General features: G+C 68.0%; 40 protein-coding genes. 22 read left to right on the top strand and 18 right to left on the bottom strand.

The window, feature by feature from the left end:
* The first annotated feature begins 228 nt into the window (after positions 1–228).
* Complete coding sequence (locus tag H7347_RS09965) at positions 229–933, top strand: hypothetical protein (protein ID WP_152823361.1); 705 nt, start codon at positions 229–231, stop codon at positions 931–933.
* Positions 934–1,108: 175 nt separating this feature from the next.
* Here H7347_RS09965 and H7347_RS09960 read toward each other — a convergent pair whose 3' ends face one another.
* Complete coding sequence (locus H7347_RS09960; protein WP_152823360.1) at positions 1,109–1,459, bottom strand: hypothetical protein; 351 nt, start codon at positions 1,457–1,459, stop codon at positions 1,109–1,111.
* Between the two features lie 551 nt (positions 1,460–2,010).
* Entirely contained in the window at positions 2,011–2,607 is a 597-nt protein-coding gene (locus H7347_RS09955) for a DNA-3-methyladenine glycosylase I (RefSeq protein WP_152823359.1), read from the bottom strand.
* 108 nt (positions 2,608–2,715) lie between these two features.
* Between H7347_RS09955 and H7347_RS09950 the strand changes: the two genes are divergently transcribed.
* The 3 genes from H7347_RS09950 to H7347_RS09940 are packed head-to-tail and all read left to right on the top strand — an operon-like array spanning position 2,716 to position 4,991.
* Complete coding sequence (locus H7347_RS09950; RefSeq protein WP_152823358.1) at positions 2,716–3,927, top strand: MFS transporter; 1,212 nt, start codon at positions 2,716–2,718, stop codon at positions 3,925–3,927.
* Between the two features lie 3 nt (positions 3,928–3,930).
* The gene (locus H7347_RS09945; protein ID WP_152823357.1) at positions 3,931–4,323 is read left to right on the top strand and encodes a DoxX family protein; all 393 of its coding nucleotides are present in this window, start codon (positions 3,931–3,933) and stop codon (positions 4,321–4,323) included.
* Positions 4,320–4,991: a zf-HC2 domain-containing protein gene (locus tag H7347_RS09940; protein WP_152823356.1), complete on the top strand. Its 672-nt coding sequence runs from the start codon at positions 4,320–4,322 to the stop codon at positions 4,989–4,991. Before H7347_RS09945 ends, H7347_RS09940 begins: the two co-directional genes overlap by 4 nt.
* Here H7347_RS09940 and H7347_RS09935 read toward each other — a convergent pair.
* On the bottom strand, positions 4,988–6,559 hold the full coding sequence (locus H7347_RS09935) for a glycosyltransferase family 39 protein (protein WP_186337479.1): 1,572 nt from the start codon (positions 6,557–6,559) through the stop codon (positions 4,988–4,990). The two genes, H7347_RS09940 and H7347_RS09935, sit on opposite strands and share 4 nt — an antisense overlap.
* A 56-nt stretch (positions 6,560–6,615) precedes the next feature.
* Here H7347_RS09935 and rsmI point away from each other — a divergent pair, with 56 nt between their 5' ends.
* From rsmI to H7347_RS09900, 7 genes are all read left to right on the top strand, one after another.
* Entirely contained in the window at positions 6,616–7,482 is an 867-nt protein-coding gene (rsmI, locus tag H7347_RS09930) for a 16S rRNA (cytidine(1402)-2'-O)-methyltransferase (protein ID WP_152823355.1), read from the top strand.
* 190 nt (positions 7,483–7,672) lie between these two features.
* Positions 7,673–9,469, top strand: coding sequence for a BCCT family transporter (locus H7347_RS09925; protein ID WP_227659124.1), 1,797 nt, complete (start codon positions 7,673–7,675; stop codon positions 9,467–9,469).
* A gap of 5 nt (positions 9,470–9,474) precedes the next feature.
* Positions 9,475–11,313, top strand: coding sequence for a methionine--tRNA ligase (gene metG / locus H7347_RS09920; RefSeq protein ID WP_152823354.1), 1,839 nt, complete (start codon positions 9,475–9,477; stop codon positions 11,311–11,313).
* Positions 11,314–11,340: 27 nt separating this feature from the next.
* Positions 11,341–12,189, top strand: a complete 849-nt coding sequence (locus H7347_RS09915; protein WP_152823353.1) for a TatD family hydrolase — start codon at positions 11,341–11,343, stop codon at positions 12,187–12,189.
* A gap of 226 nt (positions 12,190–12,415) precedes the next feature.
* Positions 12,416–13,531: a resuscitation-promoting factor gene (locus tag H7347_RS09910; protein WP_152823366.1), complete on the top strand. Its 1,116-nt coding sequence runs from the start codon at positions 12,416–12,418 to the stop codon at positions 13,529–13,531.
* 2 nt (positions 13,532–13,533) lie between these two features.
* Positions 13,534–14,400, top strand: coding sequence for a 16S rRNA (adenine(1518)-N(6)/adenine(1519)-N(6))-dimethyltransferase RsmA (rsmA, locus tag H7347_RS09905; protein ID WP_152823352.1), 867 nt, complete (start codon positions 13,534–13,536; stop codon positions 14,398–14,400).
* Complete coding sequence (locus H7347_RS09900; RefSeq protein ID WP_152823351.1) at positions 14,397–15,362, top strand: 4-(cytidine 5'-diphospho)-2-C-methyl-D-erythritol kinase; 966 nt, start codon at positions 14,397–14,399, stop codon at positions 15,360–15,362. Before rsmA ends, H7347_RS09900 begins: the two co-directional genes overlap by 4 nt.
* On the opposite strand, the gene H7347_RS09895 is transcribed toward H7347_RS09900, so the two are convergent.
* Positions 15,359–16,549 carry a hypothetical protein gene (locus H7347_RS09895; protein ID WP_152823350.1) on the bottom strand — a complete coding sequence of 397 codons (1,191 nt, stop codon included), beginning with the start codon at positions 16,547–16,549 and terminating at the stop codon, positions 15,359–15,361. The two genes, H7347_RS09900 and H7347_RS09895, sit on opposite strands and share 4 nt — an antisense overlap.
* A 79-nt stretch (positions 16,550–16,628) precedes the next feature.
* Here H7347_RS09895 and H7347_RS09890 point away from each other — a divergent pair, with 79 nt between their 5' ends.
* Genes H7347_RS09890 through ppk2 form a run of 4 tightly spaced genes read left to right on the top strand, consistent with a single transcriptional unit; the run spans position 16,629 to position 21,349 of the window.
* Positions 16,629–18,437 carry an ABC-F family ATP-binding cassette domain-containing protein gene (locus H7347_RS09890; RefSeq protein WP_152823349.1) on the top strand — a complete coding sequence of 603 codons (1,809 nt, stop codon included), beginning with the start codon at positions 16,629–16,631 and terminating at the stop codon, positions 18,435–18,437.
* Positions 18,437–20,125: an alpha/beta hydrolase gene (locus H7347_RS09885; RefSeq protein WP_152823348.1), complete on the top strand. Its 1,689-nt coding sequence runs from the start codon at positions 18,437–18,439 to the stop codon at positions 20,123–20,125. The genes H7347_RS09890 and H7347_RS09885 overlap by 1 nt, the downstream gene beginning before the upstream one ends.
* A gap of 18 nt (positions 20,126–20,143) precedes the next feature.
* The gene (locus H7347_RS09880; protein WP_152823347.1) at positions 20,144–20,467 is read left to right on the top strand and encodes a putative quinol monooxygenase; all 324 of its coding nucleotides are present in this window, start codon (positions 20,144–20,146) and stop codon (positions 20,465–20,467) included.
* A gap of 21 nt (positions 20,468–20,488) precedes the next feature.
* The gene (gene ppk2 / locus H7347_RS09875; protein ID WP_152823346.1) at positions 20,489–21,349 is read left to right on the top strand and encodes a polyphosphate kinase 2; all 861 of its coding nucleotides are present in this window, start codon (positions 20,489–20,491) and stop codon (positions 21,347–21,349) included.
* On the opposite strand, the gene H7347_RS09870 is transcribed toward ppk2, so the two are convergent.
* Positions 21,336–22,541, bottom strand: coding sequence for a PTS transporter subunit EIIC (locus H7347_RS09870; RefSeq protein WP_152823365.1), 1,206 nt, complete (start codon positions 22,539–22,541; stop codon positions 21,336–21,338). The genes ppk2 and H7347_RS09870 overlap by 14 nt on opposite strands.
* A 72-nt stretch (positions 22,542–22,613) precedes the next feature.
* Here H7347_RS09870 and H7347_RS09865 point away from each other — a divergent pair, with 72 nt between their 5' ends.
* On the top strand, positions 22,614–22,895 hold the full coding sequence (locus tag H7347_RS09865) for a glucose PTS transporter subunit EIIB (protein ID WP_152823345.1): 282 nt from the start codon (positions 22,614–22,616) through the stop codon (positions 22,893–22,895).
* A complete protein-coding gene (locus tag H7347_RS09860) occupies positions 22,892–23,335 on the top strand; it encodes a PTS glucose transporter subunit IIA (protein ID WP_186337477.1) in 444 nt (147 codons plus the stop codon). Before H7347_RS09865 ends, H7347_RS09860 begins: the two co-directional genes overlap by 4 nt.
* Here H7347_RS09860 and H7347_RS09855 read toward each other — a convergent pair.
* On the bottom strand, positions 23,332–24,117 hold the full coding sequence (locus H7347_RS09855) for a Cof-type HAD-IIB family hydrolase (protein WP_152823344.1): 786 nt from the start codon (positions 24,115–24,117) through the stop codon (positions 23,332–23,334). The two genes, H7347_RS09860 and H7347_RS09855, sit on opposite strands and share 4 nt — an antisense overlap.
* 49 nt (positions 24,118–24,166) lie before the next feature.
* On the opposite strand from H7347_RS09855, the gene H7347_RS09850 reads away from it, so the two are divergent.
* Positions 24,167–25,204, top strand: coding sequence for a 3-hydroxyisobutyryl-CoA hydrolase (locus H7347_RS09850; protein WP_186337476.1), 1,038 nt, complete (start codon positions 24,167–24,169; stop codon positions 25,202–25,204).
* Here H7347_RS09850 and H7347_RS09845 read toward each other — a convergent pair.
* From H7347_RS09845 to H7347_RS09835, 3 genes are read right to left on the bottom strand one after another with little or no spacing between them, the layout of a single operon-like run.
* On the bottom strand, positions 25,201–26,238 hold the full coding sequence (locus H7347_RS09845) for a DUF6882 domain-containing protein (RefSeq protein ID WP_152823343.1): 1,038 nt from the start codon (positions 26,236–26,238) through the stop codon (positions 25,201–25,203). The genes H7347_RS09850 and H7347_RS09845 overlap by 4 nt on opposite strands.
* Positions 26,239–26,265: 27 nt before the next feature.
* Complete coding sequence (locus tag H7347_RS09840; protein ID WP_152823342.1) at positions 26,266–26,850, bottom strand: TetR/AcrR family transcriptional regulator; 585 nt, start codon at positions 26,848–26,850, stop codon at positions 26,266–26,268.
* 12 nt (positions 26,851–26,862) lie between these two features.
* Positions 26,863–29,235, bottom strand: coding sequence for an MMPL family transporter (locus tag H7347_RS09835; RefSeq protein ID WP_152823341.1), 2,373 nt, complete (start codon positions 29,233–29,235; stop codon positions 26,863–26,865).
* A gap of 175 nt (positions 29,236–29,410) precedes the next feature.
* Between H7347_RS09835 and H7347_RS09830 the strand changes: the two genes are divergently transcribed.
* Positions 29,411–30,097: a hypothetical protein gene (locus H7347_RS09830; protein ID WP_152823340.1), complete on the top strand. Its 687-nt coding sequence runs from the start codon at positions 29,411–29,413 to the stop codon at positions 30,095–30,097.
* Here the strand turns inward: H7347_RS09830 and H7347_RS09825 are convergent.
* Positions 30,070–30,642: a TetR/AcrR family transcriptional regulator gene (locus H7347_RS09825; RefSeq protein ID WP_152823339.1), complete on the bottom strand. Its 573-nt coding sequence runs from the start codon at positions 30,640–30,642 to the stop codon at positions 30,070–30,072. The two genes, H7347_RS09830 and H7347_RS09825, sit on opposite strands and share 28 nt — an antisense overlap.
* A 19-nt stretch (positions 30,643–30,661) precedes the next feature.
* A complete protein-coding gene (locus H7347_RS09820) occupies positions 30,662–32,149 on the bottom strand; it encodes an MFS transporter (RefSeq protein WP_152823338.1) in 1,488 nt (495 codons plus the stop codon).
* Positions 32,150–32,370: 221 nt separating this feature from the next.
* Between H7347_RS09820 and H7347_RS09815 the strand changes: the two genes are divergently transcribed.
* The gene (locus tag H7347_RS09815; protein WP_152823362.1) at positions 32,371–33,522 is read left to right on the top strand and encodes an NRAMP family divalent metal transporter; all 1,152 of its coding nucleotides are present in this window, start codon (positions 32,371–32,373) and stop codon (positions 33,520–33,522) included.
* Here H7347_RS09815 and H7347_RS09810 read toward each other — a convergent pair.
* The 4 genes from H7347_RS09810 to H7347_RS09795 form a co-directional block, all read right to left on the bottom strand.
* On the bottom strand, positions 33,493–34,026 hold the full coding sequence (locus H7347_RS09810) for a GntR family transcriptional regulator (protein ID WP_370513968.1): 534 nt from the start codon (positions 34,024–34,026) through the stop codon (positions 33,493–33,495). The genes H7347_RS09815 and H7347_RS09810 overlap by 30 nt on opposite strands.
* A 113-nt stretch (positions 34,027–34,139) precedes the next feature.
* Positions 34,140–35,876: a biotin carboxylase N-terminal domain-containing protein gene (locus H7347_RS09805; protein ID WP_152823337.1), complete on the bottom strand. Its 1,737-nt coding sequence runs from the start codon at positions 35,874–35,876 to the stop codon at positions 34,140–34,142.
* A complete protein-coding gene (locus H7347_RS09800) occupies positions 35,869–37,422 on the bottom strand; it encodes a carboxyltransferase domain-containing protein (protein ID WP_370513967.1) in 1,554 nt (517 codons plus the stop codon). The genes H7347_RS09805 and H7347_RS09800 overlap by 8 nt, the downstream gene beginning before the upstream one ends.
* Positions 37,419–38,189: a 5-oxoprolinase subunit PxpA gene (locus tag H7347_RS09795; RefSeq protein ID WP_186337475.1), complete on the bottom strand. Its 771-nt coding sequence runs from the start codon at positions 38,187–38,189 to the stop codon at positions 37,419–37,421. Before H7347_RS09795 ends, H7347_RS09800 begins: the two co-directional genes overlap by 4 nt.
* Before the next feature lie 208 nt (positions 38,190–38,397).
* Here H7347_RS09795 and H7347_RS09790 point away from each other — a divergent pair, with 208 nt between their 5' ends.
* On the top strand, positions 38,398–38,865 hold the full coding sequence (locus H7347_RS09790) for a CAP domain-containing protein (protein WP_186337474.1): 468 nt from the start codon (positions 38,398–38,400) through the stop codon (positions 38,863–38,865).
* Between the two features lie 69 nt (positions 38,866–38,934).
* On the opposite strand, the gene H7347_RS09785 is transcribed toward H7347_RS09790, so the two are convergent.
* Both H7347_RS09785 and H7347_RS09780 read right to left on the bottom strand, forming a co-directional pair.
* The gene (locus tag H7347_RS09785; protein ID WP_152823334.1) at positions 38,935–39,237 is read right to left on the bottom strand and encodes a hypothetical protein; all 303 of its coding nucleotides are present in this window, start codon (positions 39,235–39,237) and stop codon (positions 38,935–38,937) included.
* Positions 39,238–39,311: 74 nt separating this feature from the next.
* Positions 39,312–40,946, bottom strand: coding sequence for a peptide chain release factor 3 (locus H7347_RS09780; RefSeq protein ID WP_152823333.1), 1,635 nt, complete (start codon positions 40,944–40,946; stop codon positions 39,312–39,314).
* A gap of 544 nt (positions 40,947–41,490) precedes the next feature.
* On the opposite strand from H7347_RS09780, the gene H7347_RS09775 reads away from it, so the two are divergent.
* Complete coding sequence (locus tag H7347_RS09775; RefSeq protein ID WP_186337473.1) at positions 41,491–41,988, top strand: ATP-binding cassette domain-containing protein; 498 nt, start codon at positions 41,491–41,493, stop codon at positions 41,986–41,988.
* A 16-nt stretch (positions 41,989–42,004) separates the two neighbouring features.
* On the opposite strand, the gene H7347_RS09770 is transcribed toward H7347_RS09775, so the two are convergent.
* On the bottom strand, positions 42,005–42,561 hold a 557-nt coding region (locus H7347_RS09770), incomplete at its 5' end, for an IS3 family transposase (RefSeq protein WP_152823331.1).

The following is a 42,561-nucleotide window of genomic DNA, read 5'->3' as shown; positions in this document are numbered from 1 at the left end:
AAGACGAGCTGCCTCCCTCCGGAACTCCGGAGTGTAGCTCTTTCTTTGTTGCCCACTCACAATGAACATCTTCTCCTACGGGCACAGGATCCGTACTAATCGGGTGTCCACTAAACGAGGGCAACCTTAAACCCGCCTACGCAGAAGATCGCGCAGGCGGGTTTTGCTCTATGCATGTGTGGATGAGGGTGACATGAGAACGCGGCGAGAGGGGATAAGGTGGTGGCTATGTTCGGTGGTTTTTCTCATCCCTCCCCTCTCCCGGATCTGCCCCGCGTGGGCTTTGACATCGCCTATCATGCGCTGCTGAAGAACCACCCCTTTGCCACCTGGTCCACCGCGCGCCTGGAGGGCCTGAACTTCACCTTCCCCGAGGTGCAGACCATCATGTCCGGGATGACGGTGGGCGGCCACCCGCTGCACGATCTGGACGAGGTGCGGGCCATCGCGGAGGCGTGGGGCCTGGTGATCCGGGAGGCGAAAAAGCACACCCCTGTGACCCGGGAGATCGCGGAGCGGATCAACGGGATCGTGTCCCGCTCGGTGTCGCTCGATCCGGGGGTATTCCGTTCTCGGTCCTCCCTGGGCGGGCGCGGCGGGATCGTCCGTACCCCGGAGGGGGACTACCAGGCGCCCGCACGGGAGGAGCTGGATGAGGCGTGGGCCTGGTGGGAGCGCAACGCTCCCACCGAGGCCGCGCGGCGCGCCCTCCTGCGGGTGCCATTCATGGCCCGGGCGCAGTTCTTCTGGGACGGAAACAAGCGCACGGCGGTGATGTCCGCCAGCCTCGAACTGGTGACCCACGGGTACATGCCCTTCACGGTGTCCGGAAACAAGCAACTGGAATGGCACCAGGCGCTCACCGAGCTGTTCATGCGGGATGATGCCGCGCCGCTTATCGGGGTATTGGAGGAATCCGCGCAGCCGCTGTGACGCGGGAGGCGTGTGCGCGGTTCCTACGCCATAATCGCGGCCATGAGGTCGCGCGTATGGAGAAGGCTATTCTTTATTCTTTCCTGTCTCATGCTCGTGTTGAGCGCTGTGGTGTTCGCCGCCGGGTTCGCGTGGGGCAATCTCGTTGGCTTTGCCGTGGTGCCCGCCATCACCATTATTTCCTGCGTGATCGTGCGTGCGGCAAGAAAAAGATTCTCTTTAGCTCGGCAGGGCTGGGCTTTCCCGAACTCGTGGCCGTTACGTGCGGGGCGGTGGCGCTCTTGTGCTTTTCCTGCTCCATGGCCCTGGTGGAGACGGAACCGTCCCGCATAAGCCAGTACGCCATCGTCTTTTTCTGCGCGGCCTTGTTATTCACGTTGCTGGGGGATCGCCAGGAGCGATGACCACGGAGGGGCGGATGGGTATCGTGGGGAGGCAAGCGCGCGGCTCGGTCTACGCCGAGGCAGCGCCCGGTAATGGCGCTGCGGTGATCGTTCTTCTCTTCCTTGTTGGAGGAGTCGGTCACGATCATCACCTCTCTTTCCAGGTCCGGTTTCCCCTGCGGGTCAGGCTACCGTTCTTTTTCTTTCCGGGGTGTAAAGAGATGCACCATGGTTACCCCGGCGGAGGCGGGGATGAGTGCCTCCGCCCCGGCGTAGTCGCGGAGGGAAAGCGAGTCATGAAAGTGAGCAGGAAGATAACACGGTAATAGTTTGCCTCCGGATGCCGATAAAGAAGGCATGAAGAAAACGCGAAGGTATCTTGTTTCAAGCCTGGCGGCGGTGTGCCTGCTGGTCCACTCTGGGGTCGCGGGTGCGGACCCTCTTGATAATCTACCCCCGGTGGAGAATCCCCTTATCAGCGCACGCTGGGAGGCTAGCACTAGGATTGTCTCTCCCTATGACGGCCCGGTGGTCTGCGAGGGATACCGTTCCACCAGTGCCTGCTGGCAGCAGCGCCCGGATGGGAAATGGGAAGAGATGCGCTTGATACCGCAGTGGGGGGTTCCCGGTGGCGGCGATCCCTGGAAGATCTACCCCACGTGGGAGGATCGGCTCTTGCTGAGCAGTTAAAAACCTATCCCCACACCCCGGAGCTGCCGCGTCGCCACGATCCTACCAGGTGCGTGTCCACCACCCCCACGGCCTCCATGAGGGCGTACATGGTGGTGGGGCCCACGAAGCGGAAGCCGGCCTTCTTCAGCGCGGCGGCCAGCGCCGTGGATTCGGGGGAGCGGGTGGGCACCTCGGCCATGGTGCGCGGGGTGGGGGTGCTCTCCGGTTGGAATGACCACACCAGTTCGGCCAGCCCGCCCACGGGAACCAGGTTCAGGGTGGCGCGGGCGTTGGCGATGGTGGCCTCGATCTTGCGTCGGTTGCGCACGATGGAGGCGTCGGCAAGCAGCCCCTCCACCTCCGCGGGGCCGTACCGGGCCACCGCCTCGGGGTCGAAGTTGCGGAAGGCGCGGCGGAAGGCCGGGCGCTTGGCCAGGATGGTGGCCCAGGACAGGCCGGACTGGAAGGACTCGAGGGTGAGGCGCTCGTACATGCCGCGGTCGTCGCGGACGGGCATGCCCCATTCGGTGTCGTAGTACTCGCGCAGGAGGGCGGAGGCGGTGGCCCAGGGTGGGCGGCGCAGGCCGTCCTCGCAGAGGATGGTGCCGTCGGTGCTCATGGTGATATTTAGACTCCTCGCGGTGGGGTCGGGTTCCCCCTCAACGGGGCGTGGGGGAGGGGGTCTAGAGTGCGGGGAAGAAGATCCCCACAAGTATATGGAGGTACCTTGACCGCAAGCCCACAGCAGCACAACCCACGACGTCGCTCCCTCATCCTCGCCCTGGCGGTTGGCCTGGCTGCCCTGAACCTTCGCCCGGCCATCGTGGCGGTGGGATCCGTCCTGGACCGGATCTCCGCCGCGTACGACGCCCCCGGCACTCTGTCTGGGCTGCTCACCGCGCTGCCCGGCATCTGCTTCGCGCTCTTTGGGGTGGCGGCGGTGCCGCTCTCGCGCCGCTTGGGGCTCACGGGAACCCTGCTGCTGGCGATGGCGCTGGAGGTCCTGGGCCAGGCGCTGCGGCCGGTGATGGGCAGCATATGGGGGTTCATCGCCCTCACTGGGCTGGTGGTCATGGGCATCGCGCTGGTCAACGTGCTGCTGCCCGCGTGGATCAAGGGCGCGGGCGGGCGTGCGGCGGTGCGGCTGATGACGATCTACACCACCGTGCTCAGCGTGGGCATGTTCCTCGGCCCGCTGTCTCCCGTGCTCACGGACTCCTGGCGCGGGGTGCTGTGGATCTGGGCGGGCGCGGCGGCGCTGCAGCTCCCGGTGTGGGCGTGGCTGGCCTTTTCCGCACGCACGCAGGCCGCGCCCTCTCGCACCCCGGACCCCATCCGGGGTAGCCTGTGGCGCTCGCCGCTGGCGGTGGCCATCACGGCGTTCTTCGGGCTGCAGTCCATGAACGCCTACATCCAGATGGGGTGGCTGCCCACCGTCCTGGCGGAGGCGGGGGCCAGCCCCCGGGTGGCCTCGGTGGGCCTGGCGCTGGTGGGTGGCCTCGGGATCGTCGGCGGGCTGATCGTCCCGCGCATCGCGGCCCGCAGCGCGCACGCGCACTGGGTGATCGTGAGCTTCGCCGCCTCGACGGCGGCCGGATACCTGGGGCTGATCTACGCTCCGATGAGCGCGCCCTATCTGTGGTCCGCGCTGCTGGGAATCGGCGGCTTCTGCTTCCTCATGGCGCTCGCGCTCATGCCGGCGCGCACCAGCGCCCCGGAGGTCACAGCGAGGCTCTCGGCCTTCGTCCAGTCCGTCGGCTACCTCCTGGCAGCCGGGGGACCGTTGCTGGTGGGTGCGGCCCACCAGGCGCTGGGGAGCTGGGGGCCGATCCTGTGGGCGCTGCTGCTCAGCAGCGTGCTGATGGGAATAGTGGGCTGGTTGGCGGGGCGCGAGGGCAACGTCGATGCTCAGCTGGCGCGCCAGGCGGGTAGCCTATAGGCCATGGATAGGCCGGTGATGCGCGATGGCGCGCTGCTGATTTTTCGGGCGGTGCTGGGGCTGATCTTTGTGGCACACGGGTGGCGGATCCTCATGGTCACGGGGATCACGGAAACCACCGGGCAGTTTAGCGCCTGGGGCGTGCCGCAGCCGGCGCTGTCCGCCTGGATCGCCGGGGTGGCGCAGCTGGCCGGGGGAGCCCTGTTGGTGGTGGGGCTGCTCACCACGGTGGTGGCGGGCGCGCTGGCCTTGCTCATGGTGGCCGCCATTTACTTCGTGCACCTCACCCCCAGCCTCTCGGAGCTGGAGTACCCGGTGGTGATGCTGGCCTCGCTGCTGATGATCGTGGTCTTTGGCTCCGGGCGCGCGAGCGTGGACGGGGTGCTCACCCGATGATCGCGCACGAGGTCATTCAGTCCGAGCTTTCTGCGCGGCTCGACGGCGAGGAGGGGCGCCTGGATAACGACGTCGTGGAGGCGCACCTGGATCAGTGCGGGCAGTGCCAGGCCTTTTATCGCCGCGCCGCCCGCCTTCAGCCCGTGCCCCCGCCCACCGGACGGGAGCCGGGGGAGGAGCTTACCCGGGCGATCCTCGCAGAGGTCGAACCGGAGTGGCGTCGCCACGCGGGGGCGCGCCTGGCCTCGTTGACGGTGGCGCGCCTGGTCCTGGTGGTGGCGGCGATGCTGCACGTGGTGGCGGCGGTGCGGCTTTTGGCCGATACCGGAGGACTGTTGGAGACCACCGAGGGCGGGCGGGTACTCAGCCCGGATGCCGACCCCACCCTGGCGCACCTGTTGGCTCAGGCTGCGGCGGTGCGCCTGGCCCTGGCCGCGGCGCTGCTGCTGGGGGCCTGGCTGCCGCGCCTGCTGCTGGGCGTCCTGCCGCTGCTGGGGGCGTGGACGATGTTTAGCCTGGGCTTCGGCATGAGGGACGTGCTGTTGGGCACCACCACCAGGCAGCAGGTGCTGGAACTGGTGGCGCTGGGGATCACCACGGCCACCGTGGCGTGGACGTGGTTGAGCAGCGGTGGTTGGTCGCGCTGGCGCGCGGGGCTTCCCACCTAGTGCCAGCTGGGCAGCCACATCATCGAGTGGTAGTAGGCGTCGGGGATAACGTAGCCGTAGAACAGCGGCGAGAAGTATAAGAACATGGAGATCACCGCCGCGAGGTAGGCGATCACCGCCAGGGTGCCGCGGGGCAGGCTGCCCCCGGCGAGGTCGCGCAGGCCGCCCCATGTCACCTGGCCGCCGCGCCCGCAAAGCTGGCCGAGCACCAGGGCGATCATCGTCAGGCTGAAGGGGGTGAGCGCGGCGGCGTAGAAAAAATACATCTGTCGGTCGAAGGAGGCCAGCCAGGGTAGAAAGCCCGCGGCGAAGCCCACCAGGGGAATCAGGAAGCGGCGATCGCGGAGCACAAAGAGGCTCCACAAGGCCCAGAGCAGCACGGGAATGGTGACCCACCAGATCGCCGGGGTGCCAAAGAGGTACACCATGCGGCGGCAGGTGCCCGCCGCGCACTCGATGTCGGTGGAGGAGAAGTACAGGATGGGTCGCCCGGAGACGAGCCAGGCCCAGGGCTTGGAATCCCAAGGGTGGTGGTGCCCGCCGGAGGAGGTGAGCTGGGCGTGGAAGTCCAGCACGGAGAGGTGATAATACAGCCAACTGGCGGCGGTGTCCGGCAGCGCGGAGAGCCACGAGTGCTCGGAGGAGGCGATGGTGCCGTCGACGGCGGCGTGGCGGTACACGGCGGTTTCCGCGGAAAACCAGGCCCGCCAGGACCACAGATAGAGCGCGGCGGGCAGCGCAACCAGGGAGGATAACGCGGGGAGGGTATCGCGCAGCAGCGCGCCGAGCGCGGGGCGGCGGACGCCGTAGCGGCGGCGCAGGGCGAGGTCCCCGAAGATGCTGAGCAGGCTGAAGAACGCGATGTAATAGAGGCCGGACCACTTCACCGCCAGGGATAGGCCTAGAGCGATGCCGGCGGCAAAGCGCCACCAGCGATACCCCAGCCGAGGCCCGAGGGGAGACCCCCCGAGGCCGCCTGAGGCCCAGGCCTCGTGCAGCCGCCGGTGCACCTGGCGGTGATCCAGCAGCAGCGCCCAGGCGGCGAGAAGAATAAAGAGCACCTGAAAGACATCCAACATGCCGTAGCGCGAGACCACCAGCAGCACGCCGTCGAAGGTGGCGAGCACGCCTGCGAAGGTGGCGATTTGCCAGGAATTGCTCAGCGAGCGGACAAAACCCATGAGCGCCACCACGATGAGGCAGCCGAAGAGGGCGGCCATGACGCGCCAGCCCAGCGGGGTGTAACCGAAGATCCGCTCGCCCACCGCGATGATCTGCTTGCCCAGGGGCGGGTGCACCACCAGCCCATAGGCCGGGTTATTCTCGATCCCCCCGATGAGGGGATTGATGCCGCTGCGCACCATGTCCCAGGCCTGCGGCACGTAGTGCTTCTCGTCGAAGACCGGCGTGCCCTTGGCGGCGGTGGAGGATAACCCGAGGAAGCGGGTGAGAAGGGCTAGCGCGCCGATGAGGCCAAAGGAGTACGCCTCGGGGTGACCCCACGGGCGCGTCACCGGCGCGAGGGGATCGGGGCGCTGGAAGCGGGGCGGGAGGGTCAGCGTGCTCACCCGTCAGAGTCTAAGGGGTGCCCGGCGGGATGTGCGATGCTGTACCCATGACTCCCATGAGCTCCCCGCACCTCGACGCCGCCCTTGATACCCCGTTGCCCACTGGGGTGGTGCTGGCGGCCACGCCGCTGGGCAACGTCGCCGACGCCACGCCGCGCCTGTGCCGCCTGTTGGAGCAGGCGGACGTGGTGGCGGCCGAGGATACCCGCCGCACCCGGGCGCTGGCTCAGGCGCTCGGCGTGGAGATCGGCGGCCGGGTGGTCTCGAACTTTGACCACAACGAGCAGCAGAGGGTGGAGATGCTTTTGGCCGCTGCGCGCACCGGCACCGTGGCCGTGGTGACGGACGCGGGCATGCCGGTGGTTTCCGACCCGGGCCTGCGCCTGGTGGCCGCCGCCCTCGACGCCGGGGTGCCGGTCAGCTGCGCGCCCGGCCCCTCAGCCGTGCCCACGGCCCTGGCCTTGTCCGGTCTGGACGTGGGGCGCTTTATCTTCGATGGCTTCGCCCCGCGCCGCGAGGGGGCGCGCCGCACCTGGCTGGAATCCCTACGCGAGGAAAAACGGGCCGTGTGCTTTTTTGAGTCCCCGCATCGGGTGGCGGAGACGCTGGCCGCGGCGGCGGAGATCCTGGGGCCGCGGCGGCGGGTGGCGGTGTGCCGGGAGCTGACCAAGGCCTACGAGGAGGTGCGCCGCGGCCCGCTGGGGGAGGTGGCGCGCTGGGCGGCCGAGGGGGTGCGCGGCGAGGTGACCGTGGTTCTGGACGCCACCGCCGAGGTCGCGGTGGATGTCGGCGAGCTGGTGCCGGAGGCGCTAGGGCGGGTGGCCGCGGGCGAGCGGCTCAAGGCGGTGTGTAAGGATCTGGCCGCCCGGCACGGGGTGCGCGCCCGGGAGCTTTACGACGCCGCCCTGGCCGCGCGCGGCTGATTCAGCCCCCGCACAGAAACTCCCAGGGAAACGTTACCGTTTTGTGATTAATCCCCGACGCGCGTGCGCGCTGCGCTGCGGATTAGCGAGGTCACAAAAGGGTAACGATTCTGGCCGAGATGTTTATGTGCGCCGTCCTATTGCGGATTTAGGTTTGATATATCGCTCATTCTGCTTAATGGTGGGTAACATGACGAATCCGCATGAGAGTGAAGAAAGAGGGGTCGGGGCGGGCTCTGCCACCGAGCAATTAGCCGCCATGCTCCAGGGGCACTCGGCCATTAGCGAGGGGCTGGACGAAGCCGCGGACGCGGATATCACCCTAGAATCCGAGGACGAGGATAACGGGACCAACTGGCCCGTGGTGGGGGCGGCGGGGGCCGTCGCCCTGGGGATCGTGATCTGGGGGCTGGTCGGCTCCGATTCCTTTGCCGCCTTTGCCCAAAGCGCGCTGGACTTTGTGGTCACCAACTTCGGCTGGGCCTTCGTGCTCTTCGGCACCGTTTTCGTGGCCTTCGTGGTGGTGGTCGCGCTCAGCAAGTTCGGCACCATTAAATTGGGCCGCATCGACGAGGAGCCGGAGTTTAGCTCCGTGTCCTGGATTGCCATGATGTTCGCCGCCGGCATGGGCATCGGGTTGATGTTCTACGGCGCCTCGGAGCCGCTGACCTTCTACCGGCAGGGCGTGCCCGGTCACCCGGCCGAGGACGTCAATTCCGCCATGGCCTCCGCGATGTTCCACTGGACGCTGCATCCCTGGGCGATCTACGCCATCGTGGGCCTGGCGATCGCGTATTCCACCTTCCGCGTGGGGCGTCGCCAGCTGATCTCCTCGGCCTTTACCCCCCTGATCGGGGAACGCCGAGCCAAGGGGTGGCTGGGACAGGTCATCGACACCCTGGCCATCTTCGCCACCGTCTTTGGCACCGCCTGCTCGCTGGGGGTGGGCGCCATCCAGATCGGTGCGGGTCTCTCGGCCGCGGGCATCGTGGAGTCCCCCGGCACCTGGACGATCATCGGAATCGTCTCCGTGCTGACCTTGGCTTTCCTGCTGTCCGCGATCTCCGGCGTGGGCAAGGGCATCCAGTACCTTTCCAACGCGAACATGATCCTGGCCGCGATCCTGGCCATCGTGGTTTTCGTGTTGGGCCCCACGGTGGCCGTGCTTAACCTGATCCCCGGCTCGGTGGGCGGCTATCTCTCGGAGTTCTTCTCCATGGCCTCGCGCACCGCCACCAATTCCGACGGCGCGTGGCTCTCCAGCTGGACGATCTTCTACTGGGCCTGGTGGATCTCCTGGTCGCCCTTCGTGGGCATGTTCCTGGCGCGGATCTCCCGCGGGCGCTCTATCCGCGAGTTCTGCGTGGGCGTGCTGCTGATCCCCGCCGGGGTGTCCACCGTGTGGTTTGCCATCTTCGGCGGCACGGCCATCACCATGGAGCGCGAGGGGCGCTCCGTGTGGGGCGACGGTTCCGCGGAGGATCAGCTTTTTAGCCTGCTGCACAACCTGCCCGGCGGCCAGATCATGGGGATCGTGGCGGTGATCCTGCTGGGTACCTTCTTCATCACCTCGGCGGACTCCGCCTCCACCGTGATGGGCTCGATGTCCCAGTACGGGCGCACGAATGCCCATCCCTTCGTTTCCGCGACCTGGGGCTTGCTGACCGCGCTCATCGGGCTCACGCTGCTGGTCTCCGGCGGCGATGATGTGCTGAGCAACTTGCAAAACGTCACCATCGTGGCGGCCGCACCCTTCCTCGTGATCATCGTCGCCCTGATGTTTGCCATCGTCAAGGATCTCCGCGACGACGTCATCTACCTGGACTACCGCGAGCAGCAGCGCTTCGCCCGCAGCCTGGCCCGCGAGCGGCGCATTCATCGCGAATACGTGCAGCGCGAGCAGCAGCGGGCGCGCCGCCTGGCGCGGCGCACCAAGCGCCAGGAGCGCGCCGCAGGTGGGAGCGCGCCGGCGGATAAATTAGGGTAGAACGCATGACCAAAACCGTGCTCGTATCTGTTGCCTGGCCCTACGCCAACGGCCCGCGCCACATCGGCCATGTGGCGGGCTTTGGCGTTCCCTCGGATGTGTTCGCCCGCTATCAGCGAATGCGCGGCGCTGAGGTGCTCATGGTCTCCGGCACGGACGAGCACGGCACCCCCCTGCTGGTGCAGGCGGATAAGGAGGGCGTCTCCGTCAAGGAACTGGCCGATCGCTATAACCGCCAGATCGTCCAGGACCTCGCGGGGCTGGGCCTGTCTTACGACCTGTTTACCCGCACCACCACCCGCAACCATTACGCCGTGGTGCAGGAGCTGTTCACGGGCCTTTACGACAACGGCTACATGATCAAGCAGACCACGATGGGCGCGGTCTCGCCCAAGACCGGTCGCACCCTGCCGGATCGCTACATCGAGGGCACCTGCCCCATCTGCGGCGCCGAGGGCGCGCGCGGCGATCAGTGCGATAACTGCGGCAACCAGCTCGACCCGGTGGATTTGATCAAGCCGGTGTCCAAGATCGACGGCGAGACCCCGGAGTTCATCGAGACCGAGCACTTCCTGCTCGACCTCCCGGCCCTGGCCGACGCCCTGGAAAAGTGGCTGAGCACGCGCGAGTCCTGGCGGCCCAACGTGCTGAAGTTCTCCCTTAACCTCCTGCGCGACCTGCACCCGCGCGCCATGACCCGGGACATCGACTGGGGCATCCCCGTGCCGGTGGAGGGCTGGCAGGATAATAACGCTAAGAAGCTCTACGTGTGGTTCGACGCCGTGATCGGTTACCTCTCGGCCTCGATCGAGTGGGCCTGGCGCTCCGGCGACCCGGAGGCCTGGAAGAGGTTCTGGCAGAACCCGCAGGCCGAGGGCTACTACTTCATGGGCAAGGACAACATCACCTTCCATTCCCAGATCTGGCCCGCGGAGTTGCTGGGCTACGCGGGCAAGGGGGCCAAGGGTGGTTCTCAGCACGCCTACGGGGAGCTCAACCTGCCCACCGAGGTGGTGTCCTCGGAGTTCCTCACCATGTCCGGCTCCAAGTTCTCCTCCTCCAAGGGGGTGGTGATCTATGTCAAGGACTTCCTGGAGGAGTTCGGCCCCGATCCGCTGCGCTATTTCATCGCCGTGGCCGGCCCGGAGAACATGGACACGGACTTCACCTGGGACGAGTTCGTCCGCCGCATCAACAACGAGCTGGCCAACGGCTGGGGCAACCTGGTCAATCGCACCGTCTCCATGGCCCACAAGAACTTCGGTGAGGTGCCTGCGCCGGGGGAGCTCGCGCAGGAGGACGAGGAGATCCTGCGCCTGGCTCGCGATTCCATGAACACCGTGGCCGAATGCCTGGAGCGCTCCAAGTTCAAGGCGGGCATCACCGCCGCCATGCACGTGGTGGGCGAGGCCAACGCCTACATCGCGGCCCAGGAGCCCTGGAAGCTCGCCAAGGACGAGTCTCAGCGCGAGCGCCTGGCCACGGTGCTGTGGACGGCCCTCCAGGTGGTCAGCGACTGTAACGTCATGCTGACCCCGTACCTGCCGGCCACCGCCCAGCGCGTCCACGAAACCCTGGGGCGCACTGGGGTCTGGGCCGCCCAGCCCGAGGTCAGCGAGGTCGTCGACGATGCCCCGGTGGAGCTCGTGGGCACTGGCCTGCCGCAGGAGGGGCAGCGCTACCCGATCATCTCCGGGGACTACGTGAGCCAGCAGGCGCGCTGGGAGCGGGTGACGGTGCAACCGGGCACGCCGCTGGTCAAGCCCAAGCCGCTGATTCGCAAGCTCGACCCGGAGTTGGCCGAGACCGGCCCCGCCTGGGCGCCGGTGCAGCAGGACACCTAGCGGCCGGGCCTCTGGTAAGACGGGGGCATGGCGAAAAAGAAGCCCCGTCCGATTCCGCAGCCCGCCCCCTTCCTCGCGCACCTGGTGGACGCCCACACCCACCTGGCCTCCTGCGGGGCGGACACCCCCGAGGCGGTGCGCGCCGCGGTGCGGCGCGCCGCCGGGGCCGGGGTGGACAAGATCTGCACCGTGGGCGACGGCTTAGAGGAGGCCGAGCAAGCGCTTGCCGCCGCGTACTGGGACGAGCGGGTCTATGCCGCCTGCGCGATTCACCCCACGCGAGCGGGGGAGCTGGGCGAGGCGGCGCGGCATCGATTAGCGCAAATGGCCCTGGATCCGCGCTGCGTGGCGATCGGAGAGACCGGTATTGACACCTACTGGCTGCGGCACGACCCGGAGGCGACCGCCCCGCTGGAGGTTCAGGAGGAGGCGTTGCGCTGGCATGCGGACCTCGCAGCGCGCAGCGGTAAGGCGCTGATGATCCATAATCGGGAGGGCGACGAACACCTGCTGCGCATCCTGGACGACTGTCCGAGCCCGCCCGCGGTGATCTTGCACTGCTTTTCCTCCCCGCTACCGATGGCCCGTCAGGCCATCGAGCGCGGCTGGGTGCTCAGTTTCGCGGGCAACGTCACCTTCAAGCGCAACGAACAGCTGCGGGAGGCGGCGGCCCTGGCCCCGAGCGGGCAGCTGTTGGTGGAGACGGACGCACCCTATATGACCCCGGAGCCCTATCGGGGTGCGCGTAATGAACCCGCTCTGGTGGGGCATACCGCCCTGTGCGTGGCGCAGGCGCGCGGTCAAGCCCCGGAGGAGCTAGCGGAGGAGGTCTCGCGGACCTTTGATGCGGTGTATGGCCTGCGTGACTGTGGCTGATGTGAAGGCCGTGATCTTTGTTGCATAACCCGTCTGACCTGCCGATATTGTTCCGTGCGCCGTGGCGTGGGTGCTGGACAGGGCCCGGCCGTTACCGTATTGTTATTCGAGTTGGAACGGTCCCCGCACCGGGGGACACGGGAGAACGCGGGAGAACACTGTGAAGTCACGCAAGCACACCTCGACGATCCGTAGGATCAACGACAGCCGCTCCGTGCCGCTGCGCATGGCCACCGGCGGCGTGTTGGCCACGATGGTGGTGGGCGGCGTAGCGGTGGCCCAGGGGCAGAAGTCCGTGGTCCTCGACCTCAACGGCGAGCGCAGGGAACTGACCACCATGTCCAGGGATGTCGCCGGCACCCTGGAGGCGGCCGGCGTGGAGGTGGACGAGGGTGATCTGGTTTACCCGGCCCCCTCGGAGCGGGTGGCCGATGCCGCTACTATCACCGTGCGCACCGCCAAGCCCGTGGCCCTGGTCATCGATGGGCAGGAGCAGACCATTCGCTCCACCGCCCTGACCGTGGAGGACCTCATCGGCGAGCGCCCGGAGATCGATCCCGGCTCCGAGGTGGCCGCCGACGGCACCAGCCGCGTGACCGACGGCATGACCCTGGAGGTCACCTCGCCCAAGATCGTGGCCATTCACGACGGCGGAGCCACCAGCTACACCTCCCTGGCGGCCAAGACCGTGGGCGATGCGTTGGCTCAGCGGGGAATCGTCCTGGGCGCGGATGACGTGGTACGCCCGGCCCTCGACACGCCGCTGACGAAGAACCTCAGCATCGAGATCGACCGGGTGGAAAAGACGGAGGAAAAGTCCACCGAGGAGATCGCGCCCCCCGTGGAATACGTGGACAACGCGGAGCTGCCCCGGGGCGAGGAGTCCGTGGTGGAGGAGGGAATCCCGGGGCTCAAGGAGATCACCCGCGCCGTCGTGCGGGTCAATGGCAAGGAGAGGGAAAATAGGGTTCTTCGCGAGGAGGACAAGACCCCGGCCACCCCCCGGGTGATCGCGCGCGGCACCAAGGAGGCAAAGAAAGCGGTGAACGCGTCCCCCCTCGGTTCTTCGGAATCCTCCGCCCCGGCCGTGGCCCAGGGCGGGGTGTGGGACTCGCTGGCCCAGTGCGAGGCCGGGGGCGATTGGTCCATCAACACCGGCAACGGTTTCTCCGGCGGCCTGCAATTTACGCCCTCGACCTGGGTGGGCTACGGCGGCACCGCCTATGCCCCCGAGGCGCACCTGGCCACCCGCGAGCAGCAGATCGCCGTGGCGGAGAAGGTGCAGGCCGCCCAGGGGTGGGGAGCCTGGCCCGCCTGCACCGCCAAGCTCGGTATCCGTTAGGCATGGGGGATAGCGCTGCCCGGCTGCTCGGGCCCGTGGAGATCCGCCAGCTGGCGCAGGAGCTGGGGGTCAATCCCACCAAGAAGCTGGGCCAGAACTTTGTGCACGACCCCAACACCGTGCGCCGCATCGTGGCGGCCGCGGAGCTGAGCCCCGAGGATCGGGTGATCGAGGTGGGCCCGGGCCTGGGTTCGCTCACCCTGGCCCTGCTCGATACCGTGAGCCGGGTCACCGCCATCGAGATCGACGAGCGCCTGGCGCACCGCCTGCCGGACACCGTCGCCGCCTACGCCCCCGATCACGCCGCCAAGCTCACCGTGGTGCGCAGCGACGCCCTGCGGATCACCCCCGAGGACGTGCCGGAGCCGCCCACGGCCCTGGTGGCCAACCTGCCCTATAACGTCTCCGTGCCGGTGCTGTTGCACCTGTTGGCTACCTTCCCCAGCCTGCGTCGGGTGCTGGTCATGGTGCAGGCGGAGGTGGCCGACCGTCTCGCGGCGGACCCCGGCTCCCGCGTGTACGGGGTCCCCTCGGTCAAGGCGAGCTTTTACGGGGAGGTGCGTCGCGCCGGGGCTATCGGCAAGAACGTCTTTTGGCCCGCCCCGCGCATCGATTCCGGCCTGGTGCGCGTGGACTGCCGCGGGGCCGATTCCCCCTGGCCGATCACCGAGGCCACCCGCGGTGCGGTATTTCCGCTCGTCGACGCCGCCTTCGCCCAGCGTCGCAAGACCCTGCGCGCCGCGCTCGCCGGGGTGTACGGCTCGGCGGCCGCGGCCGAGGAGCGCCTTTGCGCGGCGGGAATCGACCCGCAGGCACGGGGCGAGAAGCTGGGCGTGGCGGACTTCGTGCGGCTGGGGAACGCGCGATGAAAAGAAAACTGGTACGCGCCCGGGCCCACGGCAAGGTGAACGTCTTTCTGGGGGTGGGGCAGGCTCGCCCAGACGGCTTTCACGAGCTCTCCACGGTATTCCAGGCGGTGAGCCTGCACGACGACCTCGCGGTGGAGGCCGTGCCCGCCCGCCGGATAGAAAGCGGCCCGCACGTGCGCGGGGTGCGGGTGACGGGCCTGGACGCGCAGAAGGTGCCCACGGATTCCTCTAACCTTGCGGTGCGCGCGGCCGAGGCCGTGGTGGCGCGCTACCGGCGCCGCCACGGCCTTTCCTGGGCACCGGCCCTTTTTCTGCACCTGCACAAGGGGATACCCACCGCCGGGGGTATGGCCGGAGGTTCGGCGGACGCGGCGGCCGCCCTGCGCGCCACTGTGGCTTTGTTCTCCCCGGAGTACCCGCCCCTGGCGGAGGAGGAACTCTACGAGATCGCCGCGGAACTGGGTTCGGACGTTCCCTTTACCCTCATGGGAGCCACCGCCTGGGGGCGCGGGCGCGGGGAGGAGCTCACTCCGGTGCTCAGCAGGGGGAACTACTACTGGGTGTTTGCGCTGTCTCCCCAGGGATTATCCACGCCCGAGGTGTTTAAGAAACTCGACGAGCTGCGCTACGCTCGCCCAGAGGAACAGCCGCACCTCGATGTCGGCGCGGTGAGTAAGGCCCTGGTCAGTGGCGATCCCCTGGCGGTGGCGGTGCACATGCACAACGATCTGGAACCGGCTGCCCTCCACCTTATGCCCCGGCTGCGGGTGGCCCACCGGGCGGCGGTGGAGTTGGGGGCGCTGCGCTGCGTGGTTTCTGGTTCCGGGCCCACCCTGGCCTTTTTGTGCCGGGACGAGGCCGCCGCCGAGGCGGTGGCCGAGGGGCTGCTGGATCACAACCTGGCGCACCGGGCGGTGGTGGCCCATGGGCCGGTGCCGGGGGCGCGGGTGGTGGAGAACTAAACCCCCGTCACCTCCATCTCTACGGGGGTGTGCTCTAGCTGGTGCTTGGCCACCACCTCGCCGGAGGCGAGATCTACCACAAAGAGGGTGTCGGCGGCGTCGCTGACGTAGGCGGTGGAGCCGGCCACCTTGAGGATGGGTCCGGGCTCCTGCCAGTCCTCCTTTTCCTCCCAGGGCTCGATCACCGGGATGCTGCGCAGCACCTCGCCGCGTTCCATGTCGATGATCTTCAGCGCGCCGTCGGTGGTGAGCACCACGCCGTGCCCCTCCTCGTCGCGCCCCAGGGAGCGGAACCAGTAGGAGGCCCCCAGGTCTACGGTGCGCAGGGTGGCGTCGCGGGTGTCGATGATCGCTATGGCGGTGGGGTGCTCGTGCTCGGCGTCGGCGTCGGTCTTATGATCGCCCAGCACGTAGGGGGAATCGGGGCGGCCCGCCAGGTTTCCGGAGCGCTGGTAGTCCTGTTCCACGGGCACCTTGTGGAACGTCGTGCCGTCGAAGAGTATCGGCCCGTTCTCGCAGCCGAACACCACGCGCTCCCCGGCGGCCACGGCCTCGCCGTGGACCCCGGGGCAGTCGGTGGTCTCGGCCAGGGGGGCGCCCTGGGCGTCGAGGAGCCGGATGGTGGAGCGCGACGTCGTGGTGCCCGCGGTGCTGAGCAGATTCTCACCCAGCGGGACGGCCACGCCGTGGTGGGCGGCCCCGGTGGACAGGTGGGTGGGGTCGGCGGGGTGGTCGTCGAGGAAGGCCTCTGTGGGCAGGAGGGTGATGGTGCCCTCGCCGTCGGAGAAGAGGGTGGTGCGCCCGTCGTGGGCCACCACGTGCCCGGCGTGCGGGGCGGCAAAGGTGGTGGAGGTGAGCACGGGGTCGCCGGAGTAGAGGTGGGCGTGGTCGCCGTGATCCACGCGCTGGGCGGCGGTGTCGTAGAGCAGGTATTCGTCGTCGGCGCTCACGAGCAGCGTGCGTCCGTCTCCGCTGGGATTGAGCCGGAGGAATCCCTCGCGCTCGGTGGTGGCCAGGGTGTCGCCGGTGATGGCGTCGAGGGTGGTCAGGCCGCCGTCGTGGGTGTAGGTCAGCCGGGGGTGCAGGGAGGAGACCTCGGCGACTTCGGCGGGACCGTGCTCGGCGGAGCATCCGGTGAGGGCGAGGAGACTACAGGAAAGGACGGCGAGTGCCGCGGCGTGTTTCATGGGCCACGAGCCTAACATATAATGATTATCATTATCAATAATGCGGGGGTGGAAGGGGTGCCTTAGAATGGGATCCGCTATGGCAAACCTCATCAACATGGAGAACGTATCCCTCTCCTACGGCCTTACCACCCTGCTTGACGGCGTCTCCCTCGGGGTGCAAAGCGGGGATCGCATCGGCGTCGTGGGCCTCAACGGTGGAGGAAAGACCAGCCTGCTCGAAGTGCTCACCGGCCTGGCGCAGCCGGATTCCGGGCGCGTCTCCCGCGTCGGCGGCCTGCGCATGGCCGTGGTCACCCAGCGCGCGAATCTTGATCCCGCCGCCACCGTCGCCCAGGTGGTGCTCTCCCCGCTGGGCCTAGAAACCTTCGAATGGGCCTCCAATGCTCGAGTGCGCGCGGTACTCGGCGGCCTGGGGGTGGCCGCGCTGGGCTTGGACACCCCGGTGGGCGATCTCTCCGGTGGGGAGCGTCGCCGCGTGAACCTCGCCGCCGCGCTCGTGCGCGATCTCGATCTCGTGGTGCTCGACGAGCCCACGAACCACCTCGACGTGGAGGGCGTGCAGTGGCTGGCCGATCACCTGCTCGCCCGCAAGATCGCGCTGGTGGTGGTCACCCACGATCGCTGGTTCCTCGACACCGTGGCCACCCGCACCTGGGAGGTGCACGACGGCCGGGTGGACGTCTACGAGGGGGGATACAACGACTGGACCTTCGCGCGCGCCGAGCGCGCCCGCCAGGCCGATGCCGCCGAGGCGCGGCGGCGTAACCTCGCCCGCAAGGAGCTGGCCTGGCTGCGTCGCGGCGCGCCCGCGCGCACCTCCAAGCCCCGCTACCGCATCGAGGCCGCCGAGGCGCTCATCGCGGACGTCCCCGCCCCCCGCGATAGCGTGGAACTCATGGCCTTCTCCAAGCGCCGCCTGGGCAACCGGGTGATCGACCTGGAGGACGCGAGGGTAGAAACCCCCGACGGCCGCGTGCTGGCGGACTCCCTGACCTGGCACCTGGCCCCCGGCGAACGCATCGGTCTGGTGGGGGTCAATGGCTCGGGCAAGACCACCCTGCTGCGCGCCCTGGCCGGGGAGCATCCGCTGAGCGGCGGCCGGCGCGCGCAGGGCACGACCGTGCGCCTGGGATGGTTGCGCCAGGAGCTCGACGACCTCGACCCGCAGCGCCGCCTTCTCGACGCGGTGGAGGACGTGGCCACCTACGTCCGGCTGGGAGACAAGGAACTCTCCGCCTCCCAGCTGGCCGAGCGCCTGGGCTTTTCCGCCAAGCGCCAGCGCACCCCGGTGGGCGATCTCTCCGGCGGGGAGCGCCGCCGCCTTCAGCTGACCCGCGTGCTCATGGCGGAGCCGAACGTGCTGCTGCTCGACGAGCCCACCAACGACCTCGACATCGACACCCTCCAGGAGCTGGAATCCCTGCTCGACGGCTGGCCGGGCACCCTCGTGGTGATCTCGCACGATCGCTACCTCATCGAGCGCATCGCGGACAGCACCTGGGCCCTCTTTGGCGATGGTCGGCTGACCAACCTGCCCGGCGGCATCGATCAATACCTGCGCCGCCGCGCCCAGGAGGCCGCCGCCGAGGGGACCGGGCCCCTGAACCTGGGGGAGGAAAAGCCCGCCGCGCAGCACGCCCCGGCGCGGCTGAGCAGCCAGCAGCACCGGGAGCTGACCAAGAAGATGAACCGGCTGGAACGCGAGATGGCCGTGCTCTCGGACAAGATCGTCGAGGCCGAGGCCCAGATGACACGGGCGGCGGCCGCCACGCCGCCGGACACGGCGCGTCTGACCGAGTTGGATGCCCAGGCCCGCCAGCTGCGCGAGCACCGCGAGGAGGCCGAGGCGCAGTGGCTTGAGGCGGCCGAGGAACTAGAGGGCTGATGCATCGGCGGATCGCGCTGCACCCCTGGGGCATGGTGGGGGCGGCGATCATGTTCGTGCTCGGGCTAACCCCCTCCCTGTTGCCCCGCGATTTCTTCTATCAAGGCCTGGTCTGTGGCCTGGGCGCGGGCATCGGCTACCTGCTGGGAAGCGGCGCGCATCGGGTGTGGCACCGCTGGCTGTCCCCGCGTTACGCGCCGCGGCTGCGGGTCCGCCTCGACCGCGTGCCACCCCGGGCGCGCCGGGGTGTGCGCGTCGCGGTGCCTGCGGTGGCCTGGATGGGCGTGATCGGCGCGGCGGTTTTCTCCCTGCGCTGGCAACGCGGCGTCGCCGAGCTTACCGGGGCGCAGGCCTATTCGCTGGGCGAGTTCCTGCTGGTGCTACCGGTGGGTGCCGCGGTCTTTGCCGCGGCCCTGGCACTGGGGGTCGTCGTGCGCGCCCTGGCGCGGGGGCTGACCCGGGCGGCGCCTTCCCGGCTGCGCGCCCCGGTGCGCGGCACCCTGGGTTGGGGTGCGGCGATCATCCTGTGCCTGTTAGTGGTTAATGAGGTTATTCCGGGCATCATCGTCGGGACGGGGGAGCGGGTGTTCTCCGCGAGTAACGCGCATCCGGAGGAGGGGGTACGCCGCCCGGCCGAGGCGCAGCGCTCCGGCTCGCCGGATTCCCCCGTGGACTTCGCGGGTTTGGGCCGCTACGGCATGAGGTTCGTCGATGGTGGCCTGCGCGCCGCGGATCTGGAACGCCTCACGGGCCGGCCCGCCCGCGAACCGGTGCGCGTGTACACGGGCCTGCGCACCGAACCGGAGGTGGGGAAACGCGCCCGGGTACTCATCGACGAGCTGGAGCGCACCGACGCGCGCGAGCACAAGGCCCTGCTGTTGGTGCTGCCCACCGGCACCGGCTGGGTGAACCTGCGCGCCGCCCAGGCCTTCGAGCTGCTCCACGACGGTGACACTGCCGTGGCCTCCGCGCAGTATTCCTACCTTCCCTCGGCATTTCACTTCTTCGCCGGGGGCGAGGCGGTGCAGGAGGCCGGGCGGGAGCTGATCACCCCCGTGGTGGACTGGTGGAACGGCCTCCCCGCGGAGAACCGACCCAAGCTCTACCTCTACGGGGAATCCCTGGGTTCCACCGCGGTGGAATCGGCCTTTTCCGGGATGCGCGATATTTCCTCGTCCGTCGATGGCATCCTGCTGACTGGCCCGCCGGACTTCAACCCGCTGTGGTCGAGCTTCATCGAGCGCCGCGACCCCGGCACCACCCAGGTCAGCCCGGAGTACTCGGGTGGGCTGGTGGTGCGCTTTGCCCAAAATGCCGAACAGGTGCGCTCTTTCGCCGGCGCGGACGAGCGCTGGGGCCCCACCCGGGTGCTCTACATTCAGCACCCCTCCGACCCGATCGTGTGGTGGTCGCCCTCGCTCATGCTGAAGGAACCGGATTGGTTGCGCGAGCCGGCGGGCTTCGATCGCTTCCCCGGCATGCGCTGGATTCCCTTCCTCACCTTCCTCCAGGTCGCGGCGGACCTGCCGGTGAGTCAGAACGTGCCGCAGAGCCACGGGCACAACTACGGCGACGAGTTGCTCGACGGTTTTGTCGCCATCGCCGGGCAGGATCAGCGCCGCGCCCGCGAGCTCGCCGGAGTGCTGGAGGCCGCGCTGACAAGCAGCGGGGACGCGAAGTTTGAGTAAATTGGTAGGCTGGCGGCCATGATTTTGATCAACGTTGTCTATCGCCCCAAGCCCGAGTACCTGGAGAACTTCCGGGAGAAGGTTGCGGAGTTCACCGAGGCCACCCGCGCCGAGGAGGGCAACATCTTCTTCGACTGGTACCGCAGCACCGATGACCCCGGTGTCTACGTGCTCCTGGAGGCCTTCCAGGACGATGCCGCCGAGGCGCACGTGAACTCCCCGCACTTCAAGGCCGCCTGCGAGCTCTTCCCCACGCTGTTGCTGGAGACCCCCAAGATCATCAACACCACCATCTCGGGCAAGACCGAGTGGGATCGCATGGCCGAGTTCGCGGTGGACTAACCCCAGATAGAATGGTTGCTCATGAGCCATGAGCAACCGCACAGCACCAATCCGCCCGAGCTGAACAAGAAGGCCTACGAAAGGGAGCTCAAGCGCCTTCAAGCGGAGCTGGTGGACATGCAGCAGTGGGTGGTGGAAACCGGTGCCCGGCTGGTGATCGTGATGGAGGGGCGCGACGCCGCCGGCAAGGGCTCCGCGATCAAGCGCATCACCCAGTATCTCAACCCGCGCACCTGCCGGATCGAGGCCCTGCCCGCCCCGAACTCCCGGGAGCAGGGCCAGTGGTACTTCCAGCGCTACGTGGAAAAGCTGCCCACCGCGGGGGAGATCGTGATCTTCGATCGTTCCTGGTACAACCGCGCCGGGGTGGAGCGCGTGATGGGCTTTTGCACCTCCCAGGAGTACCGCCGCTTCCTGCACCAGGCCCCCATCTTCGAGCGGCTGCTGGTGGAGGACGGCATCATGCTGCGCAAGTATTGGTTCTCCGTCTCCGACGAGGAGCAGATTGCCCGCTTCCGTTCTCGGCGCAACGACCCGCTGCGCCGGTGGAAGCTCTCTCCGATGGATCTTCAGTCCCTCACCCGCTGGGAGGAATACTCCCGGGCCAAGGACGAGATGTTCGTGCACACCGACATCCCCGCCGCCCCCTGGTACACGGTGGAATCGGAGGACAAGAAGCGCTCGCGGATCAACGTGATCTCGCACCTTTTGTCCACGGTTCCCTACGAGAAGATCGAGCGTACCCTGCCGGATATCCCGGATCGCCCGGCCGGTGACCACGACTATCAGCGGCCCCCGCGCGAGGACTTCCGCTACGTGCCGGACGTGGCCGCCCGGCTGGAGTCGGGTAAGAAGCCCAAGAAGAAGGCTAAGAAGAAGTAGCCTCCGGCGTCGGATCCTCCTCCGGGTTACGCCCCGGCGTCATGAGGTCGAATCTGGTGATGAGAACCCTAAAGAGCACGTAGTACAGCACCCCGTAGCCCAGGCCCACCACCAGGATCAGCCAGGGCCGGGTGCCGATGCCCCAGTTGAGGAGCAAGTCGGTGGCCCCGGCGGAGAACCCAAAGCCCATCTTGGCCCCCAGGAAGTTCATCAGCGCCAGGCAGGTGCCGGTGAGCACCGCGTGCAGGGCGTAGAGCGGCATGGCCGCAAACATGAAGGAAAACTCGATGGGTTCCGTGATCCCGGTGAGCAAGGCGGTGAGCGCCAGCGAGATCATGGCCCCGCCCACCATCTTCTTCTGGGCGGGCCGGGCGGTGTGGTAGAAGGCCAGGCAGGCGGCGGGCAGGGCGAACATCATGATGGGGAAGAAGCCGGTCATGAAGCTGCCTGCCGTGGGGTCCCCGGCGAGGAAGCGGGCGATGTCGCCGTGCACGAGGTCGCCGGAGGAGTTGGGGTAGGATCCCAGGACGAACCACGGCACGAAGTTGAGCAGGTGGTGCAGGCCCAGGGGGATGAGCGAGCGATTGGCCAGCCCGTAAAGGAAGCCGCCCAGGACGTCGTTGCTGTGGGCGGCCTCGCCGGCCCAGGTCAGCGCGGCGTCGAAGGCGGGGTAGACCAACAGCATGGGGATCGCCACGACCACCGCGCTGAGGCCCACGATCATGGGCACCAGGCGCCGCCCGCTGAAAAAGCCCAGCCAGTCGGGCAGGCGGGTGCGGTGGAAGCGCTGCCACTCCACGGCGGCGATCAGCCCGATGACCACGCCGCCAAAGACGTGGTAATTCACCACGGCCTGTTCGCCGTCGGCATCTGTCGCGCCGCCGAGCACCAGCGGCGACATCGCCTCGAAGGTGCCAGTGAGCATGAGGTAGCCCACCACGGCGGCCAGGGCGGTGGAGCCGTCGGCCTTCTTGGCGAAACCGACGGCGATGCCCACCGCGAACAAGATCGGCAGGTTGCTCATGATCGCGTTGCCCGCCCCGCCGAGCAGGTGGGCCAGCCAGTTGAGCACCGTGACCTCGGGCCAGCGGCCGAGCAGATCCGGTTGGCCCGCGCGCGCCATCAGCGCGGCGACCGGCAGGGTGGCGATGGGCAGCATGAGGGAGCGGCCCAGGCGCTGTAGCACCTGCATGCTCTTGCCCTTTTTCTTCGTGGACACGCGCACTCCTTGGGGAGCTGGGGGAATGAGACATGCTCAGTGTATATGCTGGTACCTGCCGCACAGCGCCGTACGCAGGAGGAACTTTTTATGGGACAGATCAGCACCGAGGGCATCATCGCGGGCCTGGGCGGGGCGGATAATATCGAAGAAATCGAGGGCTGCATCACGCGCCTGCGCACGGTGGTCTCCGAGGCCTCCGTCGTGGACGAGGCCGCCCTGCGCGCCGCCGGCGCCATCGGGGTGGTCTTTGCCGGTTCCGTGGTGCAGGTGGTGGTGGGTCCGCAGGCGGAGATGATTGCCGAGGACATCGAGGATCTGCTGTGAGCGAGGTCATCGCCCCCTTGGCGGGAACCGTCGTCGATCTGGCCGAGGTTCCCGACGAGGTCTTTGCCTCCGGCATGGTGGGCGAGGGGGTGGCCGTGGTGCCGCCCGCCGAGGGGGCGATCGAGGTCGTGGCCCCGCTGGACGGCACCCTCAAGCAGGTACTCCCGCACGCCTTCATCGTGATGGACGAGGCCGGGATTGGAATCCTGGTGCACGTGGGCATCGACACCGTGGAACTAGGTGGCACGGGCTTTGCGGTGCACAAGGCCAAGGGGGATCGGGTGCGGGCCGGGGAGCCGGTGGTGACGATCGATGCCCCCGCCATCGCCGCCGCGGACTACAGCCTCGCCTGCCCGGTGGTGGTCATGGCCGGGGAACTTGGTGAGGTGGTGGCCGCCGGTGACGTGGAGCGGGCGGCAACGCTGTACCGGGTGAACTAACCGATCAGCTCCTCCAACACCCGCAGTACCCCGGCCTCCGTGTGGGGCGGGGCGAGGCGATCGGCCGCCTCCTTAATCAGGGGGTGGGCGTTGTCCATGGCGTAGGAGGTGCCCGCGGCGCGCAGCATGTCGAGGTCGTTGAGGTAGTCGCCAAAGGCCAGGGTGTTGCGCATGGGGATGTCGAGGGCGGCGGCGAGCTGGCGCAGCGCCCGTCCTTTGGTGGCCTTCGGGCTCATCACGTCCACCCAGTGCTTGCCGGATAGTACTGGGCTTTCCTCCGGCGCGGCGGCCCTCAGCAGGGGCAGAGCGTGGGTCTCCGCGTCCGCCTCGGAGTAGAGGGCGATCTTGATGACGGTGTCGTCCACGGCCTCGTGCAGGTCGGCCACGGGGCGCACCCGGTGGTAGTATGTGGCCACCTCGTCGAGGATGTCCGGGCGATCCACGTAGGCCATCGTGGGCGTGCACACCACCATCTCCATGCGGGTGGGGGCGGTGGTGGCGGCGTCGATGAGCGCGTGGGCGGACTGCGCCCGCATGGGGGTGGTGGAGACCACCTCGCCCCCGGCGTAAACGACGGTGCCGTTTTCCGCGATGAGGTTGAGCTCCGTGCCCAGGGAACCGAAGAGAGCCTGGAGGGTGGCCAGCTGGCGGCCGGAGGCGGGGACGAAAACGATCCCGGCCTGCACCAGCCGGGGGTAGAGATCCCAGAAGGCCTCGGGGATATTTCCATTCCCGTCGAGGAAGGTGCCGTCCATGTCCGCCGCCACCAGCCGGTGTTCCATTGGTTGTTTCCCGTGTCCTTTCCCAAGGTGATGTGCAACACTGGGAAACATGACTGATGCGATGCCTCCCGTTCTCACGCTTGTGGATCAGACTACCGGAATCATTCAGCTCAATCGCCCCAAGGCCCTCAACAGCCTCAACCCGGAGATGGTCGGCGCCCTTGCCCGTGCCCTGGAACGGTGGCGCGACGATCCCGCGATCACCCAGGTGCTCATCGAGTCCGTCACCCCCAGGGGCTTCTGCGCGGGCGGCGACGTACGCTATGCCCGCGAGCAGATCCTGGCGGGCAACGAGGCCCACATCGACGACTTCTTTGCCGAGGAATACGCCATGAACAAGGCCCTGGCGGCCTACCCCAAGCCCTACGTGGCCTTGATCGACGGCGTGGTGATGGGCGGAGGGCTGGGGGTCAGCGCCCACGGCTCGCACCGGGTGGTCACGGAGCGGGCCTTTGCCTCCATGCCGGAGATGGCGATCGGATACATCACGGACGTTGGCATCAGCTGGGTTCTGCAGCATCTCCCCGGTAGCACCCCGGCGCTGGGTGCCTTCCTGGGGATTACCGCCTGGCGGCTCAATCCCACCGAAATGCTCTGGACGGGCCTGGCCACCCACTACGTGCCCTCGGCGGAGCTGGGGCGGGTGCGCCGGGCGATCGTGGAGCGCGGCGTGGACGAGGCCCTGGCGGGGCGGCAGGATCGGCCCGAGGGGAGCAATCGCCTGCTGGCCCTGCGCCCCGGAATCGAGGAGGCATTTGGGCACGGCTCCTGGAGGGAGATCGAGGCCGCTGCGCGCGAGCACCCCGAGCTGTGGGCGGTGGTGGAGGACGCGCTGAGGGAGGCCAACCCGGCCTCCGTGGTGGCCGCCGCGGCGCTCTTTGCCGCCAATAGCGCGGTGGGTGTGGAGGAGGCGATTGATAACGAAGCCCGCCTGGCCGCGGTGCTGCGCCGCGAGGCTAACTTTGCCGAGGGCGTGCGCGCGATCCTGGTGGACAAGGATCACCGCGCCGCCTTTGAGCCCGCGAGTTGCGCGGAGGTGGATGAGGCCGCCTACACCCGCCTGCTCGGGCCCTCTTCGCGCGCCTAGGCCTCGCCCCGAGCGGTGGCATAAGCGCGCAGGGCGCGTTGCACATCGGCGAAATCGGGTAGCGGTTGCGCGGTGACGTCTCGGGCCACCTCCTGCCGCAGCGCCGGCAGGCGAAGATGCGGTGCATCGAGCAACACCAGGGCGGTGATGCCGGGGGCCAGTCCCGCCACCGCGTGCGTCCACGCCCCCAGGATCGGTTTGGCGATCACCGCGATGTCCCAGCGGGTGGCCTGCGCCAGGGGAATGCGGGGGCGTACCAAGGGGAGGACGCCATGGCGCTGTCCGAAGGCGAGCAGTGCGCGGCTGGGGGCCCGGGCGGCGGTGGCGAGTCGGGGATCGGCCCAGCCCCAGGTGAAGGCGTCGTGATGGAAAACCCCCAGCACGTGGGCCCGCATCCCCTCGGCGGTGCCGGAGGCGAGGTCGAGGCGCACCTGGTGGGCGGGGTGGTGGGCGTGGAAGAAGAATTGGTGCTCGATGGAGAGATAGGCGGCGTCCGAGTAGACCTGGGCCGGGGTGGGGGAATCGGGTGCGGGCACCTGGAGGGCGGTGTCGCCGTCAAAGAAGATGGGCTGCCCGGCCAGGGTCAGGGTGGCCTCGTCTTCCACCAGCGGCAGGCCGCGCAGCAGCGCGAAGCCTCGTATTTCCTCGTGTCCCCGGCGCGGCTGTTCGCTCAGGGCCTCGATCAGGGCGGGGCGTAGGGGGATCTCGGCGGTGTCGAGGTGGAGGGCCACCACCATCTGAGAGCCGTCGCGGCGCGGGGCGAGGACAGCCGGGGCGGCGTCGAAGAGCAGGCCCGCCTGGTCGAGTAGCTCCTGGCGTGCGGGTTCGCTGCCGCCGCGCGAGGCGGTGAGCCAGCGCCAGGTGTCGCCGTGGATCTCGGCCACGCGGGTGCCGGTCATGCTCTCCCGGCCTGCCACCACGGAGACCGCGGCGCCGGGGGTGTCGTCCGTGGCCGAGGGGCCGGTGAATTCGAGGGGGCCGCGGATCTTGCTGAGCGCGGCGCGTCCCTGGGCGCGGGCGATGAGATTGCTCATGCCCGCGATGATACGTGGCGGCGGTGGCTAGGCCAGGTTGCGCAGGATGCTAAAGGCCTGGCGGATGAGCCGCTCGCCCGCGGCGGGGTCGTGCTTTGATTGCCGATGGAAGTCGGCAAGGGCGGTGGAGATGGCGTGCCCGGCCGCCCCCAGGGCGATGGTGGCCTCCATCTCGCCTAATGTCGGGAAGCGGGATCGTATGCACCGAATGAGTCCCGCAAACTCCCGGTCCAGGGACGCCTTGATGTCCCCCCTGCCCAGGGTCTCGCCCACCTCGCCGAGGCGAGTGAGCGCGGACAGGGAAGCGAAGTCGGAGGAATCCCGGTGGAGGCCACGCACCGCCACCTCCTCCATCGCGTTGAGAAAGGACAATCCCTCGGGCAGGCCATCCATCTCCTCGATGAAGCCCTCCACCCGGCGCGCGATGGCATGGAAGAGGGCCTCCTCGCGGGAGGAAAAATAGTTGTGGAAGGTGCGGGGGGAGACCCCGGCGGCGTCCGCGATGGCGGCCACGGTGAGTCCCTCCGCGCCCTTGGTTAAGGCGATCTGCGCGGCGGATTCCGCCAGGGCCGCGCGGGTGGCGGCCTTCTTTGTTTCCCGCAGGCTGGTCATGGTGGTGCCTTACTACTCGTCGGTGGTTGAGGATGCCGATTGCTCGCGCAGGGTGCTCAGGGCGGCACCCTCCACGTCCACATTAGGCAGGATGCGGTCGAGCCAGCCGGGGATGTGCCATGCGCGGTCGCCCAGCAGGTACATGGTGGCCGGAATGATCGTCATGCGCACCACGAAGGCGTCGAAGAATACGGCCGTGGCAAGGGCGAAGCCCATCGTCTTGATGAAGGCGGCGTCCTGCAGGATGAAGGCGGCGAATACGCTCATCATGATGAGTGCGGCCGCGGTGACCACGCGGGCGCCGTGGCGAAAGCCGCTCTCGGTGGCCTCGGCGGCGCTCATCCCGTGGTGGTAGTCCTCGCGCATCCTGGTGACGAGGAATACCTGGTAGTCCATCGCCAGGCCAAAGACCAGGCCGATGAGCATGATGGGCAGGAAGCTCAGCAGCGGCTGCGGGTCGTCGACCAGGCCCAGCCAGCCCTCCTGGAAGAGGGCGACGGTGACGCCGAAGGTGGCGGCCACCGACAGCCCGAAGCCCAGGGCGGCGATCAGCGGTACCCACACGGAGCGGAACACAATCATGAGCACCAGGAACGCCAGGGTGAGCACGATGGCGATGTAGGGCAGCAGAACGTCGGAGAGGCGGTCGGACATGTCGTCGAAGATGGGGGTGGAACCTGTGAGGCCGTAGCGTGCCCCGGTGTCCGCCCGGAACCCCGGTTCCGCTTCGCGCAGTTGCGCGAGGGTTTCGGAGGTGGATTCGTCCGTGGTGCCTCCGGCGGGGGTGATAAGGATCTGGGCGGTGGTGCCCTCCTCGCTCATCCCGGCGATCTGGGCGTTGACCACGCCCTCGGTGGCACTGAAGAGCTCCACGGCCTGGGCAAAGGCGGGCGTGCGATCCTGCTCGGGCAGGTCGCCGGCCTCCACCAGGGCGATCATGGGGGCGTTGCGCCCGGGCCCGAAGGCCTCGGACATGGTTTCGTAGGCCTCGCGCTGCGGGGTTCCGGGCGCGGTGGAGCCGTCGGTGGGCATGGCCAGGCGCATGTTCAGCATGGGCAGGGCGAGGAGCCCCAGCAGCAGCACGCCGCTGATGAGGGACAGCCAGGGGCGCTGGCCGATGCGCTGCGCCCAGCGCCGACCCGCGGTGGGCTTGACGTTATCCGGATCCGGTACCGAGGGGCCGGGGATGCGTCCGCCAAAGACGCGGGTGCCCAGCAGACTGAGCAGGGCGGGCAGGAAGGACAGGGAGATCATCACGGCGATGGCCACGGTTAGGGCGGCGGCAAGGGCCATCCAGGTCAGGAAGGGAATGTTGATGATGGACAGCGCTGCCAGGGCGATGAGCACGGTCAGACCCGCGAATACCACGGAGGAACCGGCCGTGCCGGTGGCCATACCCATGGCGTGGGCTCGCTCGGCGGTTGAAAGATCGCGGATGTGGCGGGCGAGCTCCGCGGGGCCGAGGTCGCCATTGCCATCGTTCTTGCGCCTGATCAGCGCGATCATCTCGTTGCGGAAGCGCGAGGCGATGAACAGGGCATAGTCGATGCCCACGGCCAGGCCGATCATGGAGGCCAGGGTGGGGGTCATGTCGTTGATGTCGTTGCTGATGACGGTGGCCAACTGCACTCCCATGATGCCGATGGCCACGCCGATGACGGCGGAGAAGATGGGCATGCCGGCGGCGATCACGGAACCGAAGGTGATCAGCAGTACCACGGCGGCCACGGCCAGGCCGATGAGCTCGGAGGTCATATCCATCTCGCCGGCGCCGGTAAACGCGGTGCCGCTGTAGGTGACCTCTAGATTTTCACTGTTGGCATTATCCAGTGCTGCTGTGACGGCATCGAGGTCGGCGGAATCGATGTCCTGCGTGGTGGGGGCGTCGAAGGTGATGTTCGCGGTGCCGGTGGTTGCGTCCTCGCTCAAGGGGCTAAGCGCGGCGATGTTCTCCACGATCTGCTCCTTGGGCAGGCCCTGGGCCTCCAGCTGGGGCGTCATCTGCGCGTTAAGCCCCTGGGCGGCCAGCGCGGGATTGACCAGGGAATCGGTGTCGGTGAGCGCGCCGGTGTCCTTGAGGTCGGTAAAGAGGGCATCGATCTCTGCGGCGATGGCGGGATCGTTGAGGGCGGCGCCGTTGGTGGTGTGGAGCACCACGGTGCCGCTGGGGGTGCTCAGGGCGTCGCCGGATTCGGGGAAGAGCTCCTGCATGCGCTCCTGTGTTTCCATGGCCTGGAGGCCGGGGATGGAAAAGGAACTCGCGGGAGACTTGGCGAACGCCCCGGCGAGCCCGCCTAGGGTCACCAGGAGTACGAGCCAGAAGGCGAGGAAGGGGCATTTTCTCCGGTAGGCCAGGTGGCCGAGCCGGTAAAGAAAGCGGGACATGGATGTCTTTCTGGGACGGAGATAGGGACATTGCACATGATAGGCAATAATTCTCTAATTATGCAAGTTTGCCTACATTGTGCATTTTTGTGGTGGAGGGGAGGGCCGAGTCCCAACCGCGGGTGGTTACAGTGGTGGCAGCAAAAGCCACCGCCTATCCCCACGAGGAGCGCCGTTGATCCTGCAAGCCGCCTCCATGGCCCTCGCCGATTCCGTGAACGTGCTGCTCATCGGCGTGCTCGTGGCGCTCGGCGTGCTGCTGTCGCGTCGCGGGCGCTTTGGCGCGGTGTCCGCGCTGCTGATCGCGGGCGACTGGCTGGGGGTGTTCCTCTACGCTCTGCTGGTCCTTCTGGTCTTTGATGGCCTGGGCGACACCATCCGCGCCGCCCTGGAATCGCCGATCTACGCGCTCGTCCTCGCCGGATTTGGCCTCTTCTCCCTGGTGGCCACCGCGCGCAGCTCCGGAGAGGCGACGGTGGGGCTGGTGCGCCGGGTGCTGCGACCCCTGCGCGGCCCGGCGGCCATGACTCCGGCGGTGGGGTTCGTGCTCGGGGTAGTGCAATCGGCCACCTCCGTTCCCTTTTACCTGGGTATCGGGGTGGTCTCCGCCGGGAATTTCGGCGTGACGCAGCGTTATCTGGGCATGGTGGTCTACGCCACCATAGCGCTGAGCCTGCCCGTGCTGAGCGCCTTCGCGGTGGCCTGGGTGCGCCGGTACCCCTACTCCCCGGTGGGGCGGGCCTTCGAGTGGGCGCGGGTGCACCCGCTGACCTCCATTCGCCTCGCCGGGTACACGGTGGGCTTCTTTCTGCTGGGCCTGGGTGCCTGGACGTTTTACGACGTCGCGGTGGCGGCGGAATAGGTCAGGACCAGCAGGTCGCGCTCCAGGCTGACGAGGTCGTCTGGGGTGAGGATCGCCCCCCACAGCGGGCCGGAGCTGCTGCCGTCGGTGGCGGCGATGATCAGGCGGGCCGCGCGGGCATCCAGGCCATCGTCGTGGAGCTCGGCGCGCCACCGCGCGGCGTTGCGTCGGGTGACCTCGCGCAGCCCCGGCTCGGAGAGCAGGTGCGTGGCCAGGGCGAGCTCCTCGTGGAGAGCCTTGGGGTTTCTCGTTCCGGCGAAGACGGTGCGGATATAGGCACGCGAGAGGTGACCGGGGGTGAAATCCCTGGCTCGGCGATCGGCCTCCTCGACCTGGGCGCGGAAGCGCTGCATGACGTCCGTGACCAGCCCGTGTAAAAGGTCGTTCTTGCTGGGAAAATGGTAGAGTAGGCCGCCCTTGGATACGTTGGCCTCCGCGGCGATGGCCGCAAGGGATACGCTGGGGCCGCTGCGCCGGATGAGTCGGGCGGCGGCCTGAAGGATGTGGTCCTTAGTCTCCTCCGGGGTGCGCTTGGTGCGGGCCATGAGGATTCCTTTCCGGCGGTTAGTGATCCGGGGTGGCGCCGGTCTCGTTGGGGATGAAGAAGTACGCCACCGCTGCGGCGACCAACATCATAACCACCGCGACGAGCGTGGTGGACTGCATGGCGGAGACGAAGGCCTCCTGAGCAGCGCGCAGGGTAGCGCTCCCTGGGGCGAGGAGATGGGCGGCGGTGGCCAGTGAGTCCCGCGCCTGGCGGGCAAGGTTGGGATCGGTGCCCGCCGGAAAGTCGAGGCGCAGCCGATAGAGCGCGGCGACGAGGGAGCCGAGGACGGCCACCCCCAGGGCCGCGCCGAGCTCGTAGGCAGTCTCCGAGATGGAGGAGGCCGCCCCGGCTTTCTCTGGACGAACCGCCGAAACCACGGCATCCACGCTGAGCGTTTCCGCGATGCCCACGCCCAGGCCCAGGGGGACGGTGGCCAGCAGCAACCACAGTAGGTGGTCGGCACCCTCGGTGACCGCCACCAGGGCAAGCCCCGCCGCGCCGATGAGCAGGGAGACCGCGATGGCGCGGCCCCGGCCCAGTCGCCTCAGAAGCAGGCCCACGGAGGCCGCGGCGAGCATGGAGGCCAGGGCCACAGGAAGCTCCGCCAGGCCGGCCTGGAACGGCCGCAGCCCGCGCACCAGCTGAAGATACTGCGAGTAGAAAAACAGCGCCCCGCTGAGCGCGAACACGGAGATGAGATTGACCAGCACGGCCCCGCTAAATGCGGAGTTGGCAAAGAGCTCGAGCTCGATCATCGGGGTGGCCAGGCGGCGCTGGCGACGGATAAAAAGATAGCCGCTGAGCAGGCCCATTGCCAGGATCGCGGCGGTGGCGGGATCAAAGGAGCCGCCGGCGGCCTGCTTGATGGTGTAGACCGCGGGGATGATCGCCAGCATGGACAGTCCGCTGGAGAGCAGATTGAAGGGGCCGGGGGAGGGGGTGCGCGATTCCGGCAGGAGCCAGCCGCCCAGGAGGAGCACGGCCGCTGTCACCGGGAGATTGATGAGGAATACCGAGCCCCACCAGAAGTGCTCCAGCAGTGCTCCGCCGATGAGCGGCCCGAGGGCGATCCCGCTGGCCGAGGCGGCGGACCACAAGGCGATGGCGCGGGTGCGTTCCGCGGGATCGGTGAAGATGTTGCGGATGAGGGAAAGCGTGGAGGGCATGATGGTGGCCCCCGCGATCCCGAGGAGAAGGCGGGCGGCGATGAGGACCTCGGGGGTGGGGGCCAGCGCGGCAAGCAGCGAGGCGGCCCCGAAGGCGGCCGTGCCGACGAGCAGCAGGCGCTTGCGTCCGATGCGATCGGCGAGGTTGCCCATGGTCACGAGCAGGCCCGCGAGAGAGAGCGAGTAAATATCGCCGATCCACAGGACCTGGGTGGCGGTGGGGGCGAGGTCGCGGGTGAGGGAGGGGACGGCGAGGTAGAGAACCGTGGAATCGATGACGAGCGGCAGAACGGCGCTGACCAGCACGGCGAGGCTGCTCCACCGGCGAAGGCTGCTCATGAACGCTCCTATAACTATACCGTCTGGACGGTTTAGTTATACTGGGCGGGGGTGATGAGTGCAAGGAAGGTGTAGTTGTTGTGTAGATTGTTCAACAACAATCTCATGTATTAAGTCACATAAGGAGGGGATGCGCCGTGAGCCAAACACAGGACGAGGCCCATGACCGCGCCGAATCCCGCGCGCGCAGCCACGCCGGGCGCACCGCCATTCTCGGGGCGATGTTCCTCATGGCCACCAGCGCCATCGGACCCGGATTCCTCACGCAGACCAGCGTGTTCACCGTGAAGCTGGGCGCGGCCTTTGCCTTCGCCATCCTCGTGTCCATCCTGGTGGACGTGGCCATTCAGATGAACGTCTGGCGGGTACTCGGCATCACCGGCCTGCGGGCCAACGAGCTGGGCAACACCGTCCTGCCCGGGCTCGGCTGGGTCATGGCGGCCTGCGTCTTTGCCGGCGGCATGGTGTTCAACATCGGCAACATCGCCGGGGCGGGCCTGGGCACCAACGCCATGCTGGGGGTGGATCCCAAAATCGGTGGGGCCGTCTCCGCGCTGGTGGGCGTGCTCGTGTTCCTTTCCCGGCGTGCCGGCATGGCCCTGGATCGGATTGTGGCGGGCCTGGGCGCGCTGATGATCCTGCTCATGCTCTACGTCGCCATCGCCTCGGCCCCGCCGGTGGGAGAGGCACTCAAAAACACCGTGGCGCCTGCCCACGTGGACTTCCTGGTGATTACCACCCTGGTGGGCGGCACCGTGGGTGGGTACATCACCTTTGCTGGGGCGCACCGCATGATCGACAGCGGCCTGACCGGCCTGGAGCACCTGGCCGAGCTCAGCCGGGGCTCCGTGCTGGGGATCATCGTCACCGGAGTGATGCGCGTGCTGCTCTTCCTCGCCGTGTTGGGGGTGGTGGCCACCGGGGTGACCCTGGCCGAGGACAACACCGCCGCCGACGCCTTCTACCACGCCGCCGGAGAAATCGGCCTGCGCCTGTTCGGCGTGGTGCTCTGGGCCGCGGGGCTGACCTCCGTGATCGGTGCCTCCTACACCTCCGTGAGCTTCGTGACCACCCAGGCCACCCCGGCCAGGGTGCGCTCGTTGATCACCGTGGCCTTCATCGCGGTCTGCGCCGCCGCCTACCTCCTGTTAAACTCCGCCCCGCAGACCCTGCTCATCTTCGCCGGGGCCTTCAACGGCCTGATCCTGCCGGTGGGCTTCGCCGTGGTGCTCTGGGTGGTCTGGCGGCGCGGCGACCTGCTGCGCGGGTACCGCTACCCAATGTGGCTGAAGCTCCTGGGCACGGCGGTGTGGCTGCTCACCATCTACCTGGGTTGGAACTCGCTATCCGGCCTGGCCGGGCTGTGGGGCTAGGGCGCCCAGCACCAGCTCGCGGGCGTGGTCGAGCCCGCCGCGCAGGAGTTCCGCCGCCCCGGCGCGGTCTCCCGCCCCCAGGGCGGTGACCACCGCACGGTTATCGGCGATGAACTGGGCGTGAAAGTTCGGGTCGAGGCGCTGGACGGAGAGAAACACCAGCCGCATCCGCGCCAGGATCTGCTGCGCGGACTGCTCCAGCAGCGCGGACCCGGATCCCGCCATGATCTCGCGGTGAAAGCGTTGGTTTGCCTGCGCCACCAGCGGCAGATCTCCGCGTCGGCGAGCCGACTCCGCCTGGGTCACCGCGGCGTCGAGGGATTCCACTGACACGCGCGTTCCCCAGCGCAGCGCGGCGGGCTCGACGATCATCCGGGCTTCGTAGAGCGCGTGGACGTCGTCGGTCTTGGGCGAGAGGATGAACACGCCCCGATTCGGCTCGCGCGCCACCAGTCCTTCGGCGGCGAGCATGGTGAAGGCTTCGCGCAAGGTATTGCGGGAAATGCCCAGGTGTTAGGCGGTGTCCGTCTCGCGGAGCTGCTCGCCGGGAAGGTGCTGTCCGGCGGAAATGGCTCGGCGCAGCCGCGAAGCCGCCTGCGCTGCTCTCATGGTCTCCTCTATTCGATCCGGGCCAGGGCGGCGCCGCGCTCCACGGCGTCCCCCGGAGAGGTCATGAGGTGGATCGTACCGGAGCGAGGAGCGGTGACGTTGGATTCCATCTTCATGGCCTCCACCGTGGCCACGGCCTGCCCCTCGGTTACCTCCTCGCCGTCCTCGACCTTCCACGCCACCAGCGTTCCGGTGTAGGGACAGGCCACATCGCCCTCGGTGCGCTTGTCCCCTGAGGCCGCTGCGGGGGCCACCGGCGTGGGCGCGGCGGAGGCAAACAGGGAGACGGGCAGGCCCACGGAATGCAGGCGGCCGTCGATCTCGACGGTGACGGTGGTGCGCTCGGCGTAGGCCTCTACGATGGCCTCGGGGCCATCTCCAAAGGTGGGCGTGTATTCCTTATCCACCCAGTCGGTGTATATCCCCAGGGTCTCGCCCACCAGGGCGGGGTGCTCCACGATGTCGCGCTGGAACGGCAGCACCGTGCGTACGCCCTCGATGCGGAACTCGCGCAGGGCGCGCCGGGCGCGCACCAGGGCGATCTCGCGGGTGGGGCCCCACACTATGAGCTTGGCCAGCAGGGAATCGTAGACCCCCGGAATGGTCCAGCCCGCGCGCACGCCGGTGTCCACGCGGATGCCGGGACCCAGGGGCGGCTCGAAGGCGGTGATGGTACCGGGGCAGGGCACGAAGCCGTGCGCTACGTCCTCGGCGTTGATGCGGAACTCAAAGGCGTGGCCGCGGGAGGGCGGGTCGCCGTCGAAGGGTAGCGGGTGGCCCGCCGCGATGCGGAACTGCTCGGCGATGATGTCCAGGCCGGTCACGGCCTCGGTGACGGGGTGTTCCACCTGCACGCGGGTGTTGACCTCAAGGAAGGAGACGGTGCCGTCCTCGGAGACGATGAACTCCACCGTGCCCGCCCCCAGGTATCCGGCCGCCCGGCAGACCTCGCGCGCACCCTCGACGATGGCGGTGCACTGTTCCTCGGTGAGGAAGGGGGCTGGTGCCTCCTCCACGAGCTTTTGAAAGCGCCGTTGCGTGGAGCAATCGCGGGTGCCCAGCACCGCCACGTTGCCATGCCGATCCGCCAGTACCTGGGCCTCCACGTGCCGGGGTTTGGTCAGGAACTTCTCCACGAAGCATTCCCCGCGCCCAAAGGCCTCGACGGCCTCGCGCCCGGCGGAGCGGAAGGCATCCTCGATCTCGTCGAGCTCGGAGACCACCTTGAGGCCGCGCCCGCCGCCGCCGAAGGCCGCCTTGATGGCGATGGGCAGGCCGTGCTCCTCGGCGAAGTCGCGGGCCTGCTCCCAGGACTCCACCGGGTCCGAGGTTCCCGGTGCCAGGGGAGCACCCACGGATTCGGCCAGTCGCCGCGCCGAGACCTTATCGCCCAGGGTGTCGATCGTCTCCGGGCGAGGCCCGATCCAGGTCAGCCCCGCCGCGAGGACGTCGCGGGCGAAGTCGGAGTTTTCGGAAAGAAAGCCGTATCCGGGATGCACGCAGTCCGCGCCGGCGCGCAGGGCGATCTTGATGATGGCCGGGGCGTTGAGGTACGTCTCTGCCGGGGAGGTGCCGGGCAGGCGGTAGGCCTCGTCGGCCGCCAGCGCGTGCGGGGCCTCGGCGTCGGCGTCGGAATACACTGCGATGGAGCGCATTCCGAGGTCGGCCGCCACCCGGGCGATGCGCACCGCGATTTCGCCGCGGTTGGCGATGAGAACGGTGGTCAGGGGGGTGATGTCACTCATGTGCTGTGCTCCTTGATCCGGGTTGGTACTCCGCGAAGCGCACCGTGGCGCCGGCGGGCAATTGGGCGGCGAGGTCGAGGTCTTCGGGAATCACGGTGGCGATCACCGGGTAGCCGCCGGTGACGGGGTGATCGCGGAGGAACACCACGGGGGTGCCCTGGGGCGGGACCTGAATGCACCCGGCCACCATGCCCTCGCTGGGCAGCTCGCCCTCGCGGGCGCGCCGCAGAGGCTGCCCCCTCAGGCGCAGGCCAACGCGATTGGACTGCGGGGTCACCACCCATTCTCGGTCCACCAGCGAACGAAGCCCGCCCTCGAACCAGGCCTCGCGCGGCCCGGGCACGCACCGCAGCACGGCCGCCTCGCCGGGGCGAACGCGCAGCGGATTGACCACGATCCGAGCCGCACGTTCGCCCCGGTGGGGGTGCACCCGCAGTACCTCCCCGGTCTGGAGCGCGGCGGGGCCTAGGCCTGAGAGAACGTCGGTCGAGCGCGAGCCCAGCACCTGCGCGGCGGCCAGGCCTCCGCGCACCGCGAGGTAGGAGCGCTGACCGACGGTGGCCGGACCCAGGACCAGGGTGGAACCGGCGGTCAGTAGCCGAGGCACCCCCAGGGGTACCGGGCGGCCGTTGATGGTGAGCTCCGCCTGGGCGCCGGTGACGGCCACGGTGGCGTCGATGAGCGCCGTTGCGCGAAGCCCCCCGATGTTCTCGATCACCGCGCAGTCGGCGGGGTTGCCCACCGCGGAGTTGGCGGCGTAGGCGCTGGCGCGGTCGGCGGCCCCGGAGCCGGTCACCCCCAGATCCCCGTGGCCGCCGCGTCCGCGATCCTGGATGAGGCTGAGCAGGCCGGGTTCGGTTAGGCGCAGCGTGGGCAGGTGCCTTCCGGCGATGGGCGGGGTGGCGAGCGGGGAGACCTCGATGGACTCGCGCACCGCGCGGTAGCGCACCGTGTCGCCGGGGCGGATCGCCGCGGGCGGGGTGGCGGTGGCGTCCCACATGGGGGTGGGGGAGTGCCCGAGGAGCCGCCAGCCGCCCGGCGAGGTGCGGGGATAGACCGCGGAGAAGGAATCCGCCAGCCCCACCGCGCCGTGGGGAACCCGGGTGCGCGGGCTATCCAGCCGTGGTACGCGCCGGGCCCGGGCGCGATCGTGCGGCACGCAGTAGGTAAAGCCGGGGGCAAAGCCCCCGAAGGTCGCCCGCCATGCGGTGCCGGTGTGCCAGGCGATGAGTTCCTCGGTGGAGATGCCCAGCAGTTTGGCGGTGTCCGCGAGGTCGGGGCCGTCGTAGACCACCGCCACCTCGACCTCGCGGGTCGCCTGTGCGGAGGCGGACTCCGGGCGCAGGCGGGGCAACAGGGATTCGGCCTGGCGGGCATGGCTTGGGGAGTCGGTGACCAGCAACACCGTGGTGGCCGCGGCGATCAGATCCACCTGGCCCGGCACCGGGTGGTGGGACAGGTGAGCGTGCCAGCGCAGGGCGAGGTCGAGGTCGCCGAGCTCCACGAGGAGGGCGCGGGTGCCCACGCGGTGATAGGTGGGGCTCACGCGCGCTCCCCCGGGATGGTGCTGCGGATCGTCACGCCGTCCGTGCGCAGGCCGTCCACGATCGTCCGGGTCAGCTCCACCGCGCCGGGGGAGTCGCCGTGCACGCATACCGATTGCGCGTCCACCGGCACCACCGTGCCGTCGATGGCCGTGATGCTGCCGCTGGTGGCCACCTGGCGCACGCGCGCCAGCACCTCTTTGGCGTCGTGGAGCACCGCGCCCGGTTCTCGGCGGCTCAGCAGTGTGCCATCGGGGAGGTAACCGCGATCGGCGAAGGCTTCGCGGATCACGGTCATGCCCCGGCCCTCGGCAAGTTCCACGGCCACGCCCCCGGGCAGCAGCATCAGCGGCAGGTCGCCGAAGGCGCGCACGCCGTCGATGACGGCCCGGGCCTGATCCCGGTGGTGGACGATGGCGTTGTAGAGCGCCCCGTGCGGTTTCACATAGGAGACTTTGGTTCCGTGCGCCGCCGCCAGGGCGGCCAGCGCCCCGATCTGGTAGAGCACCTCGTCGGCCAGCTCCACGGGGGCGTAGTCGATGAAGCGGCGGCCGAAGCCGGGGGCATCGCGGTATCCCACGTGCGCGCCTATGGTCACGCCCTCCCGGGCGGCGCGGCGCACGGTGTCGGCGATGGAGTGCGGGTCGCCGGCGTGAAAACCGCAGGCTACGTTGGCGCTGGAGATCAGAGGGATCATGGCGGAGTCATCGGCCACGGGGTTGCCTGCGGTGGTTTCCCCGAGGTCGGCGTTGAGATCGATGTGGGGCACGGGCCCTACCCTCCTCCTGATTGTTCAACAATAATTCCGTGGGGACAGTGTAGCGGCGGATCGCGGTTTGGTGAAGCCCGTCATAGAGTTGGGAAATATGTGGTATGACTTTCCTTGGCTGTGCGGGTGTGCTGCTATATGAAAAATGGCGAGCGCCAGCCTCGCCCTATAAAGTAGGGGAGGGAGTCCAATGAAAGGGGTTGTGACCATGACCAAGAGCTATGTTGCCAAGGGTCTGGCCAGCGCGATCGCGCTGGCTGCCGCCTTGAGCGGTACCGCCGTAGCCACCGCCGAGGAGGCCTCGGCGTACGATGCGCACCAGTCCAGCGAGCGGGTGTCCCCGTCCGCTCTGGCGGAGCGGATTTTTGACCTGACGAACACCTACCGCACGGAGCGCGGTATCGAGGCCTTGCGCTACGATTCCTTCCTCGGATGGAACGCCCAGCAGTGGGCCGAGGAGATGCGCGACAACGGCGTGGTGGGCCATGCGGCCGACGCCGAGATGGAAAACGTAGCCTGGTTCGCCGAGGTCCCCACCGCCGAGGACGTGCTCAACGTCTGGCTGGAGAACCCGGGCGCGCGCGAGATTCTGCTCGACCCCGAGCTGCACAAGATCGGCATTGGCGTGGCCCAGGCCGAGGACGGCTCGTACGTGGTGCAGCGTTTCGAGGAATAATAATCCTCCATTAGCAATAGCCCATGAGGGGCTTCCCGGGGAACCGGGAGGCCCCTTTTTGCGTGCGCCCTATTCCAGGACGAAGCCGACGTTGATGCCGGGCAACTCCCACGCCCCGGTTTGCCCGGGGGCAAGGGAGAGGAGAAAATCCCGGGCCTGCGGCGGAAGTGCAATCAGCCAGCCCTCGTCCGGGTCGAGGGTCGGGCTGGTGGTGCCGGAAAAGATCGTGACCGGGCGTGCCGTCCCGCTGCGCAGGCGCACCGCCGTGCGCTCCAAGGACCCGCTCAGGCCCGCTTGGAGACCCGCCAGGGCCTCCGGGGAGGCGGTGATGATCACCAGCGATTCCGCGGTGTGCACATGCAGGCGGGCCACCGCTACCTCAGTGGCGGCGCTTGGCGGTCGCGGGAGGGCGGGCGCAGGGCGGCGCGGGCGAAGCCACCGCATGATTAATCGTCCGCCACCATCGGCTCCAGGGTGAACTCCGGGTGCTCGCGCTGGACGAAGGCCAGCTTCCACTTATCGCCAAAGAGCGCCACCAGCTCCCCGTCCGCGCGGGTAAAAATCTCCACCCCGCGCTGGCGGCCCAGGCCGGGGGCGGAATCCGCATCCGTGCGGCGGGCCACCTTGTAGGGCACCGGATCGGCCTGCGTCTCCACCCCGTACTCGTTGAGCATCCGCGCCTGCATCACCTCGAACTGCATGGGGCCCACCGCCGCCATCACGGGGGCGGCGTCGCCGCGGGCGTCGTTGCGCAGGATCTGCACAACGCCCTCGGCGGTGAGCTGATCGAGGGCCTTGCGGAACTGCTTGTACTTGCCCAGGGACTTCGCCCGCAGGGTGCGGAAGTGCTCGGGGGCGAACTGCGGCATGGGCGGGTACTGCACCTTGCGCCCGGCAAAGATCGTGTCTCCCGGTGCCAGCGCCCCGGCATTGACCAGACCCACGATGTCGCCGGGAAAGGCCGTTTCCACCGTCTCGCGGGAACGGCCAAAGACCGTGAGCGCGTACTTGGTGGAAAAGGACCGTCCGGACTGCGCGTGGGTGACCTGCATGCCTCGCTCGAACTCCCCGGAGACCACCCGCATGAACGCCAGCGTGTCGCGGTGCTGGCGATCCATGCCCGCCTGTACCTTGAACACCACCCCGGAGAATGCATCGGAGACTTCGCGGCGGGCGTCCATCGCGCTTGCCGACGCCGCCACCGCTCGCTCGTCGCCGCGCCGCGCGCGGGGGGCCGGGGCCAGGGCACAGAGGGTATCGAGGATCTGATGCACGCCGAAGTTCAGCATGGCGGAGGCGAAGATCAGCGGGGAGGTCTCGCAATTTTCGAACAGCTCCTGATCGTGCAGGGCGCCGTCCGCAGCCAGCAGCTCGGCCTCCTCCTGGGCGGTGTCCCAAGCCTCGCCCTCGCGCGCCGCGGCGTCCTCGGGGCTAAAGTGCTCCTCCGGGGCGATGCTCGCCCCGCCCGCGGTGCGGGTGAAGCGGATGTACTCGCTGACCTCGCCGGACTCGACCACCCGGGCCAGCCCCCGGAAGTCCCCGGCCTCGCCCACCGGCCAAAATAGCGGCGTGGGTTGCAGGCCGATCTCGGAGACGATCTCGTCCACTAGCTCCAGCGGGGAGCGCCCTACGCGATCCCACTTGTTGATGACCGTGATGATGGGCAGACCGCGAGCCTTGCACACCCGGAACAGTTGGAGGGTCTGCGGCTCGAGGCCCTTGGCGGCGTCGATGAGCATCACGGCGGCGTCCACGGCCATGAGCACCCGGTAGGTGTCTTCGGAAAAATCGGCGTGGCCGGGGGTATCCACCAGGTTGATCATGTACGGCTTGCCCTCGTGGCCGTCCGGGGCGTACTCGAATTGCAGAGCAGAGGAGGCGATCGAGATGCCGCGATCCTTTTCCATCTCCATCCAGTCCGAGACGGTGGCCTTGCGCCCAGCCTTGCCGTGTACCGCGCCCGCCTCCGCGATCATGCGGGCGTGCAGGGCCAACGCCTCGGTGAGGGTGGACTTACCGGCGTCAGGGTGGGCGATCACGGCGAAGGTACGGCGGCGGGAGGCTTCTGCGGCGGTGCTCATAGGGTATTAGGGTACTTCAGGGGGATGGGATGGGGTAGTGGGGTGAAATAGAGAAATAGTAGTGTAAATCACTTTTGTGGACGGGTGAGGGATGGATTGCTAATGTTAGCGGGGTATTCTTCTCATATTTTGGGGGTATTTATGATGCTAATCGGCAAAAAATACAAGTCAATCGTATCGGCGGCTGCTGCGGCGATGGTTGTGGTTGGGGGGAATGCTCGTGGCTGGAGTGGAGTCTGCTCATGCCGCCGGAGGGTGCCATATCCGCACCGATGTTCCCGATGCCGCTAACGATGCCATGGTGGGCCGGGCGGGTTGCGGTAACAGCTTGTGGGGTACCGGCCGGATCAAGGAGGATCGCAATAACTTTCCCGATGACGTTGTGGGATCCAAGGGATTCATGGCAGGGGTGAGCATGGTCTACGGATCTTGCGGTAATGGCAAGGGGAGGTACTACTCGGAGTTCAGCTCTAGCAGCGGAGCTTTCGGGCAGTCTTCGCGCACCACCACGTGCCTCTAGCAAAGGGAGACTCTTTTGACCTGTGTGAGCATTAGGGGACTCTCCTTCCATTACCGGAAGGTGGAGGTTCTCTGCGGGTTGGACTGGGAGATTGGAAGCGGCGTCACCGTGCTGCTGGGACCTAACGGCTCCGGTAAGAGCACCCTTATCAAATGCCTGGCGGGTATCCTCCCGGTGCAAGAGGGCGTTATTACCTTTGCGGAGGGCGATTCTTGCATAGGGTACGTCCCGCAGAACCCCAGCCTGCCAGCGCTCGCACGGGTGCGAGATCTTCTCAGTTACGCCGCCTGGCTGAGTGGGGTGCCGCGCGGGGAGATCCCGCGCCGGGTAGATGCGGTGGTGGAGCGTCTGGATTTGGGCGAACTTCAGCGGCGCAGGGTACGTACCCTCAGCGGAGGGGAACGGCAGCGGGTGGCTATTGGCGTAGGTGTTATCAATGATCCTTCGCTGTTGCTTCTCGATGAACCCACGGTGGGTTTAGATCCCTCTCAGTGGGGTTGCCCGCAAATCGTGGACACGTAGTTAAGCAGCCTGTTGGTTAAGCTGCTTGTTGTTGTCGTTGGTCGTTGATCCGGTTTTCGAACTCTACGGGACTGATCATCCCGATCTTGGAGTGCCGCCTACGACGGTTGTAGACCACTTCGATCCACCGAGCTACTGCTTTGCGGGCCTGGTCTTGGGTGGCCCATTTCCTCCGGTCATAGAACTCGGTCTTCAATGTCGACCAGAATGACTCTGCCATCGCGTTATCGAAGCACACGCCAGTACACCCTACCGACTGAGTAATCCCAAGCTGTTGGCATACCTGCCATAGCTGATCACTGGTGAATTGAGTACCCCGATCGGCATGAAAGACCAATCCTTCTGGAACCTCCCCGCGCAGCGTGTAAGCCATACGTAGGGCACGTTCGACCAGATGAGTATCTTGAACACGGTCCATCGCCCAGCCGATGACTCTGCGGGAATGGCCATCACGAATAACACATAAATACAACCAGCCCTCACCAGTGCGCAGATACGTAATATCAGACATCCAGACCCGGTTAAGTTGCCCCTGGTCAAACATGCGCTTGACCAGGTCAGGCAGCGAAGATT

The organism is Corynebacterium sp. zg-331 (genome assembly GCF_014267345.1).
Classification (GTDB): Bacteria; Actinomycetota; Actinomycetes; order Mycobacteriales; family Mycobacteriaceae; genus Corynebacterium.
This window is presented reverse-complemented; position numbering and strand designations above follow the sequence as displayed.

Coding starts and splice junctions, on each gene's coding strand:
- H7347_RS09870 (WP_152823365.1), bottom strand. CDS start 22,541: ATGCAGGTGCTACAGCGCCTGGGCCGCTCCCTCATGCTGCCCATCGCC.
- H7347_RS09850 (WP_186337476.1), top strand. CDS start 24,167: ATGACTGATGCGATGCCTCCCGTTCTCACGCTTGTGGATCAGACTACC.
- H7347_RS09790 (WP_186337474.1), top strand. CDS start 38,398: ATGACCAAGAGCTATGTTGCCAAGGGTCTGGCCAGCGCGATCGCGCTG.
- H7347_RS09880 (WP_152823347.1), top strand. CDS start 20,144: ATGATTTTGATCAACGTTGTCTATCGCCCCAAGCCCGAGTACCTGGAG.
- H7347_RS09915 (WP_152823353.1), top strand. CDS start 11,341: ATGGCGAAAAAGAAGCCCCGTCCGATTCCGCAGCCCGCCCCCTTCCTC.
- rsmA (WP_152823352.1), top strand. CDS start 13,534: ATGGGGGATAGCGCTGCCCGGCTGCTCGGGCCCGTGGAGATCCGCCAG.
- H7347_RS09815 (WP_152823362.1), top strand. CDS start 32,371: ATGTTCCTCATGGCCACCAGCGCCATCGGACCCGGATTCCTCACGCAG.
- H7347_RS09885 (WP_152823348.1), top strand. CDS start 18,437: ATGCATCGGCGGATCGCGCTGCACCCCTGGGGCATGGTGGGGGCGGCG.
- H7347_RS09965 (WP_152823361.1), top strand. CDS start 229: ATGTTCGGTGGTTTTTCTCATCCCTCCCCTCTCCCGGATCTGCCCCGC.
- H7347_RS09825 (WP_152823339.1), bottom strand. CDS start 30,642: ATGGCCCGCACCAAGCGCACCCCGGAGGAGACTAAGGACCACATCCTT.
- ppk2 (WP_152823346.1), top strand. CDS start 20,489: ATGAGCCATGAGCAACCGCACAGCACCAATCCGCCCGAGCTGAACAAG.
- H7347_RS09895 (WP_152823350.1), bottom strand. CDS start 16,549: ATGAAACACGCCGCGGCACTCGCCGTCCTTTCCTGTAGTCTCCTCGCC.
- H7347_RS09955 (WP_152823359.1), bottom strand. CDS start 2,607: ATGAGCACCGACGGCACCATCCTCTGCGAGGACGGCCTGCGCCGCCCA.
- H7347_RS09835 (WP_152823341.1), bottom strand. CDS start 29,235: ATGTCCCGCTTTCTTTACCGGCTCGGCCACCTGGCCTACCGGAGAAAA.
- H7347_RS09780 (WP_152823333.1), bottom strand. CDS start 40,946: ATGAGCACCGCCGCAGAAGCCTCCCGCCGCCGTACCTTCGCCGTGATC.
- H7347_RS09910 (WP_152823366.1), top strand. CDS start 12,416: ATGGCCACCGGCGGCGTGTTGGCCACGATGGTGGTGGGCGGCGTAGCG.
- H7347_RS09890 (WP_152823349.1), top strand. CDS start 16,629: ATGGCAAACCTCATCAACATGGAGAACGTATCCCTCTCCTACGGCCTT.
- H7347_RS09855 (WP_152823344.1), bottom strand. CDS start 24,117: ATGGAACACCGGCTGGTGGCGGCGGACATGGACGGCACCTTCCTCGAC.
- H7347_RS09805 (WP_152823337.1), bottom strand. CDS start 35,876: ATGAGTGACATCACCCCCCTGACCACCGTTCTCATCGCCAACCGCGGC.
- H7347_RS09845 (WP_152823343.1), bottom strand. CDS start 26,238: ATGAGCAATCTCATCGCCCGCGCCCAGGGACGCGCCGCGCTCAGCAAG.
- H7347_RS09940 (WP_152823356.1), top strand. CDS start 4,320: ATGATCGCGCACGAGGTCATTCAGTCCGAGCTTTCTGCGCGGCTCGAC.
- rsmI (WP_152823355.1), top strand. CDS start 6,616: ATGAGCTCCCCGCACCTCGACGCCGCCCTTGATACCCCGTTGCCCACT.
- H7347_RS09820 (WP_152823338.1), bottom strand. CDS start 32,149: ATGAGCAGCCTTCGCCGGTGGAGCAGCCTCGCCGTGCTGGTCAGCGCC.
- H7347_RS09900 (WP_152823351.1), top strand. CDS start 14,397: ATGAAAAGAAAACTGGTACGCGCCCGGGCCCACGGCAAGGTGAACGTC.
- H7347_RS09840 (WP_152823342.1), bottom strand. CDS start 26,850: ATGACCAGCCTGCGGGAAACAAAGAAGGCCGCCACCCGCGCGGCCCTG.
- H7347_RS09865 (WP_152823345.1), top strand. CDS start 22,614: ATGCTGGTACCTGCCGCACAGCGCCGTACGCAGGAGGAACTTTTTATG.
- H7347_RS09925 (WP_227659124.1), top strand. CDS start 7,673: ATGACGAATCCGCATGAGAGTGAAGAAAGAGGGGTCGGGGCGGGCTCT.
- metG (WP_152823354.1), top strand. CDS start 9,475: ATGACCAAAACCGTGCTCGTATCTGTTGCCTGGCCCTACGCCAACGGC.
- H7347_RS09945 (WP_152823357.1), top strand. CDS start 3,931: ATGGATAGGCCGGTGATGCGCGATGGCGCGCTGCTGATTTTTCGGGCG.